This window comes from Ornithinibacillus contaminans, assembly GCF_001038425.2.
Classification (GTDB): domain Bacteria; phylum Bacillota; class Bacilli; order Bacillales; family Amphibacillaceae; genus Ornithinibacillus; species Ornithinibacillus contaminans.
Window position 1 is genome coordinate 1 of sequence record NZ_LDPV02000021.1, and the last position, 57,671, is coordinate 57,671.

Annotated in this window: 62 protein-coding genes and 1 other annotated feature (1 of these 63 running past the window's edge); of the genes, 50 read left to right on the top strand and 12 right to left on the bottom strand. The window is 37.6% G+C overall.

The genetic code is table 11. The annotated features are described in order from the left end of the window. Positions 1-204: 204 nt before the first annotated feature. The gene (locus JF53_RS04705) at positions 205-864 is read right to left on the bottom strand and encodes an RsfA family transcriptional regulator (protein WP_047981405.1); all 660 of its coding nucleotides are present in this window, start codon (positions 862-864) and stop codon (positions 205-207) included. Between the two features lie 159 nt (positions 865-1,023). Continuing rightward, the gene (locus JF53_RS04710; protein ID WP_047981406.1) at positions 1,024-2,307 is read right to left on the bottom strand and encodes a replication-associated recombination protein A; all 1,284 of its coding nucleotides are present in this window, start codon (positions 2,305-2,307) and stop codon (positions 1,024-1,026) included. Between the two features lie 172 nt (positions 2,308-2,479). Between JF53_RS04710 and cymR the strand changes: the two genes are divergently transcribed. The 17 genes from cymR (at position 2,480) to mtnN (ending at position 18,542) form a co-directional block, all read left to right on the top strand. Beyond that, a complete protein-coding gene (gene cymR / locus JF53_RS04715) occupies positions 2,480-2,899 on the top strand; it encodes a cysteine metabolism transcriptional regulator CymR (RefSeq protein ID WP_047981407.1) in 420 nt (139 codons plus the stop codon). Positions 2,900-2,928: 29 nt separating this feature from the next. Beyond that, positions 2,929-4,071 carry a cysteine desulfurase family protein gene (locus tag JF53_RS04720; protein WP_047981482.1) on the top strand — a complete coding sequence of 381 codons (1,143 nt, stop codon included), beginning with the start codon at positions 2,929-2,931 and terminating at the stop codon, positions 4,069-4,071. 10 nt (positions 4,072-4,081) lie between these two features. Further along, positions 4,082-5,194: a tRNA 2-thiouridine(34) synthase MnmA gene (mnmA, locus tag JF53_RS04725; protein WP_047981408.1), complete on the top strand. Its 1,113-nt coding sequence runs from the start codon at positions 4,082-4,084 to the stop codon at positions 5,192-5,194. A gap of 69 nt (positions 5,195-5,263) precedes the next feature. Continuing rightward, the gene (locus JF53_RS04730) at positions 5,264-5,929 is read left to right on the top strand and encodes a tetratricopeptide repeat protein (RefSeq protein WP_047981409.1); all 666 of its coding nucleotides are present in this window, start codon (positions 5,264-5,266) and stop codon (positions 5,927-5,929) included. 22 nt (positions 5,930-5,951) lie between these two features. Further along, a complete protein-coding gene (recD2, locus tag JF53_RS04735) occupies positions 5,952-8,276 on the top strand; it encodes an SF1B family DNA helicase RecD2 (RefSeq protein ID WP_047981410.1) in 2,325 nt (774 codons plus the stop codon). Between the two features lie 74 nt (positions 8,277-8,350). After that, on the top strand, positions 8,351-8,539 hold the full coding sequence (locus JF53_RS04740) for a hypothetical protein (RefSeq protein ID WP_047981483.1): 189 nt from the start codon (positions 8,351-8,353) through the stop codon (positions 8,537-8,539). Between the two features lie 45 nt (positions 8,540-8,584). Next, a complete protein-coding gene (locus JF53_RS04745; protein ID WP_047981411.1) occupies positions 8,585-9,652 on the top strand; it encodes an AI-2E family transporter in 1,068 nt (355 codons plus the stop codon). Between the two features lie 40 nt (positions 9,653-9,692). Further along, positions 9,693-9,898: a binding site (T-box leader), on the top strand. Between the two features lie 61 nt (positions 9,899-9,959). Then, a complete protein-coding gene (gene alaS / locus JF53_RS04750; protein ID WP_047981412.1) occupies positions 9,960-12,599 on the top strand; it encodes an alanine--tRNA ligase in 2,640 nt (879 codons plus the stop codon). A 110-nt stretch (positions 12,600-12,709) separates the two neighbouring features. Beyond that, the gene (locus JF53_RS04755) at positions 12,710-12,979 is read left to right on the top strand and encodes an IreB family regulatory phosphoprotein (protein WP_047981413.1); all 270 of its coding nucleotides are present in this window, start codon (positions 12,710-12,712) and stop codon (positions 12,977-12,979) included. After that, complete coding sequence (gene ruvX / locus JF53_RS04760) at positions 12,980-13,393, top strand: Holliday junction resolvase RuvX (RefSeq protein ID WP_047981414.1); 414 nt, start codon at positions 12,980-12,982, stop codon at positions 13,391-13,393. It abuts the gene before it with no gap. A gap of 19 nt (positions 13,394-13,412) precedes the next feature. Then, positions 13,413-13,697 (top strand): DUF1292 domain-containing protein, encoded by a 285-nt coding sequence (locus JF53_RS04765; protein ID WP_047981415.1) that lies wholly within the window; start codon positions 13,413-13,415, stop codon positions 13,695-13,697. 160 nt (positions 13,698-13,857) lie between these two features. Further along, positions 13,858-14,973: an endolytic transglycosylase MltG gene (gene mltG / locus JF53_RS04770; RefSeq protein ID WP_047981416.1), complete on the top strand. Its 1,116-nt coding sequence runs from the start codon at positions 13,858-13,860 to the stop codon at positions 14,971-14,973. 97 nt (positions 14,974-15,070) lie between these two features. Next, positions 15,071-15,712 carry an O-methyltransferase gene (locus JF53_RS04775; protein WP_330218277.1) on the top strand — a complete coding sequence of 214 codons (642 nt, stop codon included), beginning with the start codon at positions 15,071-15,073 and terminating at the stop codon, positions 15,710-15,712. 15 nt (positions 15,713-15,727) lie between these two features. Continuing rightward, positions 15,728-16,366: a uridine kinase gene (gene udk, locus JF53_RS04780; protein WP_201777895.1), complete on the top strand. Its 639-nt coding sequence runs from the start codon at positions 15,728-15,730 to the stop codon at positions 16,364-16,366. A 133-nt stretch (positions 16,367-16,499) separates the two neighbouring features. Continuing rightward, entirely contained in the window at positions 16,500-16,976 is a 477-nt protein-coding gene (gene greA, locus JF53_RS04785; protein WP_047981419.1) for a transcription elongation factor GreA, read from the top strand. 159 nt (positions 16,977-17,135) lie between these two features. Beyond that, the gene (locus JF53_RS04790) at positions 17,136-17,825 is read left to right on the top strand and encodes a YrrS family protein (protein ID WP_047981420.1); all 690 of its coding nucleotides are present in this window, start codon (positions 17,136-17,138) and stop codon (positions 17,823-17,825) included. 24 nt (positions 17,826-17,849) lie between these two features. Next, on the top strand, positions 17,850-18,542 hold the full coding sequence (mtnN, locus tag JF53_RS04795; protein WP_047981421.1) for a 5'-methylthioadenosine/S-adenosylhomocysteine nucleosidase: 693 nt from the start codon (positions 17,850-17,852) through the stop codon (positions 18,540-18,542). Between the two features lie 175 nt (positions 18,543-18,717). On the opposite strand, the gene sigK is transcribed toward mtnN, so the two are convergent. From sigK to sda, 8 genes are all read right to left on the bottom strand, one after another. Further along, on the bottom strand, positions 18,718-19,422 hold the full coding sequence (gene sigK / locus JF53_RS04800; protein WP_047981422.1) for an RNA polymerase sporulation sigma factor SigK: 705 nt from the start codon (positions 19,420-19,422) through the stop codon (positions 18,718-18,720). 136 nt (positions 19,423-19,558) lie between these two features. Next, complete coding sequence (mnhG, locus tag JF53_RS04805; RefSeq protein ID WP_047981423.1) at positions 19,559-19,930, bottom strand: monovalent cation/H(+) antiporter subunit G; 372 nt, start codon at positions 19,928-19,930, stop codon at positions 19,559-19,561. Next, positions 19,911-20,222: a Na(+)/H(+) antiporter subunit F1 gene (locus tag JF53_RS04810; RefSeq protein ID WP_047981424.1), complete on the bottom strand. Its 312-nt coding sequence runs from the start codon at positions 20,220-20,222 to the stop codon at positions 19,911-19,913. The genes mnhG and JF53_RS04810 overlap by 20 nt, the downstream gene beginning before the upstream one ends. Then, complete coding sequence (locus JF53_RS04815; protein ID WP_047981425.1) at positions 20,219-20,698, bottom strand: Na+/H+ antiporter subunit E; 480 nt, start codon at positions 20,696-20,698, stop codon at positions 20,219-20,221. Before JF53_RS04815 ends, JF53_RS04810 begins: the two co-directional genes overlap by 4 nt. Before the next feature lie 6 nt (positions 20,699-20,704). Further along, positions 20,705-22,186: a Na+/H+ antiporter subunit D gene (locus JF53_RS04820; RefSeq protein ID WP_047981426.1), complete on the bottom strand. Its 1,482-nt coding sequence runs from the start codon at positions 22,184-22,186 to the stop codon at positions 20,705-20,707. Continuing rightward, positions 22,179-22,517, bottom strand: coding sequence for a Na(+)/H(+) antiporter subunit C (locus tag JF53_RS04825; RefSeq protein WP_047981427.1), 339 nt, complete (start codon positions 22,515-22,517; stop codon positions 22,179-22,181). Before JF53_RS04825 ends, JF53_RS04820 begins: the two co-directional genes overlap by 8 nt. Then, entirely contained in the window at positions 22,517-24,850 is a 2,334-nt protein-coding gene (locus JF53_RS04830) for a Na+/H+ antiporter subunit A (protein ID WP_047981428.1), read from the bottom strand. Before JF53_RS04830 ends, JF53_RS04825 begins: the two co-directional genes overlap by 1 nt. 452 nt (positions 24,851-25,302) lie before the next feature. Then, on the bottom strand, positions 25,303-25,443 hold the full coding sequence (gene sda / locus JF53_RS04835) for a sporulation histidine kinase inhibitor Sda (protein WP_047981429.1): 141 nt from the start codon (positions 25,441-25,443) through the stop codon (positions 25,303-25,305). A 400-nt stretch (positions 25,444-25,843) separates the two neighbouring features. On the opposite strand from sda, the gene JF53_RS04840 reads away from it, so the two are divergent. From JF53_RS04840 to JF53_RS04890, 11 genes are all read left to right on the top strand, one after another. Continuing rightward, on the top strand, positions 25,844-26,362 hold the full coding sequence (locus JF53_RS04840; protein WP_047981430.1) for a YqeG family HAD IIIA-type phosphatase: 519 nt from the start codon (positions 25,844-25,846) through the stop codon (positions 26,360-26,362). Beyond that, a complete protein-coding gene (gene yqeH / locus JF53_RS04845) occupies positions 26,362-27,462 on the top strand; it encodes a ribosome biogenesis GTPase YqeH (protein ID WP_047981431.1) in 1,101 nt (366 codons plus the stop codon). The genes JF53_RS04840 and yqeH overlap by 1 nt, the downstream gene beginning before the upstream one ends. Positions 27,463-27,471: 9 nt before the next feature. After that, positions 27,472-28,311 (top strand): shikimate dehydrogenase, encoded by an 840-nt coding sequence (gene aroE, locus JF53_RS04850; RefSeq protein ID WP_047981432.1) that lies wholly within the window; start codon positions 27,472-27,474, stop codon positions 28,309-28,311. Positions 28,312-28,315: 4 nt separating this feature from the next. Beyond that, positions 28,316-28,606 (top strand): ribosome assembly RNA-binding protein YhbY, encoded by a 291-nt coding sequence (gene yhbY / locus JF53_RS04855; RefSeq protein WP_047981433.1) that lies wholly within the window; start codon positions 28,316-28,318, stop codon positions 28,604-28,606. 23 nt (positions 28,607-28,629) lie between these two features. After that, entirely contained in the window at positions 28,630-29,199 is a 570-nt protein-coding gene (locus JF53_RS04860) for a nicotinate-nucleotide adenylyltransferase (protein ID WP_047981434.1), read from the top strand. Continuing rightward, positions 29,186-29,788, top strand: a complete 603-nt coding sequence (gene yqeK, locus JF53_RS04865; RefSeq protein ID WP_047981435.1) for a bis(5'-nucleosyl)-tetraphosphatase (symmetrical) YqeK — start codon at positions 29,186-29,188, stop codon at positions 29,786-29,788. Before JF53_RS04860 ends, yqeK begins: the two co-directional genes overlap by 14 nt. After that, positions 29,760-30,116, top strand: coding sequence for a ribosome silencing factor (gene rsfS, locus JF53_RS04870; protein ID WP_083443547.1), 357 nt, complete (start codon positions 29,760-29,762; stop codon positions 30,114-30,116). Before yqeK ends, rsfS begins: the two co-directional genes overlap by 29 nt. Positions 30,117-30,119: 3 nt before the next feature. Next, on the top strand, positions 30,120-30,881 hold the full coding sequence (locus JF53_RS04875; protein WP_047981436.1) for a class I SAM-dependent DNA methyltransferase: 762 nt from the start codon (positions 30,120-30,122) through the stop codon (positions 30,879-30,881). A 96-nt stretch (positions 30,882-30,977) separates the two neighbouring features. After that, the gene (locus tag JF53_RS04880) at positions 30,978-31,568 is read left to right on the top strand and encodes a helix-hairpin-helix domain-containing protein (protein ID WP_047981437.1); all 591 of its coding nucleotides are present in this window, start codon (positions 30,978-30,980) and stop codon (positions 31,566-31,568) included. Between the two features lie 64 nt (positions 31,569-31,632). After that, positions 31,633-32,196: a ComE operon protein 2 gene (locus JF53_RS04885; RefSeq protein ID WP_047981438.1), complete on the top strand. Its 564-nt coding sequence runs from the start codon at positions 31,633-31,635 to the stop codon at positions 32,194-32,196. 21 nt (positions 32,197-32,217) lie between these two features. Further along, positions 32,218-34,497, top strand: coding sequence for a DNA internalization-related competence protein ComEC/Rec2 (locus JF53_RS04890; RefSeq protein ID WP_047981439.1), 2,280 nt, complete (start codon positions 32,218-32,220; stop codon positions 34,495-34,497). 86 nt (positions 34,498-34,583) lie between these two features. Here JF53_RS04890 and JF53_RS17180 read toward each other — a convergent pair whose 3' ends face one another. Continuing rightward, positions 34,584-34,718 carry a YqzM family protein gene (locus tag JF53_RS17180; RefSeq protein WP_047981440.1) on the bottom strand — a complete coding sequence of 45 codons (135 nt, stop codon included), beginning with the start codon at positions 34,716-34,718 and terminating at the stop codon, positions 34,584-34,586. A 321-nt stretch (positions 34,719-35,039) separates the two neighbouring features. Between JF53_RS17180 and holA the strand changes: the two genes are divergently transcribed. Further along, on the top strand, positions 35,040-36,053 hold the full coding sequence (gene holA, locus JF53_RS04895; RefSeq protein ID WP_047981441.1) for a DNA polymerase III subunit delta: 1,014 nt from the start codon (positions 35,040-35,042) through the stop codon (positions 36,051-36,053). A gap of 37 nt (positions 36,054-36,090) precedes the next feature. Here holA and rpsT read toward each other — a convergent pair whose 3' ends face one another. Then, on the bottom strand, positions 36,091-36,357 hold the full coding sequence (rpsT, locus tag JF53_RS04900) for a 30S ribosomal protein S20 (protein ID WP_047981442.1): 267 nt from the start codon (positions 36,355-36,357) through the stop codon (positions 36,091-36,093). 199 nt (positions 36,358-36,556) lie between these two features. On the opposite strand from rpsT, the gene gpr reads away from it, so the two are divergent. From gpr to JF53_RS05005, 21 genes are all read left to right on the top strand, one after another. Beyond that, positions 36,557-37,654, top strand: coding sequence for a GPR endopeptidase (gene gpr, locus JF53_RS04905; protein WP_047981443.1), 1,098 nt, complete (start codon positions 36,557-36,559; stop codon positions 37,652-37,654). Positions 37,655-37,770: 116 nt separating this feature from the next. Further along, positions 37,771-38,940, top strand: a complete 1,170-nt coding sequence (gene spoIIP / locus JF53_RS04910; protein ID WP_053071918.1) for a stage II sporulation protein P — start codon at positions 37,771-37,773, stop codon at positions 38,938-38,940. 14 nt (positions 38,941-38,954) lie between these two features. Beyond that, positions 38,955-39,281: a hypothetical protein gene (locus JF53_RS04915; protein WP_047981444.1), complete on the top strand. Its 327-nt coding sequence runs from the start codon at positions 38,955-38,957 to the stop codon at positions 39,279-39,281. A 187-nt stretch (positions 39,282-39,468) separates the two neighbouring features. Next, the gene (gene lepA / locus JF53_RS04920) at positions 39,469-41,277 is read left to right on the top strand and encodes a translation elongation factor 4 (RefSeq protein ID WP_047981445.1); all 1,809 of its coding nucleotides are present in this window, start codon (positions 39,469-39,471) and stop codon (positions 41,275-41,277) included. An 80-nt stretch (positions 41,278-41,357) separates the two neighbouring features. Beyond that, the gene (gene hemW, locus JF53_RS04925; protein ID WP_047981446.1) at positions 41,358-42,518 is read left to right on the top strand and encodes a radical SAM family heme chaperone HemW; all 1,161 of its coding nucleotides are present in this window, start codon (positions 41,358-41,360) and stop codon (positions 42,516-42,518) included. Positions 42,519-42,595: 77 nt separating this feature from the next. After that, on the top strand, positions 42,596-43,630 hold the full coding sequence (gene hrcA / locus JF53_RS04930; protein WP_047981447.1) for a heat-inducible transcriptional repressor HrcA: 1,035 nt from the start codon (positions 42,596-42,598) through the stop codon (positions 43,628-43,630). A gap of 43 nt (positions 43,631-43,673) precedes the next feature. After that, positions 43,674-44,252: a nucleotide exchange factor GrpE gene (gene grpE / locus JF53_RS04935; RefSeq protein ID WP_047981448.1), complete on the top strand. Its 579-nt coding sequence runs from the start codon at positions 43,674-43,676 to the stop codon at positions 44,250-44,252. 33 nt (positions 44,253-44,285) lie between these two features. Then, the gene (gene dnaK, locus JF53_RS04940) at positions 44,286-46,115 is read left to right on the top strand and encodes a molecular chaperone DnaK (RefSeq protein WP_047981449.1); all 1,830 of its coding nucleotides are present in this window, start codon (positions 44,286-44,288) and stop codon (positions 46,113-46,115) included. A gap of 260 nt (positions 46,116-46,375) precedes the next feature. Continuing rightward, positions 46,376-47,500 carry a molecular chaperone DnaJ gene (dnaJ, locus tag JF53_RS04945; protein WP_047981450.1) on the top strand — a complete coding sequence of 375 codons (1,125 nt, stop codon included), beginning with the start codon at positions 46,376-46,378 and terminating at the stop codon, positions 47,498-47,500. A 126-nt stretch (positions 47,501-47,626) separates the two neighbouring features. Continuing rightward, on the top strand, positions 47,627-48,562 hold the full coding sequence (prmA, locus tag JF53_RS04950) for a 50S ribosomal protein L11 methyltransferase (RefSeq protein ID WP_047981451.1): 936 nt from the start codon (positions 47,627-47,629) through the stop codon (positions 48,560-48,562). An 8-nt stretch (positions 48,563-48,570) separates the two neighbouring features. Then, positions 48,571-49,341: a 16S rRNA (uracil(1498)-N(3))-methyltransferase gene (locus JF53_RS04955; RefSeq protein WP_047981452.1), complete on the top strand. Its 771-nt coding sequence runs from the start codon at positions 48,571-48,573 to the stop codon at positions 49,339-49,341. Continuing rightward, complete coding sequence (gene mtaB, locus JF53_RS04960; RefSeq protein WP_047981453.1) at positions 49,329-50,684, top strand: tRNA (N(6)-L-threonylcarbamoyladenosine(37)-C(2))-methylthiotransferase MtaB; 1,356 nt, start codon at positions 49,329-49,331, stop codon at positions 50,682-50,684. The genes JF53_RS04955 and mtaB overlap by 13 nt, the downstream gene beginning before the upstream one ends. Before the next feature lie 164 nt (positions 50,685-50,848). Further along, on the top strand, positions 50,849-51,520 hold the full coding sequence (gene deoC, locus JF53_RS04965) for a deoxyribose-phosphate aldolase (RefSeq protein ID WP_047981454.1): 672 nt from the start codon (positions 50,849-50,851) through the stop codon (positions 51,518-51,520). Positions 51,521-51,640: 120 nt separating this feature from the next. Then, positions 51,641-51,817, top strand: coding sequence for a 30S ribosomal protein S21 (rpsU, locus tag JF53_RS04970; protein ID WP_019377991.1), 177 nt, complete (start codon positions 51,641-51,643; stop codon positions 51,815-51,817). A gap of 15 nt (positions 51,818-51,832) precedes the next feature. Continuing rightward, complete coding sequence (locus JF53_RS04975) at positions 51,833-52,279, top strand: GatB/YqeY domain-containing protein (RefSeq protein WP_047981455.1); 447 nt, start codon at positions 51,833-51,835, stop codon at positions 52,277-52,279. A 227-nt stretch (positions 52,280-52,506) separates the two neighbouring features. Further along, positions 52,507-53,832, top strand: coding sequence for an NfeD family protein (locus JF53_RS04980; protein WP_047981456.1), 1,326 nt, complete (start codon positions 52,507-52,509; stop codon positions 53,830-53,832). Between the two features lie 50 nt (positions 53,833-53,882). After that, positions 53,883-54,872 carry a flotillin-like protein FloA gene (gene floA / locus JF53_RS04985; protein WP_047981486.1) on the top strand — a complete coding sequence of 330 codons (990 nt, stop codon included), beginning with the start codon at positions 53,883-53,885 and terminating at the stop codon, positions 54,870-54,872. A 36-nt stretch (positions 54,873-54,908) separates the two neighbouring features. Beyond that, on the top strand, positions 54,909-55,412 hold the full coding sequence (locus JF53_RS04990) for a hypothetical protein (RefSeq protein ID WP_047981457.1): 504 nt from the start codon (positions 54,909-54,911) through the stop codon (positions 55,410-55,412). A 147-nt stretch (positions 55,413-55,559) separates the two neighbouring features. Next, positions 55,560-55,841 (top strand): sporulation protein YqfC, encoded by a 282-nt coding sequence (gene yqfC / locus JF53_RS04995; RefSeq protein WP_047981458.1) that lies wholly within the window; start codon positions 55,560-55,562, stop codon positions 55,839-55,841. Positions 55,842-55,909: 68 nt separating this feature from the next. Beyond that, the gene (gene yqfD, locus JF53_RS05000) at positions 55,910-57,136 is read left to right on the top strand and encodes a sporulation protein YqfD (protein ID WP_047981459.1); all 1,227 of its coding nucleotides are present in this window, start codon (positions 55,910-55,912) and stop codon (positions 57,134-57,136) included. Between the two features lie 2 nt (positions 57,137-57,138). Further along, positions 57,139-57,671: the 5' portion of a PhoH family protein gene (locus JF53_RS05005; protein WP_047981460.1), read on the top strand. The gene runs 442 nt beyond the window's last position; 533 of the gene's 975 nt are visible here — the first part of the coding sequence; its start codon is at positions 57,139-57,141; its stop codon lies beyond the right edge, outside the window.

The following is a 57,671-nucleotide window of genomic DNA, read 5'->3' on the forward strand; positions in this document are numbered from 1 at the left end:
AATTATGGCTGAAAAATGGGTAGAAGTGTCTAATAGGAGGCTTCATAGGGACAATTATGGTTAAAAAATGGGTAGAAGTGTCTTATAGGGGGCTTCTCAAGGACATTACTGCGTGCAAAATAAGCAATAGTGTCTCAGAGAAATAAGTAACTGGAAACATCAAATAAGTCGAAACTCCTTCCATGATAAAGGAGTTTCGACTTATTAATTGGAACCTTGGGCAATTTGCTCGAGGTTACCGTTTTTATCCATACGAAATGCTGGCGCTTTAAAGGATCCTTGATCTTCTAACACTGTCATTTTTCTTGCGCGATCCATTATTTGAACAAACACTTTATAGTCTTCCTGAATGGTAGCTAGTTCTTTTTCTGTTTGCGCTAGCTGATTTTCTAGTTTAGTAATCTGTTCTTTTAGCATAATATTCTCGCGTTGTGCTTGATCAAGTGAAGCCTTTGATTGATTGGAAGCATAATAGTCTTTTTTTAGCTGACTTAGAAACTGAATAACTGTTTCTAATGTAATCGTTGATTCTGCTGGACTATTTACTTCTGTTACTGGTTCTGTATCGGTTTGATAGTTTTGCTGAAAGTTAACAACAGCTGGTCTCGTGCTCTTCTTCGCTTTCTCAATTGCACGTTTCTTTTCTTTCCGCTGTCTCTTTGCAAGGTCGATCGCATTAATGTATTTTTTTCTAATTTCGGCGTTCCATCGAAAGCCACACGCTGCAGATGTACGATTTAACTGATCGCCAACCTCTTCAAATGCGTTTAATTGTGTACTGCCTTCGCGAATATGACGTAATACAGTTTCTGCTAGTAATAAATCATCTTCATGTGACCAAGCATCTTGTCTCACTTTAGTCATATTGTATTTCATCTCCTTTTCCAATAACTACCTGAATAAAACAATAGATTTAACTAGTGAATAAATAGCTTAAAAGTCAATTCATTTAATTGAGAGTTTTCTAATGATGACTTTTAAATCATTGTTAGTTTTTAGTAGTTTGGACGGGAGCGAGAATTTTTATACCTGATTCTTTTTCTCTTTCTTTATTTTTTCATACACTTGTTTCATAGCTTGTTCGAATTTACCGGTTTCTTTTGGATAATAATATTGTTTGTTTTTCAGAGTATCTGGCAAATATTGCTGATTAACCCATCCATTTGCGAAATTATGTGGGTATTGGTAGCCGACACCTCTGCCCAGTGCACTCGCGCCTTGGTAATGGGAATCCTTTAAGTGACTAGGGATTTCACCACTTTTACCACTTCGTATATCAGCTAATGCCGCATCAAGTGCGCTATAGGCAGTATTTGATTTTGGTGATAGACACAGTTCTACAATCGCAACTGCTAAAGGAATTCTAGCTTCTGGAAATCCAATCCGTTCAGCTGCTTCGACAGCAGCAACAGCACGTGGTCCTGCTTGTGGATTTGCTAGACCTATATCTTCATAGGCGATTACAATCATTCTTCTAGCAATGGAATCCAAATCACCAGCCTCAATTAATCTACCTAAATAGTGTAGTGCTGCATCAACATCACTGCCGCGAATGGATTTTTGAAATGCTGATAATACATCATAATGTGCATCACCATCTCTATCATGGGAAAAGCTTTTTCGCTGCATACATTCCTCTGCAACTTCTAAATCTATGATGATTTCATTGTTCTTATTTTTAGGAGTCGATGCAACTGCAAGCTCTAATCCATTTAAAGCGGATCGCATATCACCACCAGAAAATCCTGCAAAATGTTCAAGCGCATCGTCATTTACAATTATATTGGATTGACCATAGCCATTTTGCTTGTCGTCAAGCGCTCTTAATAGTGCTTTTTTTACATCATCAGGGGTTAGGGCATGTAATTCGAATAGATGACAGCGACTACGGATTGCTGGATTAATAGCGTGGTATGGATTGCTCGTTGTACAACCAATTAACGTTATAAGATTACTTTCGAGATGGGGAAGGAGAAAATCTTGTTTCGCTTTATCAAGACGGTGAACCTCATCTAAAATTAACACCATATGACCAGACATTTTCGCTTCTTCCACGACGATTTCCATATCCTTCTTTTTATCGATGACGGCATTTAGCATCCGAACTTGTAATTGTAAGCTTTTGGCAAGAGCCGTTGCCATGGATGTTTTACCAGTTCCAGGTGGTCCATACAAAATCATGGATGCCAATTGCTCCGCTTGAATCATCCGGTAGAGAATTTTACCTTCTCCTACTAGATGCTCTTGCCCAATTATTTCGTTTATATGAGACGGTCTCATTCGATAGGCGAGTGGTTTTTGTTTCATTTTAATCGTCCTTTGTATAAAATAATAGTTTGATAATCTAAGCGTAAGCTTGATTGAAATAAAATGCAAGCTATGAAAATGGTACTATAATGCCATCTAGTTTCAAGTTAGAGGCGATAATGGTATAGTTATACTAGAAAAAACGTTAAGTGCGAAACAAAGGAGTATTTTTATGAAGGTATCTACAAAAGGCCGTTATGGCTTAACGATAATGATTGAACTAGCCAGGAAATATGGTGAGGGGCCGACACCATTAAAAGCAATTGCGAAGGATAATGATTTATCTGAGCATTATTTAGAGCAGCTTGCCGCACCATTGCGGAATGCGGGATTAATTAAAAGTGTTCGCGGGGCGTATGGTGGTTATATGTTACCACGCGAACCGAAGGAAATAAGTGCTGGTGATATTATCCGTGTCTTGGAAGGTCCTATTGCGTTAGTAGAAGGAATCGAGGATGAAGAACCTGCAAAACAAGCGCTTTGGAGACGAGTGACCGAAGCAGTAAAAGAGGTTTTTGATACAACAACATTAGAAGACTTAGTGAATCATGATAAGGATACACAGCAAGACGGATATATGTTTTACATTTAATGATGTAGTATGTAGAAAGGACGATCATGTTGGAACATATTTATTTAGACCATGCCGCAACAACACCAATGGATAAACAAGTCATCGAAGCAATGGTTCCGATATATGAAGAAGTATTTGGTAATCCATCAAGTGTTCATGCTTTTGGAAGAAAATCTCGTCAGCTATTAGATGAAGCAAGACGTGTGTTAGCCGGAAGTATCCAGGCGAATGAAAAGGAAATAATTTTCACAAGTGGTGGTACGGAAGCCGATAATCTCGCATTAATTGGAATTGCTAAAGCGAATAAACATAAAGGAAATCATATTATTACAACCATTCAGGAACATCATGCAACCCTCCATACTGCTGAATTTTTGGAAAAGGAAGGCTTTGAGGTTACGTATCTTCCCGTTTATGAAGATGGCAGGGTATCTGTTGAAGACTTGAAAAAGGCTTTAACAGACAAGACGATTCTAGTTTCCGTTATGTATGTTAATAATGAGACAGGTATTATCCAGCCTATTTCAGAAATTGGAGAAGTACTCAAAAATCATCAATCCTATTTCCATACGGATGCAGTGCAGGCCTATGGATTAATCGATCTGGATGTAAATAAATTAGGTGTTGACCTTTTATCTGTTTCTGCACATAAGATTAATGGACCAAAGGGAATTGGGTTTCTGTATGTGAAGGAAGGGACGAATCTTGCTGCGTTACAATTTGGCGGGGAGCAAGAGCGTAAACGCCGTCCTGGTACGGAAAATATTGTTGGTGCAGTGGGCTTTAAAACTGCTGTTGAGGTTATGCTAAACGAGAGAGAAAATCGGTACGTAACATATGGAGCATATAAACAGCAGTTTTTAAAGGCATTAACCGAAGAGGAAGTTAATTTCAACATAAATGGAGAAATAGATTATACAGTTCCTTCCATTGTTAATATTAGTTTTCCCGGAGCGAATGTGGAAAAACTACTTGCGAATTTTGACTTGGATGGTGTCGCTGCCTCAAGTGGTAGTGCTTGTACCGCTGGATCTGTGGAGCCATCGCATGTATTATCGGCGATTTATGGTGAGAATAATCCATGTACAACGAATTCGATTCGATTTAGTTTCGGTGCTGCTAATACTACGGAAAATGTGTTAGAAGCAGCACATCGAGTAGCGAAAATTGTAAAGCGTTTAGTAAAGTAAGGTGGTTATGATGAAAAATAATAAAGATATACGAGTAGTTGTTGGGATGAGTGGTGGAGTAGATTCCTCCGTTGCAGCATTACTGTTAAAAGAACAAGGCTATGATGTAGTTGGTATTTTCATGAAAAACTGGGATGATACCGATGAATTTGGTGTATGTACGGCAACAGAGGATTTTGATGATGTTGTACGAGTATGCAACCAACTGGATATTCCGTATTACTCAGTGAATTTTGAAAAACAGTATTGGGATAAGGTGTTTACGTATTTCTTAGATGAATACAAGGCTGGAAGAACACCTAATCCAGATGTTATGTGTAATAAAGAAATTAAATTTAAGGCATTTATGGATTATGCTGTTGATTTAGGTGCGGACTATTTGGCTACCGGCCATTATGCACAAATACGTGAAACAGATGGGAAATTCGAAATGCTTCGTGGTGTTGATTCCAACAAAGACCAAACCTATTTTTTAAATCAATTGTCGAGTGATACTTTAAAGAAGGTGATGTTTCCATTAGGACATTTACCAAAATCGAAGGTGCGTGAAATCGCCAAAGAACATGGTCTGGCAACTGCGACGAAGAAAGATAGTACAGGAATTTGTTTTATAGGGGAGCGTAACTTCAAAGAATTTTTGAGTGAGTACTTACCAGCTCAACCAGGTGAGATGCAAACCTTATCTGGAGAAGTGAAGGGTAAACATGATGGTTTAATGTACTATACGCTTGGGCAACGACAAGGACTACGTATTGGTGGAGCAGGTGATCCTTGGTTTGTCGTAGGAAAAAACTTACAAGCCAATATTCTGTATGTCGAACAAGGATTTAGTAATGACAGCTTGTATTCTGATGAGTTAATTGCGACTGATTTAAATTGGATTAATCCAGCAGATATTACCGAAACATTTACTTGTACGGCAAAATTCCGATACCGTCAAGATGATAGTGGGGTTACCGTGCATGTGTTAGCGGACGGGAATGTTAACGTTGTATTTGATGATCCTCAACGTGCAATAACACCAGGGCAAGCGGTTGTATTTTATGATGGTGATGTTTGTCTAGGTGGAGGAACGATTGATAAAGTGATTAAGCAAAACAATGTTTTAGATTATGTCGGGTAATTACAGCAGGATCACGTTTGCAAGTTATTCGTGGTCCTTTTGTTTTATCATGTGATAAGGAGATAGGATATGAATAAAATAGCCACTGCAGTAAATTTGATGAAGGAACAAAAATACGAAGAAGCAGCCAATTTGTTTCATAGCTATATTGAAGAAAATCCAAAAGATCCCTTGGGGTTCGTTAATTTTGGGAATTTATTACTACATATGAATGATTTGGACCATGCTAAAAATTTCTTTGAAAAGGCAATTTCACTCGATGAGAAGGCAGCTACGGCCTATTATGGATTAGGAAATGTATACTATGAGCAAGAGAATTTTGTTTTAGCCCATAAGAACTTTCTAGAAGCAATTAAGCATGGTCTTGAGGAAGCGGATGTATATTTCATGCTCGGGATGGCTCATCAAAATCAACAACAATTTAAACTGGCTCTACCTTATTTACTCCGTGCAAAGGAATTAAGCCCTGATGATCACGAGATTTTATTTCAATATGGACTTGCATTGGCACAAAGTGAACTTCTTTCGGAAGCAAAGGAAGTATTTGAAACTGTTCTATCAATCGACAAGCAGCATAGTGATGCATGGTATAATTTAGGTGTAGTCGCATTATTACAAGATGATGCAACACAAGCAATAGCACATTTTAATCATGCGTTACACTATGAACCGAATCATGTATTAGCAGCTAATGGAAAGCAAGTTGCGGAACAAAGTTTGACTGATACGAAATGATCCTGATGGAGAGGTAGTTTACATGGAAAACCAGCAAAACATGGACCGAGAAGAATATATAAAGGGTGAGCTTTTATATACTATCTTTCATAATGATATCGAGCACTTTTCCATTGCGAAAGTTAAAATACTCGAAACGAATCTCCAATACGATGAAAAGGAAATCGTTATAAAGGGGTATTTTTCAAGTCTTTTAGAAGGAACGGTCTATACGTTCTTTGGCCAGATGGAGAAACATCCAAAATTTGGAACGCAATACAATGTGCAGTCTTATCAAACCTTCGTGCCAGAAACCAAAGACGGTCTGATTTCCTATCTATCTAGTGACATGTTTTATGGGATTGGGAAGAAAACGGCTAAAAAGGTAGTAGAGCATTTAGGAGAAATGGCAGTATCAAAAATTCTGAATGATCCTTCTGTCCTGACACAGGTGCCAGGGTTAAAAAAGGAATTAGCCAAAACAATTACAGAGACACTGCAACAAAACCAAGGGTTTGAGCATGTAGTTGTTTATTTGGCAAACTATAATATTGGACTTAAAATGGCCCAAAAAATATACGAACACTATAAGGATGACGCCATTGCTATATTAGAAGAGGATCCATATCGTTTTGTATTTGATATTGATGGGTTTGGGTTTCAAACAGCTGATGATATAGCACGGAAAAACGGCCTATCCTTGTCAAGTCCAAATCGTATTGGGGCTGCTTGTATTTATATCATGCAAAAACGAGTTCAGGAGGGTCATGTTTATATCCCATTAACCAACTGTCTCCAAGAAGTAGGGGGATTGCTTAGTCAACCAGAGCTTATTCTAAGCGACGAGCAGATTACGACCAACCTGGAAGAACTTAATAAACAAAAAAAGCTTATCTTGCATAATGGGAATGTGTATTTACCCTCTCTATACTATGCAGAGGATGGATTTGCTTCAAATATTAAACGATTAATCTCAGATCCTGTCGAGGAAAATACAACCTTAGCGGATTTAATGAAAATAATTGGAAGTATTGAAGAAGAAGAGATTTTAAGCTATGGGAAGAAACAGTTCACTGCGATTGAGCAAGCATTAAAATCGAAGTTGATGATTCTAACCGGTGGACCTGGAACGGGTAAGACGACTGTCATTAAAGGAATTATTAAAGCATATGCGGCAATCTATAAAAAATCGATTGACCCGAGTGATTATGAATATCAGGCAGACTTTCCATTTATTCTTACAGCACCTACTGGAAGGGCTGCCAAACGATTAACTGAATCAACAGGTCTTCCAGCATTAACTATTCATCGATTATTAGGGTGGAATGGTAGTGAAGGGTTTGAAAAGGATGAGCACGAGCAATTAAGTGGGAAGTTTTTAATCATTGATGAATTTTCAATGGTGGATATTTGGCTCGCAAATCAATTATTCAAAGCAATTCCAACCGATATGCAGGTGCTAATTGTTGGAGACGAGGACCAGCTCCCGTCTGTTGGACCTGGACAAGTGCTAACAGACCTACTAGAAAATGATACCATTCAAAAGGTGAGCTTACATGAGGTATATCGCCAAAAAGAAGGTTCTAAAATAATTCAGCTAGCACACGCCATAAAAAATGGAACGTGTACGACAGATGTGCTTACAAATGATAAGGATTTTTCCTTTATAAATTGTCGAGAGCATCATGTGGTTGATGTTATTACGCAAGTGTTTCAAAAGGCAATGGACAAAGGGTTAGACGTTCGGGATATTCAAGTACTTGCACCAATGTATCGATCACAGGCGGGTATTACCCAACTAAACAAAGCATTACAAACGCTCATCAATCCTAAAAGTAATAAGAAAAGGGAAGTAAAGGCTAATGATGTCGTATTTCGAGTTGGTGATAAAGTTATTCAGCTGGTCAATCAACCGGAGGATAATGTATTTAATGGGGATATCGGCGAAGTGGTTGCCATCTTTGAGGAGGATGAAAACGTAGAGCATGTCGAGCAATTAGTTGTCCTATTTGATGATCGGGAAGTGGTCTATGAACGAAAAGATTATATTAACCTCATGCATGCCTATTGTATTTCGATCCATAAATCACAAGGTAGTGAATTCCCAATTGTCATTCTGCCTGTTGTGTCGACGTACCATCGCATGCTCCGTAAAAACCTTTTGTATACAGCCATTACAAGAGGAAAACAGTCTTTAATTATTTGCGGGGAAAAACAAGCATTTTTTCAAGGAATACAAACACTAGATACTAATAAGCGCTATACGTCCTTAAAGGAACAATTAGATCAACGACTAACCGGGATACCAGCTGCAGCAGTGGAAGCGGCAGAGGATGAACAAGAGATTTCGCCATATGATTTTATGTAGGTAGGTATAAATTACCGAAAACGGGAAAGCATAACATGTACTTACGAAATTTTTTCAGGAGAGATTATATGTTCATGCGATGCCCTAATTGTAGTAGTAAAGATATCGGGAAAATTGGCTCACAACAGTTTTATTGCTGGAACTGTTTTGTAGAAATGTCGGTTACGGGTAATGAGTTAACCGTGCACCAGGTAGAAGCGGATGGTAGCCTGAGCTCGCTTAATGATTTATTTACAGAAGAAGAGAGAAAGCTAGAATGGTAATCCTTTAGTATCGAACACGAAAATTCATACTAAGGGGTGTACCAAATGTTTTCCCAAAAGAAGCTTATCAATTTTTTGTATTGGATTATTCTGGGGATATTTGTATGTTTATTTATATTTTTGCTGGTGAAATTGTTTCCTTATTATAAAGCGTTTTTTTCTTTCTTATTGAGCCTACTAGCTCCATTTTTAATTGCGTGTTTTATCGCCTACTTATTATATCCAATCGTACAAAAAATCCATCTCTATAACATCCCAAGAAGTATTGCAATACTATTGATTTATTTCTTGTTTTTTGGGGGAGTGGGCTACTTAGTTTATCGCGTGTATCCTGCAGTTGTCCATCAGTTGAGAGACTTAGACGAGTACTTACCGCAATTAGTGGAAATGTATCAATCTTTAGTTTACCAACTCTACGAATCCACCTCATTTTTACCAGAAACGGTACATGATAAAATTAGTGAAACCATTCAATCAATCGAAATGAGTTTAGATGGTATTATTGGTAATTTAATTGGCGGCGTCACTAAAATTTTTGACATGGTGATTTTGATAACGATAATCCCTGTTCTAGTCTTTTATTTTCTGAAAGATTATGACAAAATCAGAAGGTATATTTCTAGGTATATTCCTAGTAAATATCGAAATAATGCTAGTAACCTTGTCCACGCGGTTGATGAAGGACTTGGTAACTATATCCGTGGGCAGCTACTGGTGTGTTTGTTTATCGTGATTACTAGCTATGTGATTTTTCAATTACTTGGATTAAAATACGCATTACTGTTGGCATTGTTTATGGGATTAATGAATATTATCCCGTATTTTGGACCGATAATTGGTGCGATTCCAGCCGTGTTAATTGCCTTAACGATTTCGGGCAAGATGGTCGCGTATGTGTTAATTGGTGTATTTGTCATCCAACTTATTGAGAGTAATTTGTTATCCCCATATATTGTTGGTAGAAGTACGAGAATTCATCCAGTTGCTATTATTTTTGTGTTGTTATTCGGTAGCAAGCTTGGGGGAATCGTTGGGATGATCTTTGCTGTACCATTGTTAACCATTTTAAATGTTGTAATTAAGCATGCTATCCAGATAGTGCGAGCGGATTGACTTTTACAAAAAAGTTAACTATAATATCGCTAGAATAGTATTTATCGCAATGAAGGTTCTAAGTACATGGAGCTCGATTTTTAAGAGAGGGATTTCCTAGGCTGTGAGAAATTCTAAATTTGAACCATGGAAAGCTAAACCAGAGTACGGTTAATCCCCGTCGGTTTCATACCGTTACCATGATCAAGTGATGGACAATGTCTTGTTCATAATTAGGGTGGTACCGCGATTTATCTCGTCCCTGCAGTGTTGCAGAGAGGAGATTTTTTTATTGCGTTTTTATCGTGAATAAAAGGAGGATATTTCAATGAAAAATTTAACATCAGCACAAATAAGACAACTGTTTTTAGATTTCTTTCAAGAGAAAGGCCATAAGGTAGAGCCAAGTGCATCACTTGTGCCGCAGGACGATCCGACATTACTTTGGATAAATAGTGGTGTAGCAACCTTAAAGAAATATTTTGATGGTCGAGTAATTCCGGATAATCCAAGAATTGTAAATGCCCAAAAGTCAATTCGGACAAATGATATTGAAAATGTTGGGTATACCGCAAGACACCATACTTTCTTTGAAATGCTTGGAAACTTCTCTATTGGCGATTATTTTAAAAAAGAGGCTATCCAGTGGGCATGGGAGTTTTTAACAGATGATAAGTGGCTAGGATTGGATCCAGAGAAATTATCAGTTACCGTTCACCCAGAGGACGATGAAGCTTATGATATGTGGATGAATGATATTAAGCTCCCTAAAGAACGTATTATTCGTTTGGAGGAGAACTTCTGGGATATTGGTGAAGGTCCAAGTGGTCCAAATACAGAAATTTTCTATGATCGTGGCGAAAAATATGGAAATGATCCGGATGATCCGGAGTTGTATCCTGGTGGTGAAAACGATCGTTATTTAGAGGTATGGAACCTTGTGTTTTCTCAATTTAACCATAATCCAGATGATACGTACACACCACTACCGAAGAAAAACATTGATACTGGGATGGGGTTAGAACGTATTGTATCGGTTATCCAAGACGTACCTACCAATTTTGAAACAGACCTTTTCATGCCAATTATTAAGAAAACCGAAGAATTAGCAACGGTCAGCTATGGGAAAGATAAGGCTAGTGATACTGCATTTAAGGTAATAGCAGATCATATTCGAACCGTTAGCTTTGCAATTAGTGATGGTGCATTACCCTCAAATGATGGCCGTGGCTATGTGCTAAGAAGATTAATTCGTCGTGCTGTTCGTTTCGCAAAAGAAATTGGCATTGAAAAGCCGTTTATGTATGGATTAGTCGAAACAGTTGGATCAATTATGAAGGATTTCTATCCAACAGTACTAAAACAACATGATTTTATCCAGAATATTATCAAGGTCGAAGAAGAGCGATTCCATGAAACATTACATGAAGGATTGGAAATACTAACAGAAATCATGGAAAAAGAAAAAGAGAAAAAATCAACTGTATTTCCAGGGAAAGAAGTATTCCGTTTGTATGATACGTACGGTTTCCCGAAAGAGCTGACTGCGGAATATGTTGAGGAACAAGGCTTTACCGTAGATGAAGTCGGGTTTGAAGAGGAAATGGAGAAGCAACGTGAACGTGCTAGAAATGCTCGTCAAAAAGTCGACTCCATGCAAGTTCAAGATGAGATATTAGGACAAATCGCAGTTGAAAGTGCGTTTGTTGGGTATGACAAAGTCGCAACAACAACAGAGATTGCTGCAATAATAAAAGGAAATGAAGCTGTTGAAACTGCGATGTCTGGCGATGAAGTTCTTATTTTCTTACGAGAAACCCCATTCTACGCAGAAAGTGGTGGACAGGTTGCGGATCGCGGTCAGCTTATAACTGGTGCAGCATTAGCGACTGTAAACGATGTGAAAAAATCACCAAAAGGTCAAAACATCCATCATGTTACCGTAGAGAAAGGCAAGCTACAAGTAGGTGAGACCGTTCAAGCTGCTGTACAAGTAGAATTGCGTAATGCAATCATCAAAAATCATACAGCAACACACTTATTACATCAGGCATTAAAGGATGTTATCGGAAGTCATGTTAACCAAGCTGGTTCGTTAGTTGCCCCGCAACGTTTACGATTTGATTTTTCACATTTTAATGCTGTTACAACAGAAGAGTTAGACAAAATCGAACAGCTTGTAAATGAAAAAATTTGGGAATCGTTACCTGTAGATATTAGCCTAAAGAATCTTGCTGAGGCAAAAGAAATGGGGGCAATGGCGCTATTTGGTGAAAAGTATGGCGATGTTGTACGTGTCGTAAAAATCGGGGACTATAGTCTCGAGCTATGTGGAGGATGTCATGTGCTGAACACATCAGAAATTGGCTTATTCAAGATTGTTTCTGAAAGTGGAATTGGAGCAGGTACGAGAAGAATAGAAGCAGTGACGAGCGAACATGCATATCGATTCTTATCCAATAAAGTAGCCTTATTACAAGCTACTGCTCAACTAGTCAAGGCAAATGAAGAAAGAGTTCCTGGGCGCGTAGAAGCGTTATACCAAGACATCAAAACATTGCAACGTGAGAATGAATCATTACATGCAAAATTGTCAACAATTGAAGCATCATCTCTTGTTGATCAAGTGGAAGAAGTGGATGGTGTAACGGTACTTGCACAGCAGGTTAATGTGAATGATATGAATCAATTGCGAACAATGGTAGATGATTTGAAGCAAAAATTGGGTTCTGCTTTTATCGTATTGGCTGCTGTTCATGATGGTAAGGTTCAACTAGCAGCAGGAGTTTCAAAGGATCTTATTGATAGAGGTCTACATGCAGGGAATCTTATTAAGCAAGCTGCACAGATTTGTGGCGGCGGTGGCGGAGGACGCCCAGATATGGCCCAAGCTGGAGGTAAGGATGCAAGTAAAGTGGCACAGGCATTAAGCTATACGAAAGAGTATGTACGGGAAACAATCCAGTAACGTATAGACTCTTCTGATTAGCCCTGAATTCTAGCAAATAAAAAGTTATATTAAATCTTTTAAACATGTTAGAATAGAATCAGAGGTAATAAGTGGAATGAGGTGTCGTGATGAGTTCAATCGATAAAACAATGAAATTCAACTTTTCGGAGGAGCCCTTTGATCGAGATATCAAAGAAATTCTAATGACTGTGCATGAAGCACTACAAGAAAAAGGGTACAATCCTATTAACCAAATCGTTGGGTATTTATTATCTGGTGATCCTGCCTATATCCCAAGGTATAAGGACGCAAGGAATTTAATTCGTAAAATTGAACGTGATGAAGTGATAGAAGAGCTTGTAAAATACTATCTAGAGAAACAATATAAGGCGAGATAAATGAAGATAATCGGATTAGATGTTGGGTCAAAAACCATAGGAGTTGCCGTTAGTGATGCATTAGGATGGACAGCACAAGGGTTAACGACAATTCATTGGAACGAAGAAACAATCACTTCTGCGGATCAAGAATTGAAGCAGATTATAGAAGAACATGAGATTGAAAAGGCTGTTGTTGGATTACCGAAGAATATGAATGGTACAATTGGCGAACGTGGTGAAGCATCGATGCGTTTTGCAGCACATTTGGAGACTGCTTTCCACCTTCCAACCATTCTATGGGATGAAAGACTAACAACAATGGCAGCAGAGCGAGTGTTACTAGAAGCTGATGTTAGTAGGAAGAAACGGAAAAAGGTAATCGATAAGATGGCGGCAATGATGATTTTACAAGGCTACCTCGATCAAAAATGAAAAGGAGAATGATTTAATCATGGCAATAGAAGAAAAAGAGCGCATTATCATTCCAGATGAAAACGGTGAAGAACATTTATTTGAAGTTTTATTTACATTTGATGTAGATGAAACAGGTAATTCCTACATTGCAGTAGTACCTGCAGAACAAAAGGACGACGAAGAGGTTGAGGTTTATGCGTTTCGTTACGAAGAAAAGGAAGACGATGACCTTTCCTTGTTTGCAATCGAATCGGATGATGAGTGGGAAATTGTTGAAGAAATGTTAAATACGTTGGCAGAAGAAGAGGAATTGCAAGATTAATGCCAATTAGTTACTAATAGGGAAGTAGGTGTCGATATCGGATACCTACTTTTTTCTTGCCTTAAGAATGGCTTTGTGAGGATTAGTAAAGTATTTTAGAAACTCCTAGCGTATCTTGTCATTTTTTAGTATAATATACCGGATGAGAGGGGTATGATGAATGTCCAAGAGAAAAGATACGGGTAATTTTAGAGATAATTTAATTGCTAGAGGAGAAGAAGCTCGGACCGTTCGTAAGGTCGTGGCAATTGTTATTATTTCTATTATTACTATCCTTGTCATTGGAGGAATTTCTGGTTACATTTATGTGAAATCTGCATTAGAACCAGTCGATCCATCAAATGAAAAAGGAATAGAAATTGAAATCCCTTTAGGTTCATCGACATCTGGTATTGCTGAAGTGCTTGAAGAAAATGATATTATTAAAAACTCCATGATATTTCGGTTTTACATAAAGTTCAAGAATGAATCAGGGTTTCAGGCAGGAAATTACACTTTTACACAATCAATGACCTTTGATGAAATAATTGAATCCTTAAAGAGTGGAACGATTATTAAAGAGCCTGTATATCGCGTTACAATTCCAGAAGGGTTAACAATGGAAGAAATTGCTGCTATTTATGCAAGCAAATTACCAATTACTGAAGAGGAATTTTTGGATAAAGTTGATGATTTAGAGTATATCAATCAATTGATTGCGGCTTACCCAATTTTAACAGAGGATATTCTAAATCCAGAATTACGTCATCCGCTTGAAGGCTATCTATTCGCTGCAACCTATGATTTTTATGAAGAGGATCCGCCAGTAGAGACCATTATTGAAAATATGCTGGACAAGTCCCAATCTGTTATTGGACCATATTTAAATCTAATCACAGAAAGAGAATTATCTATTCATGAGGCAATGACATTCGCTTCAGTTGTGGAAAAAGAAGCTGTCACACAGGACCAGCGCAAGAAAATTTCAGGTATATTTTATAATCGTATAGAAGCTGGAATGCGATTGCAAACTGACCCAACAGTACTGTATGCAATAGGCGGTCATAAGGAAAAAGTGTTGCTATCTGATACGGAGGTAGAATCACCATTTAATACGTATTATATCGATGGGCTACCAATTGGACCGATATCGAATTTCTCTGAAGCAGCACTAGAAGCAGCAATTAATCCAGAGGAATCAGAGTACTATTATTTCCTACACGACGGACAAGGCAATATCTACTATTCAACAACGTTAGAAGAACATAATGCTTATAAAGCAGAATATATTCAGTAAGGAAAACGGAAGTGTGGCAATACGTCACATTTCCCGTTTTTTTGCATAAAATTAGGTAAATTATGTATCCTATTAGGATAAGTACAAATGAGGGTTAATGATGGAAGAACAAGCTACCAACTATTTAATCAACCACTTACCGGAATCCAAAGAATGGGTAAAGGAATTGGAAAAACAAGCAACATTAGATAAGATTCCAATAATGGATCCGATTGGAATTAATTTTCTCATGCAACTAATTCGCTTGAATAAACCGAAGCGTATCCTTGAGATTGGTGCTGCTATTGGGTATTCGGCGTTACGAATGAATGAAGCTTATCCAGATGCGGAAATTGTAACAATCGAACGAGATGACGTTAGATATGAGCAAGCAGTTGAGAATATTTCCAAACAAAACAAACAAGATAGCATTCGAGTAATTCACGGTGATGCTCTGGATGAATTAACAACATTGCAAGCGAACCACGAAACGTTTAATTGCGTATTTATTGATGCAGCAAAAGGTCAGTATAAACGCTTTTTTGAATTGAGCGTACCGTTACTTGCGAATAATGGATTTATTATTTCAGATAATGTATTATTTAGAGGTTATGTTATGGAAGAAAATTTTGAGCACCCGCGTTATAAGAAAATGGTGGAAAAGATAAAGGCATATAATGAATGGCTGGCAAACCATCCAAGCTTTATAACAACAATATTACCGATTGGTGATGGGGTTGCAATTAGCTATCGAAAATAGGGAAGGAGTCTCATCATGCAAGACAAACCAGTAGTTATAGGAGTTGCAGGAGGTAGTGGAAGTGGTAAAACCTCTGTAACAAGATCTATTTGCCAGCGATTTACCGATAAAACCATATTAGTCATCGAACAGGATTATTATTATAAGGATCAAAGTCATTTACCTTTTGAGGAAAGATTAAAGACAAATTATGATCATCCACTTGCTTTTGATAATGATTTGTTAATTGAGCATATTCATGCCCTTTTAAATCAAGAATCCATTGAGAAGCCTGTATATGATTATAAAATACATACACGCTCAAATGATGTAATCACGGTTGAACCAAAGGACGTTATCATTCTGGAAGGTATTTTAATTTTAGAAGATCCACGATTAGTTGATTTAATGGATATAAAAGTATTTGTCGATACGGATGCAGATCTTCGTATCATAAGACGATTATTCCGAGATATTAAGGAGCGCGGAAGAACATTGGATTCAGTTATTGACCAATACTTAACTGCCGTCCGCCCAATGCATCTTCAGTTTGTTGAGCCAACGAAGCGTTATGCTGATATCATCATCCCTGAAGGTGGTCAAAATCACGTAGCAATCGATATAATGGCAACGAAAATTGAACAGATTTTGTCTAAAAATAAAGAAAAGAGTTAGAACAAAAGTATTGAAAATTAAAATAAAATCTGCCATAGTTATGGTTAGCATACTTTTTAAGTTACGTGTGTTAGACACATGCAACGCTTTCATAAGTATTCGTAGCAGTAGATAGAAAAAGGAGTGTTTTTTTATGGCTGTAGAGAAAAGTTATTATATGACACAAGAGGGGAAAGAAAAATTAGAACAAGAACTGCTATTCTTAAAAACGGAAAGAAGGCAAGAAGTAGTAGAACGAATCAAAATCGCTCGTGATTTTGGTGACCTATCTGAGAACTCTGAGTATGATGCAGCTAAAGACGAACAAGCATTTGTAGAATCACGTATTTCACAAGTTGAAAAAATGATCCGTAATGCGGTCATCATTGAAAATGATAATCAAAATCCAAATGTCGTGTCCTTAGGGAAATCGGTAACTTTCCAGGAACTACCAGACGGTGACGAAGAAACATACACCATTGTTGGAAGCGCAGAAGCAGATCCATTCGAAGGTAAAATTTCTAATGATTCACCGATGGCAAAAAGTTTACTAGGTCACGAAATTGGTGAAGAAGTAGCAGTGGTTACCCCTGGTGGAGAAATCCAAGTAAAAATTATTTCTGTTAAATAGAGTAAAACAAGCGGAGTGAATAGCTCCGCTTTTGCTTATATTTCGCTAGTAGACAAGCCTTTATCGTAGTAACTGTAATGATATAGTAATGATTGTAATATAGTTACTTGCATAGAAATTATGGTAAGCTAATAAAGTATACATAGGGAGGGTGATAGAGTGTACGATTTTGATCGGAATTCTCGTGTAAACAAATTCGAAAAACGACGTAAAAATACTAAATTAATATCCGTATTAATGATTGCTGCTAGCCTACTTGTGATTCTATTAATCGGATTTTGGATTTTTGGTCCGGATGATGAACCTGTGGATTCTACTGAGCTCGCTAATACGGATGTTACAGAAACAGAAGATGACCAGGAGCAAGAGGGGAATGTAGAGGAAGAAGATTCCTCTTTAGAAGATGAATCAGAAGAGGATAGTTCTCTAACAAATGATAGCGAGGAAAGTGATTCATCTGAAAGTAATGAAGAAACAATGAATGAGAATATAGAAACAGAACAAACTGAGCCAATCGCAGATGACGAAAATGTAATTGATGCGTATACTGCAAATTGGCAACCAATTGGTACGGAGCAAACGGGACCACATACGACTACCTTTGATGATGGCTCAACAGATAGAGTAGAGATGGAAAGCGCAATACGGCTTGCTGCTGGTCTGGCTGAGGGCGATATGATTACTTGGTGGCTTCAAAACGGAGGCGATCAAAAAGTTATTGGTACGGTTTCTAACCGTTCTGAGACACAAACCTATCGTGTCTATCTAAGCTGGATGGACAACCAAGGATGGCAACCAACTTTAGTAGAAGTGTTAAAAGAAAATGACCAAAAATGGCGGTTTGAATAGTACGTTCTAGGAGGAAAAAACATCATGACAATCGGAATAATTGGTGCAATGGATGAAGAGATTGCAATCCTGCAAAATAAGATAACAGAGAAGGAAGAAATAACGATAGCTGGTTGCTTATTTATCAATGGAAATCTCGATGGAAAACAAGTGGTATTGTTAAAATCGGGAATTGGAAAAGTAAATGCTGCCATGGCGACATCGATTCTTATGGAACGTTATGCACCAAATCTTGTGATTAACACTGGGTCTGCGGGAGGATTTTCTAGCAAGCTTGAGGTTGGTGATATCGTTGTATCATCTGAAGTAGTGCATCACGATGTCGATGTGACAGCTTTTGATTATCAATATGGACAAGTTCCCGGAATGCCTCCAACCTTTAAAGCAGACGCTACACTTATTAATGAGGCAATTGCAGCGATAAATGAACTTGATGTCAATGGAGAAGTTGGGTTAATTGCAACGGGTGATTCTTTTATGGAAGATCCCCAACGCGTACAAGCAGTGCGTGAAAAATTCTCTGATATGATTGCTTGTGAAATGGAAGCAGCGGCTGTTGCGCAGGTATGCCATAACTACCATTGTCCATTTGTCGTTATTCGTGCGTTATCGGATATAGCAGGAAAAGAATCTTCCATTTCATTCGATTCGTTTTTAGAAAGAGCAAGTCAAAATGCTTCCGCTATCGTAATGACGATGGTAGGAGCGTTAGCATAATGTATTTGTAAGCAATAGAGGCTGTGACAAGCCTGCTGACCGTAAATAACCATAACCAGAAGTGTAACGCTTCGTGGTGTAGAATCTTATTCAGATTTTACACCAATAGGCATTCTGGCAATCAGTTATTTACGTTAGTTCAGGGTCACAGCCTCTATATTTTTTATGTGTTTTGTTAACTTTTGCGCTCATTCCGGTAATACTCATGAAAAACCTTCATTAGAGCCCGTTTTTCGATTCGAGATACATAGCTTCTAGAGATATTTAACTTCTTTGCGATTTCGCGTTGGGTCATTTCTTTTTTATTGTTTAATCCATATCGGTAGGTAATGACCTCTTTTTCGCGTTTATCTAGAATGGCAAAATAATCCTGCATTTTCTCGATTTCCATATTCAATTGAATATATTCGATAACATTTTCATTTTCTGCCTCTAAAATGTCAATAAGACTAATCTCGTTTCCTTCTTTGTCTTGCCCAATTGGATCATGCAACGATACATCTTTTTTTACTTTTTTCAATGCTCGTAAATGCATCAGTATTTCGTTTTCAATACAGCGAGCAGCATATGTTGCAAGCTTCGTACCTTTTCCAACAGAGAAGCTTTCAATTCCTTTAATCAATCCAATCGTCCCAATTGAGATTAAATCCTCCATATCTTCTCCGGTATTTTCGAATTTTTTTACGATATGGGCAACCAACCGTAAATTATGTTCGATAAGCTTATTTCGTGCTTCCTCACTTCCGTTTTGCATTTCCTGAATATATTTAGCCTCTTCCTCAGAGGAGAGGGGTTGTGGAAAGGCATGATTTTTTACATAAGAAACAAAGAATAGGGCTTCTTTTATTAGTAATGCAAGGACACTCATAATTCCGGACAAACACATACACCTCCTGACCAGGCTGGGCTATAGCCTATATAATCAAACTATGTCGGTACGGCGTGTTTTGTGTCTGTCCATGAAAACATATACGAGTTGTAAAATATAAAAAAATCGTCATGTTGCATGACGATTTTTATGCCTTATTCTGTTTTTGCATTGCCTCTTCATAAGCATCTGTACGATTCTTAGTTAATGGTTTAATACCACTATTGTGAGCGGCTCTACCAATCATATGGGCAGAAACAGGAGCTGTGATTAAAATGAAAAGTATACCAATTAACAGCTTTCCACTCACAATTCCTTCCTTAGCATATAAATAGATGAATGCGCCGATTAACACACTTGCGACACCAACGGTAGATGCTTTTGTTGCTGCGTGAAGTCTTGTATAAATATCTGGAAACCGTATGATACCAATGGAAGCAGATAAGGTTACAAAGGCACCTATTAATAGGAGCACAATAATAAGTATATTAATGATGATGTCAATCCATATCTCGGTCAATTATAACACCCTTTTCTACGTATTTTGCAGTAGCAAGTGTACCTAAGAATCCGAGGATCCCGATCAACAAAATGATATCGTTTAAATATGGTGTGGACAAATGGATCGCAATCACTCCAGTAAGCGCCATTAAATTAATTCCAATCGTATCAAGTCCGACCGCACGATCTGGGTTAGTCGGTCCTTTTATGACACGGTAAAATAACAGAACTAAGGATATCGCAATTGCTATCGAGCAAATGGTAATGGTAACCTCTAAGATGGAATCTGTTAGTTCTAGTAGTTCTGTCACGATCTTGTCACCTCCAAGATAGCCTTCTCGAAGCTCTCCTTAATTTCACGTACGGACTCATCAACCTCATCAATATCCATCGCATGAACGTATAATGTTGCATTGTCATCTGATAGAGCAACCGATAACGTCCCTGGTGTCAATGTAATGAGATGGGTTAACAAGGTTATTTCCCAATTGCTTTTCACTTCAAGTGGAATCGCAAAGATACCTGGCTCAATCTCTGGTTTTGGGGTATAAATTAATTTAAGTATACTTAAATTTGATAGAATCAATTCTTTTAAAAACAGTAGGATAAGCTTAGCGATTTTAAATACACGTATCCCATAAAATCTTCCTGGAATAAATCGATTAAGGAGAAGAACTAATAGAATACCCCAGATATAGCCAGCAATAAAACTGGCTAATGTATAGGATTCACTAAGGAACATCCACATAATCGCAATAATTAAGTTTATGAGTATTTGAAAGGGCATAGTCGTTTACTCCTTTAACACAGAATCTATATAAAGTTGTGGATCTAATAAATATTCGGCTACACCATCAATAGCAGGGTATATCCATTCTGCACCAATACCAAGAAAGACAGCGACTGCTAATAAGCCAATAATTGGGATGATCATTCCAGCAGATGCTTTTTTCGTGGTGCTTAACGACTCATCCTTTTCGCCCCAGAAGCCGCGGATAAATATTTTCATAACCGAGTAAAGAATTAATAGACTCGCTAATAGTGCAATTATGGCGATGATAATTTCATCTGCTGAAAATGCACCTTTAAGTAATAACAGCTTGCCGATAAAACCACTAAATGGTGGGATACCTGCAAGAATTAACGCAGATAGAAACAGCAGCCAACCAAGGACAGGATGATCATGTAGTAGACCTTTCATTTTCTTTAAGTCAGATGTACCCGCAACATAAGCGATGACTCCAACAAGAAGGAAAAGAGCTGATTTAATAATCATATCCTGTATCAAATAGTAAATGGAACCACTAAGTGCATCTTGGTTAAAAATACCGATTCCCATAATGATAAATCCAATGGCAGGTATAATATTGTAGGCAATAATTAGTTTAATATTGTTCGTTGACAATGCTCCAATGACACCAAATAACATCGTTAACCCAGCAATCCAAATAAAGACATCATGTGTATAGTCCATTCGATGAATAAAGATAAGTGAAAATACCCGTAAGATAGAGTAAATACCAACCTTTGTTAACAGGGCACCGAATAAAGCCGATACAACCGGATTAGGAACAATATATGATTTCGGTAACCAATAATACAGCGGAAATAATGCTGCTTTCGTTCCAAAAACAAAGAAGAATAATATTCCAATCGTCGTTAGAATTCCATCCTGTTCTACTTCAGCCACTCGTTCAGCAATTTGCGCCATATTAACAGTTCCAACAACTCCGTACAATAACGCAACAGTCGTAACAAAGAGTACGGATGAGAACAGATTAATAAGGACATATTTTACCGACTCACGAAGCTGGACTTTATCGCCACCTAATACGATTAAAGCATAGGAAGCCATTAATAATACCTCGAAAAATACAAATAAGTTGAATAAATCACCGGTCAAGAAGGCACCAGATACACCTGTAATCAATAGGAAAAAAAAGGTGTAAAAATAATGGTTTTCTTGTCTGAGACTTAACGATTGCGGTGCGTAAAAGGCAGCAGCGGCTGCGATGATATTGGTTGTTAGTAATAGCAAGACAGATAGCTCATCAGCAACCAATATAATGCCGTATGGTGCTTTCCAATCACCAGTTTCCAAGATGATAGTTCCATCGATAAATACGGAATAAGTGATATAGGCAGAAACAAGTAAACTTATGATCGAAAATAGCTTCGTTAACAGTCTTGTAACAGCCACGTTAGAATTAGTAAACGCAACGATAATACCTGATAGCATCGGGATGATAATCGGTAAGATTGCTAAATTACTCATTTGTTTCACCCCTCATTTCTTCCATGTTATCCGTATTATTTTCTTTAGCTGTTCGGTAGCTTAATACAAGCAGTAAGCTCGTAATCCCAAAGCTAATAACGATAGACGTTAAAATTAATGCTTGTGGTAGGGGATCTGTATATGTTGTTACCGCATCATCTAAAATGGGAGGATTACCTCTTTTTAGCTTACCCATCGTTAAAATAACTAAATGAGCACCATGTGATAGAAGGACTGTCCCGATAATAATACGTAATAATTGTTTTTGTAATAAATTGTAGATAGCTGTTGCAAACAATATGCCAGCTAGGATAAGAATGATAATTTCCATTACTCTGCCTCCTTGTTCTTTCTGACTTTAATGAGGCCATAAATAGCTAAGGCTGCAATACCTAGTACTGTAATTTCAAATAAAGTATCAAGTCCACGCATATCAACTAAAATGACATTGACAATATTATGTCCGCCACCAAGTTTATAGGAAGTTTCTACAAAGTAATCGGATATCGTAGCAAACCAATTTGAGCTATGAGCAGCGATTCCAACCATCGTAATAAGTGTACCGATACCGACCGCAAGAATAGTATTTAAGGTCGTTGTCTTTGCAGTATCTTTTATTTTACGTAGTTCTGGTAGGTGGTAGTAGGCAAGCAAGAATAGTGCCATCGAGATTGTTTCGACGACTAGTTGTGTTAATGCTAAATCCGGTGCGCGGAAAATAACGAACAAGATAGAGATACCAAAGCCTACAATCCCAGTAATAATGATTAAAGCTAGCTTATTATGAACAAAAATGGTAGCAATGGCTGCCAGTACCATAATAAATACTACAGCTAAGTCAATTAAGTTAATGTCTGCTAAATTATCTGTTTTTAGCACAAATCCGTCTGTTGCATACATGACGAAAAATGTTGCGAGCAGAATAACAGCTAGAATAATGGACATATATAGCTTCAGCGAGCCGGTCATATAGGAATTGGTTACGCTAGTACTATAAGTATCAAGTTTTTCTATTCCTTTATCATAAACCTTATTAAAACTAAATTTACCCGGAAGAACGTGATAGATGTTGCTCCATTTTTTGCGGGTTAGGAATAGAATGAGCCCAATAATCACAACAATTAAGGACATATACAAGGCTGGTACAAAACCATGCCAAAAATGAACATGTTCTAATTCCACTGCTTGATTAACCGCTTGAGCGGCATGTGTTAATAATGACCCATTCAACAAATTCGGGAATAGTCCGATTACTATAACGCCTAATACAAGTACGATCGGTGATAGTAACATACCGATTGGCGCTTCATGTGGTTTTTTCGGCAGTAATTCCAGTTTTTTCGGTCCGGTAAATACCCCGAAAAAGAGGTACATCGAGTAGACAAAGGTAAATATACTAGCGAATACTGCTAAGTAAGGAATTGCCTCGGAAAGAAAACTTATGAAGGAACCGCCTGATTGTTCCAAATCAAGTGTTGCATCGAAAAATAATTCCTTACTATAAAATCCATTTAGAAATGGTAATGGCACACCTGCCATTGAGAATGTACCGAAAAGCGCAAGCGTCGCTGAAATTGGCATCAATGTCAGTAAACCACCAAGTTTCCGGATATCTCGCGTGCCAGTTTCATGGTCGATAATCCCAGCAATCATAAACAAGCTACCTTTAAATGTCGCATGATTAAGAATATGGAATACCGCCGCAAATATAGCAGCTTCTGTCCCAAATCCGAGCATGGCCATGATCATACCTAGTTGACTTACCGTTGAAAAAGCTAGGATACCTTTTAAATCTGTTTGACGAACCGCCATATAAGAAGCCCATATCATCGTCACAATCCCAACGATGCTCACGATTATAAAGAACCATTCATACGTCGAGAAAATAGGTGAAAAACGTGCAATTAGATAGATCCCGGCCTTTACCATTGTCGCCGAGTGTAAGTAGGCACTTACTGGAGTTGGTGCTTCCATTGCATCAGGTAACCAAATATGGAATGGAAATTGCGCTGACTTTGTAAATGCACCTAATAAAATTAGTACTAGAATCAGTGGTAAGTAATTGCTAGTTAAAATCGTATCAACTTGTTCAATCATCATACGGATACTGGTTGTTTCAGTGATAATTGAGAGTAAAATAAGACCACCTAGCATACTGAGTCCGCCAAAAATGGTAATGAGCATTGATTTTTGGGCACCATAGCGGGAACGTTCCCGGTGGTTCCAAAAACCAATTAGTAAGAAGGAAGATATGGAGGTTAACTCCCAAAAGGTATAAAGCAGGTATACATTATCAGACAATACTACCCCTAGCATTGCTGTCATGAACATTAGTAAATAAACATAAAAATGTCCCAATTTCTCAGAAACATGTAAATAATAAATGGAATAGAAGACTACCAATGTACCAATACCGCTGATTAGTAACACAAACAGTAGACTAAGACCATCAAGATAGAAATCAAAATTAATACCTAGTGATGGTATCCAATTATAAGTTTGCTGTAATGGAGTGAAGTCATCACCAATAAAGCGAATGAAATATAGAAAAATTGCTAGTGGGATAAAGACAACAAATATCCCTGTATGAATCTTGTGTTTCGCTTTACTCAAAAATGGTACAATGATAGCAAATAGTAGTGGTAGAAATACCGCGAAAATCATTGACGTAAAAACCTCCTATAAAATAAGACTAGCCATATCTGATGAACTATTTGTTCCATCAATAGTTCGTGTTTATCACCTTAAGACATTTCCGATAATGATATTTGTAATCGGTTAAAAGGAAAGACTCCCTTACCTAGCATTTGTAATTCGTGAAATTAAATGCTGATGGGCTATTCCAACTATGTAATGTAATAAACGAAGTTAAATAACTCATTGGAACGGAGAGCTATTGGGGTATATGAAACATATCATGCTGAACTTCCTTCTTCTGGATGAGCATATATACTTATTTTATATAAAAATAGGGAAGTAATAAAGTAATAGCTCTAAGAAAGCTTACCATATTTTTAAATTGTAAAAAATAAAAACTCTTATCATTCACAATAATGACAAGAGTTGTTATCAATACTTCCTATTTATAAGTTTTTTAAATGGAGTGTCGAAATCTGTTAACTTGTATATTTTATTTTGTTACTTAAACCTCGGCGATAAATTTCATCTTTAATAAGTGAAACAAAATCAGGGCTTAATTTTAATTCATTTGCTTTAAAATAAGATTCAATTAACAATTCATCTGACAAATGTTCCATAAACGTAGCCCTCCTAAACGGTATCGAATGTACGGTTATCACAAATTTAAGATAGCTATAACGTAACACGAAATATTCGGTAGAACAAGGTGTGCGTTATCTACAGCCACCTGTAGATAACTTGTGAATAACCAATAAAATTATGCTGTAACCCTTGTTTTAATGCTGTTGATAATGTGAATAAAGTTATCCACAATGCAAGATATGAAGGAATTTGTCGAACGATTTTTGCATTTTTAAAGCGAAAATTACATATTTCTACCTTCTACAGCATATCTATGGTATTTTTGAATATGCATGGAATTTTTCTATTACTAGTATAGTTACCGAAAATAGTATGGATTAAACGTGAAATGGGTTAGTATAAAAATCAAAGTATTCCTATAAGAGGTGTAAGCAATTGTTAAGTAAATTTTTACCGAATGAACATGTGAAAAGTGTTTTTGAAATTAAAGCAGAGCTGCTAAAGGAGAAGGGAATAAAAGGTATTATTACCGATTTGGATAATACACTGGTTGCATGGAATGTCAAAAATGCCACACCAGAAGTGGTCTCGTGGTTTAAATCCATGCAAGATCATGGCATTAAAGTAACCATCATTTCGAATAATAAAGAAGAGCGTGTTAAAATGTTTTCTGAACCGCTCGGGACTCCGTACGTCTTCAGCGCAAGAAAACCATTAAAACGAGCATTCAAGGTTGCGGCAAAGCAAATGGAATTGAAAAAAGAAGAAATAGTTGTTATTGGGGATCAATTACTAACCGATGTGTTAGGTGGAAATTCGGCTGGATTTTATACAGTACTTGTGGTCCCAATTGTCCAGACGGATGAAAAAATAACACAATTTAACCGTAGAATTGAACGTAAAATTATGAACTATTTCAGAAGAAAAGGTAAGATTAGCTGGGAGGATAAATAATGGAATCCATTCATTGCTTAGGATGTGGCGTTGAAATCCAAACGGAAGATCCCAAAGGATTAGGCTATACACCGAAAGCGTCATTAGATAAAGAAACTATATTATGCAAACGATGTTTCCGTTTGAAGCATTATAATGAAATACAAGATGTTTCCATTCATGATGATGATTTCTTGAAAATGGTGAGTTCGATTCGCGATAAGAAGGGACTAGTCGTACATATCATTGATATTTTTGATGTGAATGGAACGATGATTAAAAGCCTGCCGAGAATAGTAGGGAACAATCCAATACTATTAGTTGGTAATAAAATGGATTTATTGCCAAAGTCTACTAACCAACGTAAACTAATACAATGGCTCCGTTCATCTGCTAAAGAGCTAGGATTAAAGGTAGAGGATGTGTTTTTAATTTCTTCTGCTAAAGGATATGGATTAGATGAATTAACAGAGCAAATAGAATTACACCGTAACAATCAAGATGTGTTTATTGTTGGCACAACAAATGTTGGGAAATCTACCTTTATTAATCGTTTGATAAAACAATCTGTAGGAGAAACCGATGTAATTACCACTTCCTACTTTCCTGGAACGACTTTAGGCTTTATTGAAATACCATTAGATGATGATTCTGCACTCATAGATACACCGGGAATTGTCAATCATACACAAATCGCGCATTACATTTCTGATCAGGATTTGAAAATAATAACACCTAACAAAGAAATTAAACCAAGAGTTTATCAATTAAATGCTGAGCAAACGTTATTTTTTGGTGGACTAGCACGATTAGATTTTATCAAAGGCGAGCGACAATCATTTGTGTGCTATTTTGCAAATCAATTACCGATCCATCGCACGAAACTGGAAAAGGCAGATGATTTATATAAAAATCATGTTGGTGAATTATTAGCACCTCCGGATGAGGAATCCTTACAAACACTACCGGAATTTACCTCTAATGCTTATCGCTTAACAGGTGATAAAATGGACATTGTGTTTCCCGGCTTAGGTTGGGTAACTGTTACCGGAAATAATACTACGGTTGTTGCGCATAGTCCAAAGGAAGTAGCCGTTTCAATTCGGAAATCGTTGATTTGAGGTGATAAAATGGACTATCGCTTCGCCTTAATTGGCTATCCAATCGGTCATTCCTTATCACCGTGGATACATCAACAATTTCTAGCTAAAACTAATTTAACAGGTTTATATACGCTAGAGGAAATGGAGCCCAATCAGTTTGAACGGAACTTTGCTACGGTAAAGTCCAAGAATTATAGCGGATTTAATGTTACACTACCTTTTAAGCAAACTATTATTCCATTTTTAGATGGATTAGATAGTCATGCAAAGGCGATTGGTGCGGTCAACACTGTTAAGAACGACCAGGGTAACCTGATAGGTTACAATACGGACGGTATTGGCTATCTCCGCTCCTTGGAAAGTGCTTATCCAAACTTGATTGAAAACAAGGATAAACGTGTATTAATTCTTGGAGCAGGTGGAGCTGCTAGGGCGATTTATTATGCGCTTAGTCATGGCGGATTCCAAACCATTGATATTGCTAATCGCTCGTTGGATAACGCGCAAAAGCTTGTGTTAATAAAGGCGTCAGAAACAACGACAAGAATCTTGTCTTTGCTAGAAGCAGAACAAGAATTATCCACCTATGACCTAATTATTCAAACGACTAGTATCGGCATGAAACCAAATGTAAATGAAATGCCGATGCCATTAACGAACGTAAAGCATACAGCCATTATTAGCGATATTATTTATCAGCCAATTTGGACAAAGTTTTTAAAAGCAGGAGCAATTAAAGGGGTAAACCTACATTTTGGTCATACCATGCTACTATATCAGGCCCAATATGCGTTTGAAATTTGGACTGGTAATAAGCCTTTAATGAACGATATGGAAACTAAACTTAAACAATTATTAGAAGGGTGATACCATGCTTACAGGCAAACAAAAACGATTTCTTCGTTCTAAAGCACATCATTTAAAACCAATTTTTCAAGTTGGGAAAATTGGGGTTAATGAAAATATGATTACACAAATTAACGAAGCATTAGAAAAACGGGAATTATTAAAGGTTAGTATTTTACAAAATTGTTTGGACGATAAGGAAACAGTTGCACAAGAATTACAAGCTGGAACAGATGCAGAAATTGTACAATTAATCGGAAACAATATTGTATTATATAAAGAATCCGTAGAGCATAAAGAAATTCAATTGCCATAACTAGCTTGTAAAGGGGTAAATCGATGAAGCGAATTGGAATACTTGGTGGAACATTTGACCCGCCACATATTGGTCATTTCATTATTGCCGAAGAGGTTCGTACAGCACTTCAATTAGAAGCGGTTTGGTTTATCCCAACGTATGAGCCTCCCCATAAACATGAAGCAGCAACCGATGCAGTTAGTCGGTGGGAAATGCTTAATTTGGTATTAGCGAATCATGCATCGTTTCAATTGAATACAATAGAAATAGATCGATCTGGAAAGTCTTATACCATCGATACGATGGTGGAGCTTAAAAAGCGTTATCCAGAAACGGAATTTTATTTTATTATCGGTGCAGATATGGTGGAGTATCTTCCGAATTGGTATCGAATTGATGAGTTACAGGAACTGGTTAATTTCGTTGGAGTGAAGCGAGCAGGTTATCAATTAGAGACTACATATCCCATTATCCAGGTAGAAATTCCAATGGTGGATGTATCCTCCAGTATGATTCGAGACCGTATAATGGCCAATCAATCGATTAAATACCTAGTCCCTGAGACAGTACATACGTATATTAAGGAGCATGGTTTGTATGAAAATAAATGAGGCCAAGGAAATAGTCGAAGCGCATTTAACAAAAGCCCGATTTGAACATTCATTACGGGTTGCAGATACAGCCGTTGAACTTGCAAAAAAATATAATGTATCTACGGAGCAAGCCGAATTAGCTGCGATTTTTCATGACTATTGTAAATACCGTTCATTAGAAGAAATGAAACGAATTATCATGACAAGCTATTTACCAAAAGATTTGTTGCAATATCACCATGAATTATGGCATGGCCCAGTTGCATCTATCCTAATCGAACAGGAATATGGGATTTATGATACTGAAATCCAATCGGCCATTTATTATCACACGACTGGTAGAGCTCACATGAGTGATTTAGAACTTGTTCTGTTTGTGGCTGATTATATTGAACCAGGAAGAAGCTTCCCAGGGCTGGATGACGTCCGGGAGATGGCAAAGACTAATCTTAGTAAAAGTGCATGGATGGTATCGCGTAATACTATTCAGTATTTAATGCAAAAGAAAAATCGTATTTATCCAGATACATTTCATGCATATAATGATTTAACGAAGCATTTAGAAGGAGGAACTTTGATTGAGCAAAAACTCATTGGAAATACTTAAACTAGCGGCTGAAGCATGTGATGACAAAAGAGCCGAAGATATTATCGCACTTGACTTAGGTGAGGTTTCCCTTGTGGCAGACTATTTCTTGATTTGTCATGGTAGTAATGAACGACAAGTACAATCTATCGCTAGGGCTGTAAAAGACAAAATGGAAGAAAATGATATTCATGTAAAGCGACTTGAAGGATTTGATCAGGCAAGATGGGTATTAGTTGATTTAGGGGATATCGTTTGCCATGTGTTTCATAAAGATGAACGTTCTTACTATAATTTAGAACGATTATGGGGAGATGCGTCACTAGTACCACTTGAGGTAGGCAATTAATTTATGGCATATCATCAAGTAATGGCGGAGTTGTACGATAAACTCATGGAAGATGCCCCTTATGATAAATGGGTTACCTTTACAGAAGCTGTACTAGAAAGCTATCAAGTTTCAGGCGCAAAGGTAGCTGACTTTGGCTGTGGAACAGGCGAAATCACGGTTCGTTTATCAGAAAATGGGTATGAAGTAACAGGGGTTGACTATTCCGCTGATATGTTAGCAATAGCGGAACAAAAAGGAACAGCTGCAAACCAAACTATTCGATGGATTCATCAGGATTTGAGAGAATTAGCTGGGATTTCACAAATGGATGTTGTGGTGAGCTATTGTGATGTGATGAATTATATTACAGCAAAAGAGGATGTACAGCAAGTCTTTAAAAATGTAAATAAAGCATTGTCTGATAATGGCTTATTTATCTTCGATGTTCATTCCTTACATCATGTGGAGCAAGATTTAGTTGACCATACGTTTGCTGATGTGACCGATGATAGCTCCTATATTTGGTTTTGCTATCCAGGGGAGTCGGAAGGTGAAATGTATCACGATCTCACATTCTATCATTTACAAAAGGATCACTATGTACGATTTGATGAATCTCATCACCAAAGAACCTATTCAGTTGCTACATATAGGCAGTTATTAGAAAATAGTGGCTTCGAAATTTTAAAGATTTGTGGTGATTTTTCGGTAGAAATGGCATTTTCAGAAGAAAATGCCGAAAGAATATTTTTTATAGCGCAAAAAAAGGACGAGATTAAGTAGTTTCTCGTCCTTTTTGTTTTTTGCATCATAGGGAAAGGTTTTGTATGATGACTACATCATGTGGTTAATATGAAACGAATTGGGAAGTGATCTACGTTGCTACAATTAATCCGTAAACAACTGGTATTCCTTCTTGTTGGAATTGGTGTTCTGATTACGATTATTGTTGTCTTTTCGATGCCGGATGCGTCTACTTCCGAGCTTACCCCGATTGCACCAGTTGAGCCAGCTAACCAGGAAGATGAACAAGCGGAACAAGCGGAAACAACTAGTGAAATTTTAGTAGATATAAAAGGGGCGGTTCTAGCACCAGGCGTGTATCAATTAGAAATGAATAGTAGGGTGCAGGATGCAATAGAAAAGGCTGGTGGATTTACAGAAGTAGCTGATCAGACAGTAATAAATCTTGCACAAAAAGTATTTGATGAAATGGTCCTCATGGTGCCAGAAAAAGGCGAGACGGTGCAAAATAGTGCTGGAGATGCTCAACATGCAAAAGTAAGAATTAACTATGCGACCGAGGAAGAAATACAACAACTAACAGGAATAGGACCAGCAAAAGCAAAAGCCATCATTGAACATCGTGAAACATACGGAACGTTTAGTAAGCTAGAGGACTTACTAGAGATTTCTGGGATTGGGGAGAAAACACTAGAAATCATTCAAGAGGAGATACAAATTCCGTAGTTGTTTGACGATACTAATAGTAGAGCGGTAAACTAGAAACGACAATAGGGGAGGAATGACGCGTATGGAAAGAATTTCATGGAATCAATATTTTATGGCGCAAAGTCAATTGTTAGCACTTCGAAGTACCTGTACCAGACTGATGGTAGGTGCGACAATTGTTCGTGATAAACGAATTATAGCGGGTGGTTATAATGGAAGTGTTTCAGGTGATGTTCATTGTGTAGATGAGGGCTGTTATGTGATAGATGGCCATTGTGTACGAACGGTCCACGCAGAAGCAAATGCACTCCTACAATGCGCTAAATTCGGTGTTCCAACGGAAAATGCCGATGTATATGTAACGCATTTTCCATGCTTACAATGTACCAAACAATTAATTCAAAGTGGAATTCGAACCGTCTATTATGCCGAGGATTATAAAAATCATCCATATGCACTTCAATTGTTCAAAGAAGCAGGGGTTCAAACACAGAAGGTTGAATTAGATTACTTAGCCCTTGATATGAAATTTAAAGAGAAGAACGACTTCGTTACGAAGCTACTTGCGTTAGTTGACACAGAAGCGGTCGATCAAACCGAACTAGCATCCTTAAGGGATGAAGCAAATGAATTATTTCAGCGATAGTGCTACAATGGTGCGGTTTCCATGAAAGGGTACTGGTATGTTGCTGATATTGCTGCTTTGGCAAGTATCTTTGTAAAGATGTTTGATAATTTATTGTTTGGGTTTGGATTACTTATTTGGTTTGTGGTCTTATATAAGACCAATCGGTTAGGGAAACTACCAATCGTAATTTCCCTAACCTGCTTCTTATTTTTCTCCTATTATATCCCTTCCATCTCTACTCCTAATACCATTGAAGAAAGCCAAGAAATGACCGTCACCGGCAAAATTAGCAGTCCAGTTTCTACCACGGATGCTGTTCTCCAATTTAGGATTCGGGATGAACAATCCAACCAATTACTTCAAGCCACCTTATTTAATCCGCCAGTAAATAAAAAGGAAATTTCTACAATTAAGTATGGTGCGATATGTCAACTTAATGGAGAAGTAGGACAGCCTGAGGGTGCCCGAAATCCGGGGCAATTCGACTTTCAGCACTATTTAGCCTCCAGTGGTGTTCACTACGAACTAGTGCTAGATTCGCTAGCGGATGTAAGTTGTACAGGCGCCTCCAAGCTGTCCGTGTTATATTCCCTGCGTGAAAAGCTTATGACATATGTTTCTACCCATTATAGTGATTCAACTAGCTCATGGTTGAATGCGCTTGTACTTGGTGATGACGGTGGAATCCCAATAGATACAGAGGAGCTATTCCAACGCTGGGGTCTTTCCCATTTACTCGCGATTTCCGGTCTACATATTGGTTTAGTGGTAGGGTTCGTGTACTTTATTTTTTTAAGGATGGGCGTAGTTACGAGAGAAAAGTCGATGTGGATTATGATGGTTTTTTTGCCAATTTATGCTGTTTTAGCCGGTGGTGAACCGTCTATTTGGCGAGCGAGCTTAATGGTGCTTCTTGTAATTTGTGTGCAGAAACTAAAGCTAACGATTTCAATAACCGATGTCATTAGTATTATATTTCTTTGCCTGCTAGTAGTGGATGGTTACATCATCTATCATGTCGGCTTTCAACTATCCTTTTTAGTTTCATTTGGTATTATATTATCCAGAAAGTGGCTATCAAATAGTACATCACCATTTATTACCTTATTGAAATTAAGTTTTGTTGCGCAGCTTGTGATTATCCCGTTACAAATACTCTATTTTTATAATTTTAATCCACTATCAATAATTCTCAATATCATTGTTGTACCATATTTTTCGTTTTTTGTTATTCCTTTAATGTTTATCCTTTTATTTCTATCACCAATCCCATTTGTATCATCCATTTTAGATCAATTCTTTTCCTGGATTCATGAACTGTTATTTCTACGGCTATTGGACGTTATTGATCAGACAAGCTATTTTCCGTTCATTACGGGTATTTTTCCTGGAATAGTAATTGTTTTTTATTATGTAGTTTTACTTCTATTTATGTATTCGTTACAGCGAGAGCGTGTGGTGCGTGCTGTACAATATGGGGTTATGCAAGTACTTGTAATCGTATTTTTAGTGATTCGACCCTATTTTTCACCTGTCGGCACGGTTACAATGCTTGATATTGGGCAGGGGGATTCCTTTGTTATGGAATTACCTTATCGGAAAGGGACTATCTTGGTAGATGCTGGGGCATCTTTTTCGTTCGAAGATATGGAGCCAAAGGAAACGAACTACACGCAAATTATTAAGCCGTATCTTCAGTATCGTGGCATTTCGAAAATTGATGCGATTTTTGTTAGTCATGAGGATATTGATCATGTAGGTAGTGTGAATTTCATTACGGAAGACTTTGAGGTCGACAAAATTATTATTAGTTCTTATTATTCCCTTGATCCAGAGACAGTAGTGTATTGGCGTGAAAAGGGAATTGAGGTGATTCGTGTCAACCAAGGTGACGAGCTATTGTTAGGAGACTACAGGTTTACCATTCGATCACCAGGGGTAGATAGAAATGGAACAAATGAAAATTCGTTAGTATTTGATGTTAGACTTGGGAAGCAAAATTGGTTATTCAGTGGTGATATTGATAAAGAAGCGGAACTAGCTATTTTAAATCGCTATCCGAATATCAATATTGATATTTTAAAGGTTGCTCATCATGGTAGTAACACTTCAAGTGATCCTCAGTTTTTGAAATCAATCCAACCTTCGTATGCTTTAATTTCAGTCGGTAAAGGAAATTCCTATGGACATCCGACAAAGGAAGTCATTGACCTACTTGCCGAGGAAGGAATTATCGTGCTCCGAACAGATCAACATGGTGCGATTCAATATCGTTTTACGGATGATGGTGCCGGAACATTTTATCGTTTTTTACCATAGGATAGGAATAGAAATTAGACAAAAAAACAAGAAGAGACAGGTACTAAAACCAGTCTCTTCTTGTTACGGTTTACGTTTCATATGTATTAAGAACCAACGACACTAATAATAACACCAATCACAAAAATTAGAAGGAAGAAAATTAAAGAAAACGAAAATCCTTTAATTGAATCAACTACATCGTTATTTTTGGATTGTGGATCCTGTTCAAATTCATTCATCGCTAACCCTCCTATTTCACCTAATAGTATAAATTATTTACATAAAAAAATCTACATTTGACAAGAAAAAGTCGCAATTTTATGCATCCCCAAAATTAGAAAGAGTTAACAACTATACTTTTTACAAGAAAGGTCATGCTAAAAAGGAAAGAAAAACATCGTTTATCAGTTGTTTCTAGGGCAACATGATAGACGTTCATATAGATAGGGAGGGGAATTCCGTTGGAGCTAACCTTTTTACGAATTTCCCTCTCAGGTTTTTCTTGCTATTCACAAGTAGAGCCTTTACCATTATGTATATATCAAAATGGAGTGAATAGCATGACGTATCGTGAAGCTGTGAAGCAAATAAAAAAGAAAAATATACCTGAAGTTATTTTATTATATGGAACAGAGCATTATTTTATCCAACAAATCAAGGATATGGTGATCAAGGGTATTCTTTCGGAAGATGAAAATTTATCTACATACGATTTAACAGAGACCTCTATCCAAGAAGTTATTGCCGATGTGGAGACATACCCATTTTTTGGAGACCGTAAGCTAGTGGTCGCTACAAATGCAACGTTTTTAAAAGCAAAGCCCGATAAATTACCATTTGAGCATCAATTAAGTGTATTAGAGCAATATGTGGAGCACCCGGTAGATTATTCGATATTGGTGTTAATTGCACCTTATGAAAAAATCGATGAACGAAAAAAAGTAAGTAAGCAATTAAAACAACGGGCATTAGTTGCAGAGTGCAATCCAGTAAAAGAATATGAATTAACGAATTGGATTAAGGATTTAGCCAATCAATTACACATTTCAATCGCTGATGATGCCTTTCAAATATTTGAGAATGAATTGTCAACAGACTTGAATATGATTGAGAATGAATTAAAAAAAATCGCACTGTATACTGGTGAGGGTGGGACGATCACAAAAGAAATTGCAGAAGAATTAATTTCTCACACCATCAATAATACGGGGATACGACTAGTTGATGCCGTAATTGAAGGGAATTTACCTAAAGCGATTACGATTTATAAGGATTTAGAAAAAATGAAGGAAGAACCTATCGCTTTAATTGGATTATTAGCCTTTCAGTTTCGGATGATTCTTCGTGTGAAATTGTTAAAGCAAAAAGGCTATAGCTCTGGTCAAATGCAGAAGCAACTGGGAGCGCATCCGTATGTGATTAAAGTAGCACTAAGTCGTGAAGCGAAGTTTTCGGTACAGCGTTTAGAAGCAATCATGAATAAACTAGCTGAAACAGATGCAGTGATGAAGCAAGGAAGAATGGAAAAGGAATTAGCTTTCGAACTGTTATTATATTCATTGATACGAAATTAAAAAAACGATCCTAATTTATTGGGATCGTTTTTTATGTTTATGCTCCAAGTCCGTTAACTTTTTTCGTTAAACGAGCTTTTTGACGGTCACCAGTGTTTTTATGGATAAGTCCTTTTTGCACTGCTTTGTCAATTTTTTTAATGGTAGCTAGTAATGCAGTTTTTGCATTCGCAGCATCATTTGCTTCAACAAATTTTTCTACAAGCTTTATTTGTGAACGCATTTCAGATTTGTTTGCTTGGTTTTGAGTACGTTTTTTATTGTTTACCTCAACACGTTTAATTGCGGATTTAATGTTAGCCATTGTGATATTTCACCTCCTAAAAAAACTCAGACGTTCATTACATTGAACAAGAGACATTTTACCAAAGTTGGAGCTTGTTTTCAATAACAATCTATTTATCCATTCATAATTCGTATGATTTTAAGAAAAAAGTGAACGCTAATTTTATAGCATTTTATCTACTATTTTAAGACTTTTTCGATGGAAGGAAGCGATCATAATGGATAATCAAACAGATAAATTTCAGGCTCGTACAGATTTGGCTGTAGAAGCAAAGGATATGTATGTGGAGAAGGAAACGCCAGAAGAAGATCAAATTAAAGGGGTACAGCTAAAGGATCGAGAAGAAAATGGAATTAAAATTTCGTATGTAGAAATTGATTCAGAAGGGGCGGAATTGCTTGGAAAAAAACCTGGCTCCTATGTAACGATATATGCAGACGGTGTAAAAAAACAGGATACGAAGCGGCAGGAGGATGCGGCAAAGATTCTTGCTCGAGAACTAGAGCAATTGTTAGTGAAAAATAATATTCCCAAGGACGGCACCGGTCTCATTGTTGGGTTAGGGAATTGGAACGTCACGCCAGATGCACTTGGACCGATGACCGTTGAAAAAATTTTGGTTACGAGTCATTTATTTAAACTGGAGCATCAATCTGTTTCGGAGGGATATCGACCAGTTGGTGCGGTTACCCCTGGAGTAATGGGTGTGACTGGAATTGAAACGAGTAATATTATTTTTGGGATAGTAGAAAAGTTTCAGCCTGATTTTGTCATAGCGATTGATGCATTAGCCTCACGCTCCATTGAGCGTGTGAATGAGACAATCCAGCTCTCAGACTCTGGGATACATCCAGGTTCAGGTGTTGGAAACAAGCGTAAAGAGCTAAGCCAGACAACACTTGGTGTTCCAGTGTTAGCAATTGGCGTTCCAACTGTAGTGGATGCGGTCACGATTACGAGTGATACCATTGATTTTCTCCTAAAGCATTTCGGACGGGAATTTAGGGAGAAGGATCGCCCATCAAAGGCATTAGCACCAGCAAGCATGTCCTTTGGTGGCAAAAAGTTTACAGAAGAGGACTTACCAGATGAAGAAAAACGCCAAACATTTATGGGTATCGTAGGTAATCTACCTGAAGATGAGAAGCGTAAATTAATTGCAGAGGTTTTGACCCCGATTGGCCATAATTTAATGGTTACCCCGAAAGAAGTAGACGGTTTTATGATTGATATGTCTCACTTATTAGCAAATGGAATTAATGCTGCATTACATGAGGCTGTTGATGTTGATAACTTTGCATCGTATTCACGGTAGAACGGGCTTGTATGCATAACTCTATTAAATCTTGTTAATTATGAGAGTATTGGTTCTACCTTTTTATGTTTCGTCATAGATTTTACTATAGACAAACTTAAAAAGGGTGAACAAGCATGCTACGAAGGAATGGAGTTACACCTAAATCACCATTCTATTTAATAGTTCAAAAAAGTTTTATCTATATGGTAATCATAACGCTTTTGTTTGGATTAATCGGTTTCTTTACAACAATCTCTCCGACACTTCGGATTTCTTCCCATACCATCACTAATTGGACAAGTGGTATGGAAGGAACTAGCTTTGTTTATCTGTTAGGGATGGAAAACAGGGCGTTTTACGAAGGATTACCAGAGGATACCGAATTGCCAGGACTAAGTGCTTCCTTGTTGCAGATTGCAACGAGTATTAAACCGAATGATCCAAGAAGCTTACTCGGTAATGAATTACCAGGATTTTCGATATATGATAGTGAAATATTTATTGCTGGTGAAGGAACGAACTACACGAATCTCCCTGTAGAATCTACCCCACCATTAGAGGATGTATTACGTGATCGAGATGCGATAATCGATGAAGATCCAGAAGAAGATAATTCGGAAGAACCAGATGATAATGGACCGACAACAGGGGAAAAGAATGTCGTATACATTTACAATACACATAATTATGAGTCCTTTCTACCGCATTTACCAGGGGTCACGAATCCAGATTTAGCTCAGCATAATGAAGTGAATGTCACGATGGTTAGTGATCGACTGGCCAAAACATTACGAAACAACGGGATTGGAACAGTTGTTAGTGATGCAGACACAATGAAAATATTAGATGAGCAAAGCTTGGATTATACACAATCTTATGCGGCAATAAGAGACAGTGTGGAAGAAGCTTTTGCAACGAATAAAGATATACAGTATGTCTTTGATATTCACCGGGATTCGTTAGGGAGAAAAGAAACAACTAAAGAAATAGACGGGGTTTCATATGCAAAAGTGGCTTTCGTCATTGGTGGAGAGTATGAAGGATATGAAAAGAACCTAGAATTGGCTACTAAACTACATTATATCATGGAAGAAAAATATCCAGGTTTAAGTAGAGGGGTATTACCACCAAAAAAAGGACCGGGAACAAATGGTGTTTTCAACCAAGATTTACATGATAATGCTGTTCTAATTGAAATTGGTGGCGTGGATAATAATTTCGATGAATTATATCGGTCAGCAGATGCGTTAGCAGAGGTATTTAGTGAATTTTATTGGGAAGCCGAAAAGGTCAATGCGGACTAAAGGAGGGTTCAGTTGTGTTTAAATTTTTCTCAGTATTATTATTGCTTGTGGTTTGTTTTCTAATAGGAACCATCGTTGGTATAGATCGTTCTGAACAAACTGGTCCTCCAGCAGAAATCGCAGAAGAGACCGTTGACGTATCATCAGGAATTTCCCAAACAGCTCAGTCAGAAAACCAAGATACAGAAATAGTTGATAGTGAGACAGTAGCACAGGAGTTATCACAAATGAATCAGGATCATCTTAGCCAGAAGACAGCATCCTTTATTGAAGTAATTGTAAAGGGGTTTTATGATATTGTCGTTGAAATCATGTATCAAATCTCACAGTTATTTATCTAAGATCATCGGAAAGGAGTCACTACTTTGGTAGTGGCTTTTTTCTTCTAGCAATAACTCCTTCTTGAAACTAAAGGGCGCAATTGCTATAATCATCCTAGCAATCAACCGAAATAATAAAAATAGTAATAGTACGGAAAATTTGTACTTTTATCAATTGGTAAAAGGCAGGTAGGAGTGAACAGCACGTATGGCAAGAAAACAGGCTAATGTACGAAATTTTTCAATTATCGCGCATATCGACCACGGGAAGTCAACATTGGCAGACCGTATTTTAGAAAATACACAAACCGTTACAAAACGTGAAATGAAAGAACAGATTCTCGATGCGATGGATTTAGAAAGAGAACGCGGGATTACAATTAAATTGAATGCGGTCCAATTACAGTACACAAGTAAAAGTGGCGAGGAATTTATATTCCATTTAATTGATACTCCTGGACATGTTGATTTTACATATGAGGTATCTAGAAGTCTTGCGGCATGTGAAGGAGCTATCCTTGTTGTTGACGCAGCACAGGGAATTGAGGCGCAGACACTGGCCAATGTATATCTTGCTCTTGATAATGAACTGGAAATTATCCCGGTAATTAATAAGATTGATTTACCAAGTGCTGATCCAGACCGTGTAAAACAAGAACTTCAAGATGTTATTGGAATTGATCCGGATGATGTAATATTAGCTTCAGCGAAGGCTAATATAGGGATCGAGGATATATTGGAGCGGATTACAGAAGCAATTCCAGCACCTGTTGGAAACCCAGAAGAGCCATTAAAAGCACTTATCTTTGATTCGTTATACGATTCCTATCGTGGTGTAGTAGCTTATGTATGTGTGAAAGAAGGTTCTGTTAAGGTTGGCGATCGTATCAAAATGATGGCTACTGGAAAAGAATTTGAAGTAAATGAAGTAGGGGTATTCACACCGAAGCAAGTTCCGAAACAGGAGCTAACTGTAGGAGATGTAGGATACTTAACGGCTTCCATTAAAAATGTGAGTGATACACGTGTAGGGGATACAATAACCTTAGCCGCAAACCCAGCAGCTGAACCACTTCCAGGTTACCGTCGGATGAATCCGATGGTTTATTGTGGGCTATATCCAGTTGATGCTAGTCGCTACAATGACTTACGTGAGGCATTAGAGCGGTTGGAATTAAATGATTCTGCATTACAATATGAAGCAGAGACATCACAGGCGTTAGGGTTTGGCTTCCGTTGTGGATTCTTAGGTCTACTCCATATGGAGATAATTCAAGAGCGTATTGAGCGGGAGTTTAATATTGATTTAATTACAACCGCACCAAGTGTTATATACGAGGTTGAAAAAACAGATGGCGAACTTATTTCTATCGATAATCCATCTGTTATGCCTGATCCGCAAGTGATTCAAGAAATCAGAGAGCCTTATGTTAAGGCAACGATTATGGTTCCAAATGAATATGTTGGAGCAGTAATGGAAATATCACAGAAAAAGAGAGGGCAATTCATTGACATGGAATATTTAGATGATATCCGTGTCAATGTAATTTATCATATTCCTCTTTCGGAGATCGTTTATGATTTCTTTGATCAATTGAAATCCAATACAAAGGGCTATGCTTCCTTTGATTATGAATTAATTGGTTACCGTACGTCTAAGCTAGTGAAAATGGATATTTTACTAAATGGTGAGACGATTGATGCGTTATCATTTATCGTACATCGTGATTTTGCGTATGATCGTGGGAAACAGATTGTTGAAAAACTTCGAGAACTTATTCCAAGACAACAATTCGAGGTACCGATACAAGCAGCAATCGGGAATAAGATTGTTGCACGATCTACCATTAAAGCCATGCGTAAAAATGTACTAGCAAAATGTTATGGTGGGGATATCTCGCGTAAACGTAAATTATTAGAGAAGCAAAAAGAAGGTAAGAAGCGTATGAAGATGGTGGGATCTGTAGAAGTCCCACAAGAAGCATTTATGGCCGTGTTAAAAATGAATGATGAATAGATGAAGGGAACAGGAGAACTTTGTCAAAAGGTTTTCCTTTTCTTTTTAAGCCACGTACTACTTGAGGAAGGTGAAACGAAATGTCTATCCAGTCTGTCTATATCCACATCCCGTTCTGTCAGCAAATTTGTCACTACTGTGATTTTACAAAGTTTTTTTACGATGAACAATCAGCTACAAAATATATTGAGGCGCTATCGAATGAAATTAATGTTCAAGTTAGTGGCGAAAAAAATTACGTTAATACAATCTATATTGGTGGCGGAACACCAACGGCGCTAAATCATAACCAATTGGAAGCCTTACTTAAACTAGTGAATCAAAAATTTGATGTAGCAAACTGTAAGGAATTCACGATAGAGGCTAATCCTGGAGATTTTGATGAGGCTAAGGCAAAGCTCTTAAAAGATTATGGCGTAAATAGAGTCTCTCTCGGTGTTCAAGTATTTGACGATGTTATGCTACAAGAGCTTGGTAGAGTACACCGTGTTGCAGATGTATACAAAACGGTTGATTTATTAAACCAACAGCATCTAGCGAATATTAGCATTGATTTAATCTATTCTTTACCGAATCAAACCGCCGCACAATTTGAACGTACGGTAACAGAGGCGTTGTCATTCCAACTACCACATTACTCCTCTTATTCGTTACAAATAGAGCCGAAAACCATGTTCTATAATCGCTATAAAAAAGGCCAATTACATCGACCGGCTCAAGAGGAAGAAGTACAAATGTATGAAATACTTAAATCAAAAATGAACGAGAATGGTTTGGTTCAGTATGAAATAAGTAATTTTGCAAAACCGGGATTTGAAAGCAACCATAATTTAACCTATTGGAATAATGATTATTACTATGGTTTTGGTGCGGGTGCAAGCGGCTATTTGCCTGGAAAACGAACCCAAAATATTCGACCATTACCAGCGTACATTAAACAAGCGATGGTTGACGGTAATCCGGTTTTAAAAGTAGAATCAATTGGATTAAAAGAAAGAATTGAGGAAGAATTATTTTTAGGATTGCGTAAACTAAGTGGTGTCAGTAAAAAACAATTTAAAGCTAAGTTTGGCTTTTCACATGAGAAATTATATGAACAAAAGATTAAAGCACTGGTTCAAAAGGGCTGGTTAGTGGACGGAGAAGAGACAATCTATTTGACGGACCAAGGTGTGTTGTTTGGAAACGAAGTGTTTGAGAATTTTCTTTTAGATGAGCAGGATTTAAAGCAAGTCAATTGACAAAAAAATAAGGATTTGATAATTTATTAGTAGAATTAGCACTCGGGTAATGAGAGTGCTAACAGGGGTGATTTATTATGTTGACAGATAGGCAACTACTGATTTTGCAAGTTATTATCGATGACTTTATTGAATCAGCTCACCCAGTTGGCTCGCGTGTTATTTCAAAAAAAGATCAAATTTCCTATAGTGCTGCCACCATTCGCAATGTGATGGCTGATTTAGAAGAAATGGGTTACATTGAAAAAACCCATTCTTCATCTGGGCGAGTACCTTCAGAAAAGGGATATCGCTACTATGTCGATCATGTAATTGCACCAACAATGGAAAAGAGCAACCTAAATATAATCCGCGATTTAATTCAGGGGGAATTTATTGATTTTGAAAAGCTTGTTCAAAAGTCTGCTGAGGTGCTATCTGATTTAACGAGTTATACGTCCATTATATTGGGGCCAGAGGTTTTCGAAACGAAGGTGAAACAGCTTCAAATTGTTTCAATATCTGATCATACCGCTGTTGCGATTCTGGTGACCGAATCTGGGCATGTTGAACATCGTTCCTTTACAATTCCAGCTGAGATAAGTTCCATGGACTTAGAAAAAATGGTAAATATCCTAAATGATCGATTGAAAGGTGTTTCCCTTGCCAGATTGCCAGAAGTGTTAAATTCTGAGGTTATTAATTTAATGAAAATGTATGTTCAGGATTTTGAAAAATCCTACGAATATCTTGCCTCTGCTTTCTTTAATGAGCAACCAGTTAAATTATATATTGGTGGAAGAACAAATCTACTAATGCAACCAGAATTTAATGATATCAATAAGATTAGATCCTTTTATCGAATGATGGAAAACGAGGATCAAGTGGTTAATCTTTTAAAATCACCTCAACGCGGGATCAAGGTAACAATTGGAACTGAAAACGAGATAGATGCGATTAAAGATTTTAGTCTGATTACCGCTTCATACAGTTTAGGTAATGACCAGATGGGTACGATTGCACTACTCGGACCAACAAGAATGGAATATCGTAAAGTAATCACATTATTAAATGCCCTATCAAATGAAATGACAGATGCATTGTACCTATGGTATAAAAACAACGGCAAGTAAATTTTAAAAAACACTTTGCTGAGCAATTTTGGAGGTGCCTAGTTTGGAAGAAAAAAATTCAACTGAGGTTGCAGAAGAGAATGTAACAGAAGCTACTGATGTGAAAGTAGACGATCAGAATGTAGTTGAAGATGAAGTAACAAATGAAGAAGAAACAGAAGCTACTGACAACACGGCGCAAGAATTAGCGCGTGTAACGCAGGAAAAGGACGAGATTTATCAGCGTTTACTAAGAACACAAGCTGAATTTGATAATTTTAAAAAGCGTACCCAAAAAGAAAAAGAAGCAGATCGAAAATATAAGGCACAGGACTTCGTAACGGAACTTCTCCCTGCGATTGATAATTTTGAGCGTGCCATGAATGTAGAAGTAACGGACGCTAATAAAGGATTACTGGATGGTCTATCCATGGTCTATCGACAGCTAAAAGACGCACTAGTATCACAAGGTGTTGGAGAGATTGAAACTGTTGGTAAACCATTTGATCCGAATCTTCACCAGGCTGTTATGCAGGTTGAGGACGACGAAATGGAATCAAACACAGTAGTGGAAGAATTACAAAAAGGTTATGTATTAAAGGATCGCGTTATTCGACCAGCTATGGTTAAAGTAAATAAATAAAAGTTGAAGTAAGCAATCAAGGAGGAAATAGCTATGAGTAAAATCATTGGAATTGACTTAGGAACAACAAATTCATGTGTTGCAGTAATGGAAGGTGGGGAAGCGGTAGTTATACCTAACCCAGAAGGAAATCGTACAACACCATCTGCTGTCGCATTTAAGAATGGTGAAAGACAAGTAGGAGAAGTTGCTAAACGTCAAGCCATAACAAACCCAAATACAATTCTTTCTATTAAACGTCATATGGGAACAGATTATAAGGTTAATGTGGAAGATAAAGATTACACACCTCAAGAAGTTTCCGCTATTATTCTTCAGTATTTGAAATCATATGCAGAAGACTATATTGGTGAAAAAGTAGAAAAAGCTGTTATTACAGTTCCTGCATACTTTAATGATGCAGAACGTCAAGCAACAAAAGATGCTGGTAAAATTGCTGGGCTAGAAGTGGAGCGTATCATAAACGAACCAACAGCAGCTGCATTAGCGTATGGTATTGAGAAAAGTGACCAAGATCAAACGATTTTAGTTTATGACTTAGGTGGCGGTACGTTTGACGTATCGATTCTTGATATTGGCGATGGTACTTTTGAAGTTATTGCAACTGCGGGGGACAACCGCCTAGGTGGAGATGACTTTGATGAAGTGATTATCGATTACTTAGTTCAAGAATTCAAAAAAGAAAATGGTATTGATCTTTCCAAAGATAAAATGGCAATGCAACGTCTGAAGGATGCTGCTGAAAAAGCGAAGAAAGACCTTTCTGGTGTATCACAAACACAAGTTTCACTACCATTTATCACTGCTGGAGAAGCAGGACCACTACATTTAGAAATGAATATGACACGCGCTAAGTTTGAAGAATTATCTGCAGGTTTAGTTGAGCGTACGATGGTTCCTACACGTAAAGCATTACGTGATGCTGATTTAACAGCAAATGATATTGATAAAGTAATTCTTGTTGGTGGATCTACACGTATTCCTGCTGTACAAGAAGCAATCAAACGAGAAATAGGTAAAGATCCTTCTAAAGGTGTCAACCCGGATGAAGTAGTAGCGCTTGGTGCTGCTATCCAAGGTGGTGTCCTACAGGGTGATGTAAAAGATGTTGTATTACTTGACGTTACACCACTTTCATTAGGTATCGAAACAATGGGATCAGTATTTACAAAATTAATTGAACGCAATACAACTATTCCAACTAGTCATTCACAAGTGTTCTCTACAGCTGCTGATAACCAAACAGCGGTAGATATCCATGTCCTACAAGGTGAACGTGAAATGGCTGCAGATAATAAAACACTTGGTCGTTTCCAATTAACTGATATCCCGCCAGCACCAAGAGGTGTTCCACAAATTGAGGTTACCTTCGATATTGATGCCAATGGTATTGTAAATGTGCGTGCGAAGGATATGGGTACCAATAAAGAACAATCGATTACCATCAAATCTTCCTCTGGTCTATCAGATGAAGAAGTAGAAAAAATGGTACGTGAAGCGGAAGAAAACGCTGAAGCCGATAAGAAACGTCGTGAAGAGGTTGAACTTCGTAATGAAGCAGACCAATTAATCTTTACAACAGATAAAACAATCAAAGATTTAGCAGATAAAGTTTCTGAAGAGGAAAAACAAAAAGCAGAAGCTGCTAAAGAAGAATTGAAGGCTGCGTTAGAATCCAATGATATCGAACAAATTAGAACGAAAAAAGATGCGCTACAAGAACAAGTACAACAGCTATCTGTAAAGCTATATGAGCAAATGGCACAGCAAAACCAAGAAGCACAAGGTGAAGCTGGTCAAGAAAATGCAGACGATGTAGTGGATGCTGATTATCAGGAAGTCGATGACGAGGATAAAAAGTAAGTAAATAAACGTTTAGTGAAAACAAAAGTCAAAGTCAGGACCTTCTTGGCTTTGACTTTTTTTCACGAAGCTGTTTTTAATCCATTTGCCACGGAAAACTTTCTAATGGTATGATAGTTTTTATTGCAAGGTAGAGGGAATTTATACTAATGAGAAAAAAAGTAGTGTGTAGAAGCGTTAGTGACACGGTATAGATCGGCTAACACTTGGAGGGAATACGCCTCAATTTATATGTAATTGTGATCGGGAGAGTGATGTAAGTGTCAAAACGAGATTATTATGAAGTTTTAGGTGTTGATAAAGGCTCATCGAAAGAAGAGATTAAAAAGGCTTATCGTAAATTAGCGAGACAGTACCACCCTGACGTAAACAAAGAGCCAGATGCAGCGGACAAATTCAAGGAAGCGAAAGAAGCATATGAAACACTATCCAATGATCAAAAGCGTGCGCAATACGATCAGTTCGGTCATGCAGCTGGAAATCAAGGATTTGGTGGCTTTGGCGGAGCGCAGGACTTTGGTGGATTCGGTGATATATTTGATATGTTCTTTGGTGGGGGCGGAGGACGTAGACGCGATCCAAATGCGCCTCAGCAAGGTGCTGATTTACAATATACGTTAATACTATATTTTGAAGAAGCAATATTTGGTAAAGAGACTGATATCACAATCCCTAAAGACGAGGAGTGTGGTACATGCCATGGTTCTGGAGCGAAGCCAGGGACAAAACCAGAGACATGTTCACATTGTCATGGTAGCGGTCAATTAAATACCGAACAAAATACACCGTTTGGAAGAGTAGTAAATCGTAGAGCTTGCCATTATTGTAATGGTACAGGAAAGCTGATCAAAGAGAAATGTGCTACCTGTAATGGAAAAGGTTCTGTAAAGAAAAACAAAAAAATCCACATTAATATCCCAGCCGGTATTGACGATGGTCAACAAATTCGTGTATCTGGAAAAGGGGAGCCTGGAAAAAATGGTGGTCCAGCAGGAGATTTATATGTCGTAATTCAAGTAAGGAACCATGATTTCTTTACTCGTGAAGGCGATCATATTTTCTGTGAACTACCGTTAACATTTGCCCAAGCAGCGCTTGGTGATGAGGTAGAAGTACCGACTGTACATGGAAAGGTAAAACTAAAAGTGCCTGCTGGTACACAAACAGGTAAAACATTCCGCTTAAAAGGAAAAGGTGCACCGAACGTTAGAGGATATGGAAATGGTGATCAGCATATTAAGGTTCGTGTCGTCACACCAACAAATATAACAGACCGACAAAAAGAGCTATTACGAGAATTTAATGAAATCGCAGGAAATGAAGCGACAGAAGAACAAGAAGATTCACTGTTCCAACGCTTCAAACGAGCTTTTAAAGGGGAATAAACGCACCTGTATGCTACAATGTGGCAAGGAAAAGTAGAAAATAAATATTTTTACCATGCACACATAATTCCTTTTTTACTTAATAACAGCTATCTATCCAATTAAAGAAAGAAAAGAGTGAGTCCTTTGAAATGGTCAGAAATTTGTATCCATACAACGAACGAAGCAATTGAGCCGATTTCAAATATTTTGCACGAAACTGGCGCAAGCGGTGTCGTAATCGAAGATCCGCTAGATTTAGTAATTGATAAAGAGCAAATGTATGGAGAAATATTTGAATTGAATGCAGATGATTATCCGAAAGAAGGCGTCTATATTAAGGCTTACTTACCCTTAAATAGCTTCTTAGGTGAAACTGTAGAGGAAATTAAACAGGCTATTAATAATTTAGTTGCTTTTGACATTGATCTCGGTTTAAACGAAATCACCTTGAGCGAGGTGCATGAAGAGGACTGGGCGACAGCATGGAAAAAATATTATAAGCCTGTACAAATTTCTGAAAAAATTACGATCACACCAACTTGGGAAGACTACACTCCTACTTCAGAGGACGAACTTATTATTGAATTGGATCCTGGTATGGCATTTGGAACCGGGACACATCCAACAACAGTTCTTAGTATACAAGCACTAGAGAGGTATATTGAGAAGGATGATTTGGTAATCGATGTTGGTTGTGGTTCCGGTGTATTAAGTATCGCTTCAGCTTTATTAGGTGCAAAAGAAGTATTTGCCTATGATTTAGATGAAATTGCTGTCAAGAGTACACAAATAAATGCTAAAATTAACCATGTAAACGAAAGAATTATAACCAAGCAAAATAATCTACTAAATCATGTGTCTGTTCAGGCTGATGTCATTGTCTCCAATATTCTAGCAGAAATTATTGTGCGGTTTATTGATGATGCATGGAACAATTTGCGTGATGGTGGTTATTTTATTACATCAGGAATTATTCAAGCTAAAAAGCAAATGGTATTGGACCAGTTAGAAGAACAAGGATTTGAAATAGTGGAAGTCAATGTTTTGGATGATTGGGTTTCCGTTGTAGCAAGAAAGTAGGTGAATAGATGCAACGATATTTTATTCCTAACACGAGCTGGAATCAGGATAACGTCCATATTACTGGAGATGATTTTCATCACATTACAAGGGTAATGCGTATGCAAATTGGGGATACTATTATTTGTAATCAACCTACTGGTCAAGCTGCAGTCTGTAAACTAACAGAAATAGGCGATTCTTCTGTAACGGCTACTGTAATCGAATGGCTTGACCAACAAGCGGAGCTACCGGTATTTGTAACCATTGCTCAGGGGCTACCTAAAGGGGATAAAATGGATTTAATCCTACAAAAGGGAACCGAGTTAGGTGCTAGTGCTTTTATTCCTTTTCAGGCTGCTAGATCTGTTGTGAAATGGGACGCAAAAAAAGCAGAAAAGAAATTAAGTCGCTATACTAAAATCGTAAAGGAAGCAAGTGAGCAAAGTCACCGCAATCGAATTCCTGAAGTGAAACCAGCGATGACACTGGCTGAATTAGTAACGATTGGAGAGACCTATCAAGTAAAATTAGTAGCTTATGAGGAAGAGGCGAAAACGTCTTCATACCATTCCTTTGCTACAATGGTAAGCAATTTGCAAGAGGGTGAACATGTCCTTATTTGCATAGGTCCTGAAGGTGGTTTTTCTAACCAAGAAGTTGAGACATTAAAGAAGAATGGTTTCACTCCTGTTCGATTAGGTCCAAGAATACTTCGAACAGAAACAGCCGCATTGTATGCGCTAGCAAGTATATCATATCAAATGGAAGAATTGGGGGGACAAACATGCCAACAGTAGCATTTCATACATTAGGATGCAAAGTGAATCATTACGAAACAGAAGGAATCTGGCGCATGTTTATGGATCAGGGCTATGAGCGAGTTGATTTTGACCATGATTCTGATGTATATGTGATTAACACATGTACGGTAACTAATTCTGGAGATAAGAAAAGCAGACAAATTATTCGTCGTGCTGTGCGAAAGAATCCAGAAGCGATTGTGTGTGTTACAGGTTGTTATGCCCAGACATCTCCAGGAGAAATTTTAGAGATTCCAGGAGTCGATATTGTTGTCGGTACACAGGATCGAAAAAATATGATTCGCTACATTGAAGAACATAAGAAAACAAGAGAGCCCATTAACGGTGTATCAAACATTATGAAAAATCGTGTGTTTGAGGAAATGGATGTACCTGAATTTACGGATAGAACCCGTGCCTCTTTAAAAATCCAAGAGGGCTGTAATAATTTCTGTACGTTCTGTATCATTCCTTGGTCGAGAGGATTACTACGTTCAAGAGATCCTGAAAGCGTTATTGTTCAAGCACAACGTCTTGTGGATGCGGGTTATAAAGAAATCGTACTAACTGGTATTCATACTGCTGGTTATGGAGAGGATTTAACCGATTATAATTTTGCGAAGCTTTTACGGGATTTAGAAGCAAAGGTGATAGGCATAGAACGTATTCGTATTTCTTCAATCGAAGCTAGCCAAATAACGGATGAAGTCATTCAAGTATTAGATGAATCGGAGAAAATAGTACGACACTTACATATTCCGTTACAATCTGGTTCTGATACTGTATTAGCTCGTATGCGTAGAAAATATCTAACCGATTATTATTATGAAAAGGTTGAAAAAATCCGCCAAGCATTACCAGACTTAGCGATCACATCGGATGTCATTGTTGGATTCCCTGGAGAGACGGAAGAAGAATATATGGAAACCTATAACTTTATTAAAAAAGTTGGTTATGCAGAGCTTCATGTATTTCCGTTCTCACGTAGAACAGGTACTCCTGCCGCTCGAATGGAAGATCAAGTGGATGAGGACGTGAAGAACGAACGTGTTCAACAAATAATTGATTTATCAGAAGAACTTGCTAAGGAATATGCGTTACGCTATCAGGATGAGGTGCTAGAGGTCATTCCGGAAGAAAGTGTACTTGATGAAGAAAATCCTAACATGCTTGTAGGGTACACTGATAATTACCTCAAGGTGAAATTCGAAGGTAGCCAGGATATGATAGGAAAGATTGTACGCGTGAAAATAACTAAATCGGGTTACCCTTACAACGAAGGTATTTTCGTTCGTGTTATGGATAATGCGACCCATGCAAAAATGAAAGCAAATGCCTAGTCGATGAGACTAGGTTTTTTTATGGATTACTGACCATTACACTCTAACCAATAAAAATTTTATATCAAACGAATAATCTTTCCGCTAATGGGAATAGCTTTTTTATGTAATAAATGCTATTATACGAAGAGGTACGTACAACTTAAGAAGGGATGTAATGATACATGATAAACGATATTGCAAGCTATATTGATCATACTGTGCTTAAACCTGAGACAACAAAAGAGACTATTTTACAAATTGTGAAGGAAGCTAAAGAATATGAATTTGCTTCTGTTTGTGTGAATCCACATTGGGTTCCATTTTGCTATGATTATTTAAAAGATACCAATGTAAAGGTATGTACGGTAATTGGTTTTCCGTTAGGGGCAACATCAACTGCTACTAAGGTTTTCGAAACGAAGCAAGCTATTAGTGATGGTGCAACTGAAGTGGATATGGTCATTAATATTGGTGAGCTTAAAGCTAATAATGATGCATTTGTGAAACAAGATATCCAAGCAGTTGTTGAAGCTGCTAAAGGAAAAGCACTTACGAAAGTAATCATCGAAACATCACTACTTACAGAAGATGAAAAGGTGAGAGCATGTCAGCTAGCAAAAGAAGTAGGCGCTGATTTTGTGAAAACTTCTACAGGTTTTTCTGGTGGTGGCGCAACAGTAGCTGATATCACGTTAATGCGGAAAACAGTTGGCCCTGATATGGGCGTTAAGGCTTCTGGAGGAGTTCGTGATTTAGCGTCTGCAGAAGCGATGATAAATGCTGGTGCAACACGGATTGGCGCAAGTGCTGGAGTCGATATCGTTAATGGAAACAAGGGAACTTCTGACTACTAATTAAAAAACGTTCGAAATAATGAGTTGACCGATGAATAGGTATATATTATAATTACAAAAGGCATGTAATATAGGATGCCGATAGAATCTGTTTTATGCTTCGGAGGGAGGGAAATTAGCATGTCAAATACAACTCGCGTTCGTAAAAACGAGTCTCTTGAGGATGCTCTTCGTCGCTTTAAGCGTAGTGTGTCAAAAAGTGGTACACTACAAGAATATCGCAAGCGTGAACACTATGAAAAACCTAGCGTTCGTCGTAAAAAGAAATCTGAAGCTGCTAGAAAGCGTAAATTCTAAAGAAGGTGTAAGAAGTTGTCATTATTGACTCAGTTGAACAATGATATGAAGCAAGCAATGAAGAATAAGGATAAGGAAAAACTTAGCGTTATTCGCATGGTTAAAGCTTCATTACAGAACGAATCGATAAAGCTTGGTAAAAGTGAATTATCGGAAGACGAAGATTTATCAATTTTATCAAGAGAATTAAAGCAAAGAAAAGATTCCCTCCAAGAATTTAAATCAGCTGGACGCGATGATCTTGTTGAAAAACTTGAAATGGAAATCAAAATTATTCAAGAATATATGCCTGAACAGCTTTCAGATGAAGAGCTTTCGGCAATAGTTCAAGAAACGATTCAGGAAACTGGTGCATCTTCAAAAAAAGATATGGGTAAAGTAATGAGTGCAATCATGCCTAAGGTTAAAGGAAAGGCAGATGGCTCAACAATTAATAAATTAGTTCAAGAATTCTTGAACTAAATGAACCCTTAAGAAAATCCTTGTCATTAGGCAAGGATTTTTATTTTCTCCAACTAGTTATTCTTCATACACGCAAATTGTGTAGAACTTCCTTATTTCCCTATGTTATGTCCAGCTTATATGATACTATTTACTTAGAGGCGAATACCTTATCAAAACAAATTTTTGAAACCTAATAAATTCGTGATTCGTATAAATACTATGAAAAGGAGGTGTAATAGTTATTGATGAAACGTCTGACGGTTTATACTTCCATGTTAATTATTTTCGTATCCTTTTTAAGTATACATAATGATTTGGTCGTACAAGCAGACAGTGATGGTGGTGGAAAACTAGTCTATGTAATTCCAATAGAGGATGATGTTGAAAGAGGACTTGAGGCCTTCTTATCCCGAACAACTGGGGAAGCAATAGAGGAGGGGGCAGACCATATCATCTTTGAAATTAACACTCCTGGCGGTAGTGTAGAAGCTGCCGATAATATAGGAACGATTATTTCTAATCTTACGGTACCAACCACCTCATTTGTTATTAGTGAAGCACTATCTGCGGGCTCCTACATAGCACTACATACAGATACCATTTATATGACGCCCAGAGCAAGGATGGGTGCTAGTGGTGTGATTAATTCAGATGGAACGGCCGCAGATAAAAAGGCGCAATCAGCTTGGTTAAAAGCGATGACTAGTGCCGCAGAGTCAAATGGAAGAGATCCCCTATACGCAGCTGCAATGGCGGATTCTAGTATCGATTTACCAGAGTTGAACGCAAAAGAGGGAGATTTTCTAACCTTAACACCAAATGAAGCGGTTCAGGTTGGATATGCGGAAGGCATTGTGTCAGATCGTACGGAATTACTGTATGAACTTGGGTTAGCCAATGCAACTGTAGTGGAAAAAGAAGTAACATTTGCAGAAAGTGTTGCCCGTTTTATTACCAATCCAATTGTAGTACCAATACTATTATCTCTAGCGAGTCTCGGGCTAATAGTTGAGCTATATTCTCCTGGTTTTGGTGTTCCTGGATCAATTGGCTTAATTTCACTTGTCTTATTCTTTTACGGTCATTTTGTAGCTGGCTTAGCAGGGATGGAAGCCATAATTTTATTAGTAATCGGGATTGGATTAATCATAGCGGAAATCTTTATACCTGGTGGTATTTTAGGTGTAATCGGAATTGGTGCTGTAATTGGCTCCTTGTTTATGTCAGGTGCCAGCATTAGTAATATGACAATGAGTATTGCCATTGCATTTTTAGTCGCAATTATCGCTTCAGTAATCTTGTTTAGAAGAATTGGCTTAGATAAAGGGATTTTTAGACATGTTATATTGCGAGATCGAACCACTACTGAACTAGGCTATGTTTCCAATGAAAATAGACTCGATTTAATTGGAATGGAAGGTATTACAGTAACTGCATTACGGCCATCAGGTATGGCAGTCATTAATAATGAGCGGATTGATGTTATTTCAGAAGGTAGTTTCATTCCGGCTAATGCGAAGGTTAAGGTCGTAAAGGTTGAAGGTGTTCGAGTAGTTGTAAGAGGATTATAAAGTTACCAAGTAACTTATAATATAAATTATTTTTAGGGAGGAAATAAATGATGGATCAAAGTATAATTTTACCAGTAATTTTGATTGCGGTAATTTTGATTGCAATTGCAATCTTGTTTACATTTATACCTGTGGCACTATGGATCAGCGCATTAGCGGCTGGTGTTCGAGTAGGGATTTTACAATTAGTGGGGATGCGTTTACGTCGCGTTGTACCAAATCGTGTAATTAACCCGCTAATTAAATCGCATAAAGCAGGACTTGATGTAAAAACGAATCAATTAGAAAGCCACTATTTAGCTGGTGGTAATGTGGACCGTGTTGTAAATGCATTAATCGCAGCACATCGTGCCAACATTGAATTATCGTTTGAACGTGCAGCTGCAATTGATCTAGCCGGCCGTGACGTGTTAGAAGCAGTTCAAATGAGTGTTAATCCTAAAGTAATCGAAACACCATTTATTGCTGGTATTGCGATGGATGGAATCGAAGTAAAGGCATTAGCTAGAATTACAGTACGTGCTAACATTGATCGACTTGTTGGGGGTGCTGGTGAAGAAACAATCATCGCCCGTGTAGGTGAAGGTGTTGTAAGTACAATTGGTAGCTCTGAAACTCATGCAAAGGTATTAGAAAATCCGGATTCTATCTCACATACTGTACTGTCGAAAGGTCTGGATGCTGGTACAGCATTTGAAATTCTATCGATTGATATTGCAGATGTTGATATCGGCAAGAACATCGGAGCGATTTTACAAACCGATCAAGCTGAAGCAGATAAAAATATTGCACAAGCGAAAGCGGAAGAACGACGCGCGATGGCTGTTGCCCAAGAACAAGAAATGGTTGCCCGCGTACAAGAAATGCGCGCTAAAGTTGTGGAAGCAGAAGCAGAAGTACCACTTGCACTTGCAGAAGCACTTCGAACTGGGAAATTAGGCGTTATGGACTACTTAAATTATGAAAATATCAATGCAGATACAGATATGCGTGACTCCATTGGTAAACTTTCAAAAGAAAATAATGATGAAAACAAGTAACGAAATACAAAACATCGATAGGAAGGGGGAATAAATTTGGAAGGATTATTACAGTTTTTACCATTAATCGCAATTGCGATAGCTGGAATATATAAAGCGTTAAAGGGTGAAGAGTCTAATAAAGCTGAAACACAAACGTCGAAGCCTAGACAAACTACCCAAAGAACAAATCCAACCAGTACCCCTTCTAGAGCTAATACGAGACAGACACCGGCTTATGAAACTATAAAACCAAGTGTATCCGTTGAAGAAGAGCAGAAGCAGCAATTAGAACGATTGGCGAGCAGTATGAATACAAGTGTTGCTAAAGCAAGCACCATTCATCGAAAAGATTTGTCCCTTGGTACAGTCATACAGGATGAGATTAAACACCATGGCGCTGAATCTGGGTCTGGTAACCAGGAACAATTTAAAAGACAAATGAAAAAACGACTAAGTGGTGAAGGATTTGTTTATGGTGTCATTATGTCTGAGGTACTTGGCCCACCAAGAGCAAGAAAGCCTTATCGTAATGTATTAATGGAGCGAAAAAATAAATAGTAACGTGTAAGTAATTGCATAAAATAACTATGCAAATAGAATAGTTTAACTAATTAACCCAAAAGCAGGAATAGCTGCTTTTGGGTTTTTTATTGTTCTTATCTGTTTTGATTATTCATAAATATGTATGTGAGAGGGGGCTGCACAGTGAAGAAATTGCAACAACTATTACGACCTTGGCTAGTAAAGTATCTGGCACTGCCTTCCGACGTTGTCATGGAACTTCCTAGAATGACGATCATTGGACAACTACATGTGTATATTGAAAATCATAAAGGACTATCGGTATTTACAGATAAAGAGTTAACACTTAAGACGACAAATGGCTACATCCAAATATTAGGTTCTTCCTTTGTCTTAAAGCAGATGTTACCAGAGGAGATATTGTTAGAAGGTAAAATCACAGAGGTTAAGTTTATACCAAAATAAACTTTCCATACAGTTGCAGTAGATTTGGGTGATTTATTCCTGATATTTACAAAACCAGGGGGATTTCAATGAAACGGATACAAGGATCATTTATCCAAGGGTATGTAAGAGTACTAGTAAAAGGTGATAAACCTGAATTATTTTTTCAGGAATGTGTCACCAATGGTTTATCGGTGTGGGATATTAAAAGAGAAGGTGCTAATTCTTGCAGTGGAAATGTTAAATTAGCAGATATAAAACGACTAAAACAATTAAAACGTAAAAAGAATTACAAAATTTCATTTCAGCAAAGAAGAGGCTACCCATTTATTTTTACTCATCTAGTCAGGAGGAAGGAGCTCGTAATTTCCTGTATCATGAGTATTTTACTTATCTTGTTTTTATCCAATATCATTTGGAAAGTTGAAATACAAGGTGACCTCCCGCAGGAATTAGAGAAGAAAATAACAGCACAATTAACCGAATATGGTGTCCATCCAGGGGCTTGGATATTTACATTGGATACACCAGGTACGATTCAACGTAAGCTTACAGAAGATATACCCGAGCTGTTATGGGTAGGTGTGCGACAAAAAGGGACAAGCTTTCAATTAGAAGGTGTTGAAAAAATAGTCGTTAACGAAGAAAAGGAAGAAGGTGCTCGTAATTTAATAGCGAGTAAAAAAGGAATCATTAAAAATATGTATGTGTCAAAGGGTGTGCCGAGAGTGGCAATCCACGATTATGTAAAACCTGGTGACTTGCTAATTTCAGGTAGTTTATACCGAATGGAGAATGGTGAATCAACAGATAAAGAACAGCGAAACGATAACCGAGTATTAGTAGCAGCAGAAGGTGAGGTTATTGCAAGTACGTGGTACGAGGTGGAGGTTACCGTTCCACTGAAGCAAAACTATGAGCTGCTAACTGGGAATCAAGAAAAAAAATACTATCTTGGATTTCAGAATGTTACACTTCCAATCTGGGGATTTGGTTCACCAGAATTCACGGAAATTCATCGCGATCTGAAGGAAACTCCGATAAGGTTCTTTAAGTGGGAATTACCAATTAATATGGTCGAAATGACGCTAAGTGAGAAAAGGTACTATGAGACTGATCGTTCAAAGGAAGAAGCAGTTCAAGTTGGAATTGCACAAGCTCGAGAAGAACTTCAGCTACAACTTGGTCCAGAGGCGAAGATAACCTCGGAAAAAGTTTTGCATGAATCCGAAGAGAATGGTAAAGTTAAATTATATTTATATATGACAGTTGAAGAAAATATTACTAAAGCGCAACCAATTACTCAAGGAGATTGAATATGCCTGAAAATCTTAACGCAATTGATATTGAGCTTACAAGCCCACAAGAAGCTCTAGAACTTTTTGGAACAAATGATCGCTATTTAAAACACATAGAAGAAAAACTAAACGTCTCTATTGTTACACGTGGAGAAAAGGTTAGTGTATCCGGTACTGATGTGGATATTGCAATCGTACAAGATGTGCTTTTAACGTTATTACATGTTGTTCGCAAAGGAATTACCATTGCCGAGCGGGATATTGTGTATGCAATAGATTTAGCCAAAGAGGGTAAAATCAATCAATTTGAAACACTATTTGAAGATGTCATTGCTAAAAATGTAAAAGGGAAAGCAATTCAAATTAAAACGTTGGGGCAAAAAAGCTATGTGTCCGCCATTAGGGAAAATGATTTGGTTTTTGGGATTGGACCAGCTGGAACTGGGAAGACATATCTTGCAGTTGTGTTAGCTGTTCAAGCCCTTAAAAATGGTCATGTAAAACGTATTATCTTAACAAGACCAGCCGTTGAGGCAGGGGAAAGCTTAGGTTT

What these genes read in the sequence shown, in the direction of transcription:
- JF53_RS04705 (WP_047981405.1), bottom strand. Translation starts at nt 864, where the DNA reads ATGACTAAAGTGAGACAAGATGCTTGGTCACATGAAGATGATTTATTA.
- JF53_RS04710 (WP_047981406.1), bottom strand. Translation starts at nt 2,307, where the DNA reads ATGAAACAAAAACCACTCGCCTATCGAATGAGACCGTCTCATATAAAC.
- cymR (WP_047981407.1), top strand. Translation starts at nt 2,480, where the DNA reads ATGAAGGTATCTACAAAAGGCCGTTATGGCTTAACGATAATGATTGAA.
- mnmA (WP_047981408.1), top strand. Translation starts at nt 4,082, where the DNA reads ATGAAAAATAATAAAGATATACGAGTAGTTGTTGGGATGAGTGGTGGA.
- JF53_RS04730 (WP_047981409.1), top strand. Translation starts at nt 5,264, where the DNA reads ATGAATAAAATAGCCACTGCAGTAAATTTGATGAAGGAACAAAAATAC.
- recD2 (WP_047981410.1), top strand. Translation starts at nt 5,952, where the DNA reads ATGGAAAACCAGCAAAACATGGACCGAGAAGAATATATAAAGGGTGAG.
- JF53_RS04740 (WP_047981483.1), top strand. Translation starts at nt 8,351, where the DNA reads ATGCGATGCCCTAATTGTAGTAGTAAAGATATCGGGAAAATTGGCTCA.
- JF53_RS04745 (WP_047981411.1), top strand. Translation starts at nt 8,585, where the DNA reads ATGTTTTCCCAAAAGAAGCTTATCAATTTTTTGTATTGGATTATTCTG.
- alaS (WP_047981412.1), top strand. Translation starts at nt 9,960, where the DNA reads ATGAAAAATTTAACATCAGCACAAATAAGACAACTGTTTTTAGATTTC.
- JF53_RS04755 (WP_047981413.1), top strand. Translation starts at nt 12,710, where the DNA reads ATGAGTTCAATCGATAAAACAATGAAATTCAACTTTTCGGAGGAGCCC.
- ruvX (WP_047981414.1), top strand. Translation starts at nt 12,980, where the DNA reads ATGAAGATAATCGGATTAGATGTTGGGTCAAAAACCATAGGAGTTGCC.
- JF53_RS04765 (WP_047981415.1), top strand. Translation starts at nt 13,413, where the DNA reads ATGGCAATAGAAGAAAAAGAGCGCATTATCATTCCAGATGAAAACGGT.
- mltG (WP_047981416.1), top strand. Translation starts at nt 13,858, where the DNA reads ATGTCCAAGAGAAAAGATACGGGTAATTTTAGAGATAATTTAATTGCT.
- JF53_RS04775 (WP_330218277.1), top strand. Translation starts at nt 15,071, where the DNA reads ATGATGGAAGAACAAGCTACCAACTATTTAATCAACCACTTACCGGAA.
- udk (WP_201777895.1), top strand. Translation starts at nt 15,728, where the DNA reads ATGCAAGACAAACCAGTAGTTATAGGAGTTGCAGGAGGTAGTGGAAGT.
- greA (WP_047981419.1), top strand. Translation starts at nt 16,500, where the DNA reads ATGGCTGTAGAGAAAAGTTATTATATGACACAAGAGGGGAAAGAAAAA.
- mtnN (WP_047981421.1), top strand. Translation starts at nt 17,850, where the DNA reads ATGACAATCGGAATAATTGGTGCAATGGATGAAGAGATTGCAATCCTG.
- JF53_RS04815 (WP_047981425.1), bottom strand. Translation starts at nt 20,698, where the DNA reads ATGCCCTTTCAAATACTCATAAACTTAATTATTGCGATTATGTGGATG.
- JF53_RS04820 (WP_047981426.1), bottom strand. Translation starts at nt 22,186, where the DNA reads ATGAGTAATTTAGCAATCTTACCGATTATCATCCCGATGCTATCAGGT.
- JF53_RS04825 (WP_047981427.1), bottom strand. Translation starts at nt 22,517, where the DNA reads ATGGAAATTATCATTCTTATCCTAGCTGGCATATTGTTTGCAACAGCT.
- JF53_RS04830 (WP_047981428.1), bottom strand. Translation starts at nt 24,850, where the DNA reads ATGATTTTCGCGGTATTTCTACCACTACTATTTGCTATCATTGTACCA.
- sda (WP_047981429.1), bottom strand. Translation starts at nt 25,443, where the DNA reads ATGGAACATTTGTCAGATGAATTGTTAATTGAATCTTATTTTAAAGCA.
- yqeH (WP_047981431.1), top strand. Translation starts at nt 26,362, where the DNA reads ATGGAATCCATTCATTGCTTAGGATGTGGCGTTGAAATCCAAACGGAA.
- aroE (WP_047981432.1), top strand. Translation starts at nt 27,472, where the DNA reads ATGGACTATCGCTTCGCCTTAATTGGCTATCCAATCGGTCATTCCTTA.
- yhbY (WP_047981433.1), top strand. Translation starts at nt 28,316, where the DNA reads ATGCTTACAGGCAAACAAAAACGATTTCTTCGTTCTAAAGCACATCAT.
- JF53_RS04860 (WP_047981434.1), top strand. Translation starts at nt 28,630, where the DNA reads ATGAAGCGAATTGGAATACTTGGTGGAACATTTGACCCGCCACATATT.
- yqeK (WP_047981435.1), top strand. Translation starts at nt 29,186, where the DNA reads ATGAAAATAAATGAGGCCAAGGAAATAGTCGAAGCGCATTTAACAAAA.
- JF53_RS04875 (WP_047981436.1), top strand. Translation starts at nt 30,120, where the DNA reads ATGGCATATCATCAAGTAATGGCGGAGTTGTACGATAAACTCATGGAA.
- JF53_RS04885 (WP_047981438.1), top strand. Translation starts at nt 31,633, where the DNA reads ATGGAAAGAATTTCATGGAATCAATATTTTATGGCGCAAAGTCAATTG.
- JF53_RS04890 (WP_047981439.1), top strand. Translation starts at nt 32,218, where the DNA reads ATGAAAGGGTACTGGTATGTTGCTGATATTGCTGCTTTGGCAAGTATC.
- JF53_RS17180 (WP_047981440.1), bottom strand. Translation starts at nt 34,718, where the DNA reads ATGAATGAATTTGAACAGGATCCACAATCCAAAAATAACGATGTAGTT.
- holA (WP_047981441.1), top strand. Translation starts at nt 35,040, where the DNA reads ATGACGTATCGTGAAGCTGTGAAGCAAATAAAAAAGAAAAATATACCT.
- rpsT (WP_047981442.1), bottom strand. Translation starts at nt 36,357, where the DNA reads ATGGCTAACATTAAATCCGCAATTAAACGTGTTGAGGTAAACAATAAA.
- gpr (WP_047981443.1), top strand. Translation starts at nt 36,557, where the DNA reads ATGGATAATCAAACAGATAAATTTCAGGCTCGTACAGATTTGGCTGTA.
- spoIIP (WP_053071918.1), top strand. Translation starts at nt 37,771, where the DNA reads ATGCTACGAAGGAATGGAGTTACACCTAAATCACCATTCTATTTAATA.
- lepA (WP_047981445.1), top strand. Translation starts at nt 39,469, where the DNA reads ATGGCAAGAAAACAGGCTAATGTACGAAATTTTTCAATTATCGCGCAT.
- hemW (WP_047981446.1), top strand. Translation starts at nt 41,358, where the DNA reads ATGTCTATCCAGTCTGTCTATATCCACATCCCGTTCTGTCAGCAAATT.
- hrcA (WP_047981447.1), top strand. Translation starts at nt 42,596, where the DNA reads ATGTTGACAGATAGGCAACTACTGATTTTGCAAGTTATTATCGATGAC.
- dnaK (WP_047981449.1), top strand. Translation starts at nt 44,286, where the DNA reads ATGAGTAAAATCATTGGAATTGACTTAGGAACAACAAATTCATGTGTT.
- JF53_RS04955 (WP_047981452.1), top strand. Translation starts at nt 48,571, where the DNA reads ATGCAACGATATTTTATTCCTAACACGAGCTGGAATCAGGATAACGTC.
- mtaB (WP_047981453.1), top strand. Translation starts at nt 49,329, where the DNA reads ATGCCAACAGTAGCATTTCATACATTAGGATGCAAAGTGAATCATTAC.
- deoC (WP_047981454.1), top strand. Translation starts at nt 50,849, where the DNA reads ATGATAAACGATATTGCAAGCTATATTGATCATACTGTGCTTAAACCT.
- rpsU (WP_019377991.1), top strand. Translation starts at nt 51,641, where the DNA reads ATGTCAAATACAACTCGCGTTCGTAAAAACGAGTCTCTTGAGGATGCT.
- JF53_RS04980 (WP_047981456.1), top strand. Translation starts at nt 52,507, where the DNA reads ATGAAACGTCTGACGGTTTATACTTCCATGTTAATTATTTTCGTATCC.
- floA (WP_047981486.1), top strand. Translation starts at nt 53,883, where the DNA reads ATGGATCAAAGTATAATTTTACCAGTAATTTTGATTGCGGTAATTTTG.
- yqfD (WP_047981459.1), top strand. Translation starts at nt 55,910, where the DNA reads ATGAAACGGATACAAGGATCATTTATCCAAGGGTATGTAAGAGTACTA.